The organism is Desulfoconvexum algidum (assembly GCF_055382125.1).
In genome coordinates this window covers 2,689,388-2,747,058 of the sequence record NZ_AP042394.1, presented here as the reverse complement: position 1 = coordinate 2,747,058, position 57,671 = coordinate 2,689,388, and the positions used below count along the sequence as shown (strand labels likewise).

General features: G+C 40.1%; 48 protein-coding genes, 2 pseudogenes and 3 riboswitches (2 of these 53 running past the window's edge). Of the genes and pseudogenes, 26 read left to right on the top strand and 24 right to left on the bottom strand.

The features are described 5' to 3' along the window. From ACZ45G_RS12625 to ACZ45G_RS12605, 5 genes are all read right to left on the bottom strand, one after another. Nucleotides 1-187, bottom strand: the beginning of a protein-coding gene (locus ACZ45G_RS12625) for an AbiJ-NTD4 domain-containing protein (protein ID WP_464178608.1). It extends 875 nt beyond the left edge of the window; only the first 187 of its 1,062 coding nucleotides appear in the window; it begins with the start codon at nucleotides 185-187; its stop codon lies beyond the left edge, outside the window. A 414-nt stretch (nucleotides 188-601) separates the two neighbouring features. Then, on the bottom strand, nucleotides 602-1,159 hold the full coding sequence (locus ACZ45G_RS12620; RefSeq protein WP_464178606.1) for a Rha family transcriptional regulator: 558 nt from the start codon (nucleotides 1,157-1,159) through the stop codon (nucleotides 602-604). Between the two features lie 530 nt (nucleotides 1,160-1,689). Then, the gene (locus ACZ45G_RS12615; protein WP_464178604.1) at nucleotides 1,690-2,436 is read right to left on the bottom strand and encodes a hypothetical protein; all 747 of its coding nucleotides are present in this window, start codon (nucleotides 2,434-2,436) and stop codon (nucleotides 1,690-1,692) included. Between the two features lie 958 nt (nucleotides 2,437-3,394). Further along, nucleotides 3,395-4,018, bottom strand: coding sequence for a PEP-CTERM sorting domain-containing protein (locus ACZ45G_RS12610; protein ID WP_464178602.1), 624 nt, complete (start codon nucleotides 4,016-4,018; stop codon nucleotides 3,395-3,397). A 23-nt stretch (nucleotides 4,019-4,041) separates the two neighbouring features. Further along, nucleotides 4,042-4,119: riboswitch (cyclic di-GMP riboswitch) on the bottom strand. Between the two features lie 866 nt (nucleotides 4,120-4,985). Next, on the bottom strand, nucleotides 4,986-5,294 hold the full coding sequence (locus ACZ45G_RS12605) for a hypothetical protein (RefSeq protein ID WP_464178600.1): 309 nt from the start codon (nucleotides 5,292-5,294) through the stop codon (nucleotides 4,986-4,988). A 471-nt stretch (nucleotides 5,295-5,765) separates the two neighbouring features. Between ACZ45G_RS12605 and ACZ45G_RS12600 the strand changes: the two genes are divergently transcribed. Both ACZ45G_RS12600 and ACZ45G_RS12595 read left to right on the top strand, forming a co-directional pair. Next, entirely contained in the window at nucleotides 5,766-6,329 is a 564-nt protein-coding gene (locus ACZ45G_RS12600) for a tyrosine-type recombinase/integrase (RefSeq protein WP_464178597.1), read from the top strand. A gap of 691 nt (nucleotides 6,330-7,020) precedes the next feature. Then, the gene (locus ACZ45G_RS12595) at nucleotides 7,021-8,601 is read left to right on the top strand and encodes a hypothetical protein (RefSeq protein ID WP_464178595.1); all 1,581 of its coding nucleotides are present in this window, start codon (nucleotides 7,021-7,023) and stop codon (nucleotides 8,599-8,601) included. 592 nt (nucleotides 8,602-9,193) lie between these two features. Here ACZ45G_RS12595 and ACZ45G_RS12590 read toward each other — a convergent pair. Beyond that, nucleotides 9,194-9,565 carry a hypothetical protein gene (locus ACZ45G_RS12590; RefSeq protein WP_464178593.1) on the bottom strand — a complete coding sequence of 124 codons (372 nt, stop codon included), beginning with the start codon at nucleotides 9,563-9,565 and terminating at the stop codon, nucleotides 9,194-9,196. 201 nt (nucleotides 9,566-9,766) lie between these two features. After that, on the bottom strand, nucleotides 9,767-10,072 hold the full coding sequence (locus ACZ45G_RS12585; protein ID WP_464179941.1) for a KilA-N domain-containing protein: 306 nt from the start codon (nucleotides 10,070-10,072) through the stop codon (nucleotides 9,767-9,769). 446 nt (nucleotides 10,073-10,518) lie between these two features. Further along, nucleotides 10,519-10,596: riboswitch (cyclic di-GMP riboswitch) on the top strand. Nucleotides 10,597-10,613: 17 nt separating this feature from the next. Here ACZ45G_RS12585 and ACZ45G_RS12580 point away from each other — a divergent pair. Next, nucleotides 10,614-11,354 (top strand): DUF4114 domain-containing protein, encoded by a 741-nt coding sequence (locus ACZ45G_RS12580; RefSeq protein WP_464178591.1) that lies wholly within the window; start codon nucleotides 10,614-10,616, stop codon nucleotides 11,352-11,354. 705 nt (nucleotides 11,355-12,059) lie between these two features. Here the strand turns inward: ACZ45G_RS12580 and ACZ45G_RS12575 are convergent. After that, nucleotides 12,060-12,353: an integration host factor subunit alpha gene (locus tag ACZ45G_RS12575; protein ID WP_464178589.1), complete on the bottom strand. Its 294-nt coding sequence runs from the start codon at nucleotides 12,351-12,353 to the stop codon at nucleotides 12,060-12,062. A 420-nt stretch (nucleotides 12,354-12,773) separates the two neighbouring features. Here ACZ45G_RS12575 and ACZ45G_RS12570 point away from each other — a divergent pair, with 420 nt between their 5' ends. Beyond that, the gene (locus tag ACZ45G_RS12570) at nucleotides 12,774-14,495 is read left to right on the top strand and encodes a DUF6538 domain-containing protein (RefSeq protein WP_464178587.1); all 1,722 of its coding nucleotides are present in this window, start codon (nucleotides 12,774-12,776) and stop codon (nucleotides 14,493-14,495) included. 37 nt (nucleotides 14,496-14,532) lie between these two features. Here ACZ45G_RS12570 and ACZ45G_RS12565 read toward each other — a convergent pair whose 3' ends face one another. The 5 genes from ACZ45G_RS12565 to ACZ45G_RS12545 form a co-directional block, all read right to left on the bottom strand. Further along, nucleotides 14,533-14,859, bottom strand: coding sequence for a hypothetical protein (locus ACZ45G_RS12565; RefSeq protein ID WP_464178585.1), 327 nt, complete (start codon nucleotides 14,857-14,859; stop codon nucleotides 14,533-14,535). Between the two features lie 337 nt (nucleotides 14,860-15,196). Next, nucleotides 15,197-15,427 carry a PEP-CTERM sorting domain-containing protein gene (locus ACZ45G_RS12560; RefSeq protein WP_464178583.1) on the bottom strand — a complete coding sequence of 77 codons (231 nt, stop codon included), beginning with the start codon at nucleotides 15,425-15,427 and terminating at the stop codon, nucleotides 15,197-15,199. Between the two features lie 1,297 nt (nucleotides 15,428-16,724). Continuing rightward, the gene (locus tag ACZ45G_RS12555) at nucleotides 16,725-17,264 is read right to left on the bottom strand and encodes a Rha family transcriptional regulator (RefSeq protein WP_464178581.1); all 540 of its coding nucleotides are present in this window, start codon (nucleotides 17,262-17,264) and stop codon (nucleotides 16,725-16,727) included. Nucleotides 17,265-17,532: 268 nt separating this feature from the next. Next, nucleotides 17,533-18,144, bottom strand: coding sequence for a PEP-CTERM sorting domain-containing protein (locus tag ACZ45G_RS12550; RefSeq protein WP_464178579.1), 612 nt, complete (start codon nucleotides 18,142-18,144; stop codon nucleotides 17,533-17,535). A 711-nt stretch (nucleotides 18,145-18,855) separates the two neighbouring features. Then, on the bottom strand, nucleotides 18,856-19,461 hold the full coding sequence (locus tag ACZ45G_RS12545; protein WP_464178577.1) for a PEP-CTERM sorting domain-containing protein: 606 nt from the start codon (nucleotides 19,459-19,461) through the stop codon (nucleotides 18,856-18,858). A 21-nt stretch (nucleotides 19,462-19,482) separates the two neighbouring features. Next, a riboswitch (cyclic di-GMP riboswitch) is annotated at nucleotides 19,483-19,560 on the bottom strand. Nucleotides 19,561-19,951: 391 nt separating this feature from the next. Here ACZ45G_RS12545 and ACZ45G_RS12540 point away from each other — a divergent pair. After that, nucleotides 19,952-20,293, top strand: coding sequence for a hypothetical protein (locus ACZ45G_RS12540; protein WP_464178575.1), 342 nt, complete (start codon nucleotides 19,952-19,954; stop codon nucleotides 20,291-20,293). 114 nt (nucleotides 20,294-20,407) lie between these two features. Here the strand turns inward: ACZ45G_RS12540 and ACZ45G_RS12535 are convergent, their stop codons facing one another. Both ACZ45G_RS12535 and ACZ45G_RS12530 read right to left on the bottom strand, forming a co-directional pair. Then, nucleotides 20,408-21,034, bottom strand: a complete 627-nt coding sequence (locus ACZ45G_RS12535; protein ID WP_464178573.1) for a hypothetical protein — start codon at nucleotides 21,032-21,034, stop codon at nucleotides 20,408-20,410. A 233-nt stretch (nucleotides 21,035-21,267) separates the two neighbouring features. Then, entirely contained in the window at nucleotides 21,268-21,663 is a 396-nt protein-coding gene (locus ACZ45G_RS12530; RefSeq protein WP_464178571.1) for a hypothetical protein, read from the bottom strand. Between the two features lie 292 nt (nucleotides 21,664-21,955). Between ACZ45G_RS12530 and ACZ45G_RS12525 the strand changes: the two genes are divergently transcribed. Further along, a complete protein-coding gene (locus ACZ45G_RS12525; protein ID WP_464178569.1) occupies nucleotides 21,956-22,630 on the top strand; it encodes a recombinase family protein in 675 nt (224 codons plus the stop codon). A gap of 293 nt (nucleotides 22,631-22,923) precedes the next feature. Beyond that, entirely contained in the window at nucleotides 22,924-24,462 is a 1,539-nt protein-coding gene (locus ACZ45G_RS12520; RefSeq protein WP_464178567.1) for a hypothetical protein, read from the top strand. Nucleotides 24,463-24,738: 276 nt separating this feature from the next. On the opposite strand, the gene ACZ45G_RS12515 is transcribed toward ACZ45G_RS12520, so the two are convergent. Beyond that, nucleotides 24,739-25,374 (bottom strand): hypothetical protein, encoded by a 636-nt coding sequence (locus tag ACZ45G_RS12515; protein WP_464178565.1) that lies wholly within the window; start codon nucleotides 25,372-25,374, stop codon nucleotides 24,739-24,741. 598 nt (nucleotides 25,375-25,972) lie between these two features. On the opposite strand from ACZ45G_RS12515, the gene ACZ45G_RS12510 reads away from it, so the two are divergent. Then, nucleotides 25,973-26,701 carry a hypothetical protein gene (locus ACZ45G_RS12510; protein WP_464178563.1) on the top strand — a complete coding sequence of 243 codons (729 nt, stop codon included), beginning with the start codon at nucleotides 25,973-25,975 and terminating at the stop codon, nucleotides 26,699-26,701. A gap of 185 nt (nucleotides 26,702-26,886) precedes the next feature. Here the strand turns inward: ACZ45G_RS12510 and ACZ45G_RS12505 are convergent, their stop codons facing one another. Both ACZ45G_RS12505 and ACZ45G_RS12500 read right to left on the bottom strand, forming a co-directional pair. Continuing rightward, nucleotides 26,887-28,326, bottom strand: coding sequence for a right-handed parallel beta-helix repeat-containing protein (locus ACZ45G_RS12505; protein ID WP_464178561.1), 1,440 nt, complete (start codon nucleotides 28,324-28,326; stop codon nucleotides 26,887-26,889). A gap of 859 nt (nucleotides 28,327-29,185) precedes the next feature. After that, nucleotides 29,186-29,479 carry an integration host factor subunit alpha gene (locus ACZ45G_RS12500; RefSeq protein ID WP_464178559.1) on the bottom strand — a complete coding sequence of 98 codons (294 nt, stop codon included), beginning with the start codon at nucleotides 29,477-29,479 and terminating at the stop codon, nucleotides 29,186-29,188. Between the two features lie 421 nt (nucleotides 29,480-29,900). On the opposite strand from ACZ45G_RS12500, the gene ACZ45G_RS12495 reads away from it, so the two are divergent. The 8 genes from ACZ45G_RS12495 to ACZ45G_RS12460 all read left to right on the top strand — a co-directional run bounded on the left by ACZ45G_RS12495 (nucleotide 29,901) and on the right by ACZ45G_RS12460 (nucleotide 40,289). Continuing rightward, nucleotides 29,901-30,191: a DUF6538 domain-containing protein gene (locus ACZ45G_RS12495; protein WP_464178557.1), complete on the top strand. Its 291-nt coding sequence runs from the start codon at nucleotides 29,901-29,903 to the stop codon at nucleotides 30,189-30,191. A gap of 927 nt (nucleotides 30,192-31,118) precedes the next feature. Then, nucleotides 31,119-32,993 carry a DUF1214 domain-containing protein gene (locus tag ACZ45G_RS12490; protein WP_464178555.1) on the top strand — a complete coding sequence of 625 codons (1,875 nt, stop codon included), beginning with the start codon at nucleotides 31,119-31,121 and terminating at the stop codon, nucleotides 32,991-32,993. A 1,110-nt stretch (nucleotides 32,994-34,103) separates the two neighbouring features. Then, nucleotides 34,104-35,930: a right-handed parallel beta-helix repeat-containing protein gene (locus ACZ45G_RS12485; RefSeq protein ID WP_464178553.1), complete on the top strand. Its 1,827-nt coding sequence runs from the start codon at nucleotides 34,104-34,106 to the stop codon at nucleotides 35,928-35,930. A 616-nt stretch (nucleotides 35,931-36,546) separates the two neighbouring features. Next, nucleotides 36,547-37,089, top strand: a complete 543-nt coding sequence (locus ACZ45G_RS12480; protein WP_464178551.1) for a hypothetical protein — start codon at nucleotides 36,547-36,549, stop codon at nucleotides 37,087-37,089. Beyond that, the gene (locus ACZ45G_RS12475; RefSeq protein WP_464178549.1) at nucleotides 37,055-37,345 is read left to right on the top strand and encodes a CHC2 zinc finger domain-containing protein; all 291 of its coding nucleotides are present in this window, start codon (nucleotides 37,055-37,057) and stop codon (nucleotides 37,343-37,345) included. Before ACZ45G_RS12480 ends, ACZ45G_RS12475 begins: the two co-directional genes overlap by 35 nt. 7 nt (nucleotides 37,346-37,352) lie before the next feature. Continuing rightward, nucleotides 37,353-38,309, top strand: coding sequence for a tyrosine-type recombinase/integrase (locus ACZ45G_RS12470; RefSeq protein ID WP_464178547.1), 957 nt, complete (start codon nucleotides 37,353-37,355; stop codon nucleotides 38,307-38,309). Next, nucleotides 38,296-39,273, top strand: coding sequence for a tyrosine-type recombinase/integrase (locus ACZ45G_RS12465; RefSeq protein ID WP_464178545.1), 978 nt, complete (start codon nucleotides 38,296-38,298; stop codon nucleotides 39,271-39,273). The genes ACZ45G_RS12470 and ACZ45G_RS12465 overlap by 14 nt, the downstream gene beginning before the upstream one ends. After that, a complete protein-coding gene (locus ACZ45G_RS12460) occupies nucleotides 39,270-40,289 on the top strand; it encodes a tyrosine-type recombinase/integrase (protein ID WP_464178543.1) in 1,020 nt (339 codons plus the stop codon). Before ACZ45G_RS12465 ends, ACZ45G_RS12460 begins: the two co-directional genes overlap by 4 nt. Before the next feature lie 473 nt (nucleotides 40,290-40,762). Here ACZ45G_RS12460 and ACZ45G_RS12455 read toward each other — a convergent pair whose 3' ends face one another. The 4 genes and pseudogenes from ACZ45G_RS12455 to tnpA (ACZ45G_RS12440) all read right to left on the bottom strand — a co-directional run. Next, entirely contained in the window at nucleotides 40,763-41,923 is a 1,161-nt protein-coding gene (locus tag ACZ45G_RS12455) for a hypothetical protein (protein ID WP_464178541.1), read from the bottom strand. A 550-nt stretch (nucleotides 41,924-42,473) separates the two neighbouring features. Then, nucleotides 42,474-42,722 (bottom strand): annotated as a pseudogene (tnpA, locus tag ACZ45G_RS12450) (IS200/IS605 family transposase); the annotation flags it as partial. A gap of 73 nt (nucleotides 42,723-42,795) precedes the next feature. Further along, nucleotides 42,796-44,040 carry a group II intron reverse transcriptase/maturase gene (gene ltrA, locus ACZ45G_RS12445; protein WP_464178539.1) on the bottom strand — a complete coding sequence of 415 codons (1,245 nt, stop codon included), beginning with the start codon at nucleotides 44,038-44,040 and terminating at the stop codon, nucleotides 42,796-42,798. Nucleotides 44,041-44,595: 555 nt separating this feature from the next. After that, a pseudogene (gene tnpA, locus ACZ45G_RS12440) lies at nucleotides 44,596-44,790 on the bottom strand (IS200/IS605 family transposase); the annotation flags it as partial. Nucleotides 44,791-46,069: 1,279 nt separating this feature from the next. On the opposite strand from tnpA (ACZ45G_RS12440), the gene ACZ45G_RS12435 reads away from it, so the two are divergent. From ACZ45G_RS12435 to ACZ45G_RS12390, 10 genes are all read left to right on the top strand, one after another. Next, complete coding sequence (locus tag ACZ45G_RS12435) at nucleotides 46,070-47,251, top strand: right-handed parallel beta-helix repeat-containing protein (protein WP_464178537.1); 1,182 nt, start codon at nucleotides 46,070-46,072, stop codon at nucleotides 47,249-47,251. 859 nt (nucleotides 47,252-48,110) lie between these two features. Next, nucleotides 48,111-50,138 (top strand): hypothetical protein, encoded by a 2,028-nt coding sequence (locus ACZ45G_RS12430; RefSeq protein ID WP_464178535.1) that lies wholly within the window; start codon nucleotides 48,111-48,113, stop codon nucleotides 50,136-50,138. A gap of 96 nt (nucleotides 50,139-50,234) precedes the next feature. Further along, nucleotides 50,235-51,617, top strand: coding sequence for a trypsin-like serine peptidase (locus ACZ45G_RS12425; protein WP_464178533.1), 1,383 nt, complete (start codon nucleotides 50,235-50,237; stop codon nucleotides 51,615-51,617). Nucleotides 51,618-51,690: 73 nt separating this feature from the next. Next, nucleotides 51,691-52,089, top strand: a complete 399-nt coding sequence (locus ACZ45G_RS12420) for a hypothetical protein (RefSeq protein ID WP_464178531.1) — start codon at nucleotides 51,691-51,693, stop codon at nucleotides 52,087-52,089. A gap of 136 nt (nucleotides 52,090-52,225) precedes the next feature. Beyond that, the gene (locus tag ACZ45G_RS12415) at nucleotides 52,226-52,723 is read left to right on the top strand and encodes a caspase family protein (protein WP_464178529.1); all 498 of its coding nucleotides are present in this window, start codon (nucleotides 52,226-52,228) and stop codon (nucleotides 52,721-52,723) included. An 81-nt stretch (nucleotides 52,724-52,804) separates the two neighbouring features. Further along, nucleotides 52,805-53,251 carry a hypothetical protein gene (locus tag ACZ45G_RS12410; protein WP_464177731.1) on the top strand — a complete coding sequence of 149 codons (447 nt, stop codon included), beginning with the start codon at nucleotides 52,805-52,807 and terminating at the stop codon, nucleotides 53,249-53,251. Between the two features lie 78 nt (nucleotides 53,252-53,329). Next, entirely contained in the window at nucleotides 53,330-53,650 is a 321-nt protein-coding gene (locus ACZ45G_RS12405) for a hypothetical protein (protein WP_464171865.1), read from the top strand. A 9-nt stretch (nucleotides 53,651-53,659) separates the two neighbouring features. After that, on the top strand, nucleotides 53,660-55,138 hold the full coding sequence (gene istA / locus ACZ45G_RS12400) for an IS21 family transposase (RefSeq protein WP_464178527.1): 1,479 nt from the start codon (nucleotides 53,660-53,662) through the stop codon (nucleotides 55,136-55,138). Beyond that, nucleotides 55,135-55,860, top strand: coding sequence for an IS21-like element helper ATPase IstB (gene istB, locus ACZ45G_RS12395; RefSeq protein ID WP_464171863.1), 726 nt, complete (start codon nucleotides 55,135-55,137; stop codon nucleotides 55,858-55,860). Before istA ends, istB begins: the two co-directional genes overlap by 4 nt. Nucleotides 55,861-55,990: 130 nt before the next feature. Continuing rightward, the gene (locus tag ACZ45G_RS12390; RefSeq protein WP_464178525.1) at nucleotides 55,991-56,509 is read left to right on the top strand and encodes a hypothetical protein; all 519 of its coding nucleotides are present in this window, start codon (nucleotides 55,991-55,993) and stop codon (nucleotides 56,507-56,509) included. Between the two features lie 700 nt (nucleotides 56,510-57,209). Here ACZ45G_RS12390 and ACZ45G_RS12385 read toward each other — a convergent pair. Together ACZ45G_RS12385 and ACZ45G_RS12380 are read right to left on the bottom strand one after the other, a co-directional pair. Beyond that, nucleotides 57,210-57,500 carry a hypothetical protein gene (locus ACZ45G_RS12385; RefSeq protein WP_464178523.1) on the bottom strand — a complete coding sequence of 97 codons (291 nt, stop codon included), beginning with the start codon at nucleotides 57,498-57,500 and terminating at the stop codon, nucleotides 57,210-57,212. Between the two features lie 168 nt (nucleotides 57,501-57,668). Then, nucleotides 57,669-57,671 carry the end of a C1 family peptidase gene (locus ACZ45G_RS12380; protein ID WP_464178521.1) on the bottom strand. It continues 2,739 nt past the right edge of the window, so the window shows 3 of its 2,742 coding nt (coding positions 2,740-2,742); the start codon falls outside the window, past its right edge; its stop codon occupies nucleotides 57,669-57,671.

Genomic DNA, 57,671 nt, shown 5'->3' with positions numbered 1-57,671 from the left:
TTAACTGATCATGAAGATATTTCCATCCTGTTTTGTTTTCTTCAATCTCTTTACCTTCGGAATTATAGTATGGCAAAGCTTCTTTTACGATTCCAAATGCTTGATTTAGCAGTCGCTGCTCAATCTCTGTATATTCTTGCCAAATAGGATGGTCGAGGTACCGGTAAGCAAATATATCGGTGAGCATTTTATGTCCTTATGACGCTTAACAATATGATTAACGGACCCGGTTATTAATTATTATCAGGCTGCTAACCGTATATCCTGAAAATTTGGATAATATCCAACAACTTGTAGGCAAGTTAGATAAAATCAACTTAATTGGAGATAATCATTCCAGGCCGGGAAATGCAAGTGTAAAGTTATTACATTGATAACCTGATTTTAAATTTATCCCAAAACATGAAATGGAGAGTCTACCCGGCAGCTTCGCTGCCAATCGAATGATCGCTGCCCCAACCAAACCCCACAATCAGTCCATCATAATTTTTATAAAAAATATATGGATAAACCTGTGTGTGACCCCCTATATATAACGGACACATACAGACATGGAGGCGCACCTGCACCCCCATGCTTCAACGCCCCCCCCCCCATGTCCCTAAAAAGTTGGAGCATTGTCTTTGTAATGGGCATTAGGATGCCGCTTGATCATTTTAAAGCCCTCTGTATAAAGAAAAGTACCTTCCAGGTTTAAAAAAGAATCATATGCCTCAACCTTTGGCGCATCCACTTCCACTTTAGATACAAGCACAAGTCTACCCTCAAGTTGATCTGCCCATGCCCTGGCTGCTTCGACTGGATTTGTAAAATCAGGCAGTACCGCCATAGGTTCTTTTGGTTTTAGCAGCTCTGCTTCCATGGCATTGAATGCACTGATAAATTTCTCGGTGAACTCTGCTGCTTTCTCACCACTCATTTTATTAATCAGAAAACTCATACCGTCACGGGTCAATTTGTACATCTTGTTCTTCTTACCTGTTGAGTCTTTATAATCACTCAACGCAATATTGCGTTCAGCAAAACTAATAGAACATTCAAGGCTTTCGATCTTTCTGATCACATCTGCATGTCTCTTCCCACATATTTCAGCAACCTTCCGGGAAGTGGTAGTGGGTACATTATCGTCATTCAGGATGACCAGATCTTTGATATCCATGGTTTGCCAAGTGCCTGTGTTATTTATCACAAGGTTGTGGAGCTTGTTAATGGTGTGTTTTGCTGAGTAGACCTGGGGAAGATGCGGAAAATGCTGCTGTGTTTTTAATATATTATAAAAAACACTCTGCAAGAATGGCCGGTGATGATGCCCATGGCTGATATAATTGAATTAAAATTCAAGACTGGGAAAGCCCTTTCTACAATATGTGGGGGGGGCTCATATTTTGTCTGGATCGAGCCCTATTAATAATAGTTGTCCGGGCCTTCAACTATATTAGATAAGCCCACGGCTTTGCCGGGAGACTCCCAGAGTTTGACATGTCCGAAATATATGAAAACCTCCAAAAATGTGAACCGTTTAAAGATCACAGAAAAGGGTTTCGATGAATACTTATCTATGCTGGGATAACAATAGTATTATCAATAAGCTACTTACAATCAAAAATTTTTAAAATTCATAGCATAAAAAAAAGGCAGAGACTGGAATGGCCCTGCCCTATTATGAAAATTGATATTGGGAGAAATTAATTAACTTTTCTTCCTATATCTTTTTATGCCAACCAGACCGAGAAGGCCTGAGCCAAGCAACCAGATGCCCCCGGGCACGGGGACAGATGATGGTGAAAAATTATCAAAGGCTAATCCTATTCCAGAAGTTTTTGATCCTATTTCATTGCTAACACTAATTTCTATTGAACTAATATCAAAGTTTGTTCCATAGTCAAAAGACCATTTCCAAGGCTTTCCATCCAAACTATTTGGGTCAGAAGGCTGTAGACCTACTGGGCTAATAATTGTTTCTATCAAACTATTACCGGAATCGTAAGCCTTTACTATCCACTGCTCAAAGCCACTCTGACTCGCATCAATATCCCATATCTGGGCCGATGCTGCTGAAACAGGAGTTGAATAAGATATTATCAAACTGGGCACGGGTTTTGATAAGAAATCTTGTGTTCCCAAACGTAAATAATAGTCACCTAATATTGATTCATAGTCAACAGCTGCTATGTCATAATTAGAACGAGTATCGTTGTAAAATCCATTCCCACTATCAGCTGAACCCTTCTTTTCAAGATATGGTGTTCCTCCAGTACTTGTACTAAAGGTAACTCCATAGAGAGCCTCATATTGGCTGCTAATTGCTAATTTATCGCTTGGCGACCCGCCTGGAACTGTCTCGAATGTTATAATTTTAGTTGCCGAATTTGCGTTTGGTAGTAAAAAGAAAACAAATAATAACAATAGAAATGTCGTGTGGAGAATGCTTTTCATAAATTAAACCCCTTTCTTAATTTTTCAACTCGAAATCCAGAACAGTCGTCTGGGAAAGATTTACAGCCACTAATAGAATTTTGGTCAGGATAAAACCACCGACAAATATTTTTTATATACTTTTCATAGATTTTGTTCTCCTTAGTTTGAGTTTTTATAATTATTCAGTTAAGGTAACTGGAAATAATAAAATTAGCGAGCTATAGTTTGTCGCAACCAAGTTATCTCCCTATGAAACCCTTTGGCTCTCCATCCCTACTTCACAACAGGTTTGGTTTTATCTATCTCCTCAAGGGAAAGAAGCAATAATCATGCCTTTTTTTTAGGCTATCAAAACACTTAAACCATAGTTTTTACGGTATTTTTGGTAATTTTTTTACTCAGAAAAAAATGTTATGAATTAAGAAATATTATTCCTAAGTATTTATACCTATTTCAATGTATAACAATATGATTTTATAGAGTATTTTGTGAGCGAGACAAAAAAAGGCTTATGAACAAAAATTCACACACATAAATGATTAAAATAAATAATCTAAACCATGCTGTGAAATTGAACTTCAATTATATGGAAAAATTCATAATAAAATTTATGAAGATCCCATGAAACTTTATTGGAGATAGAGCAGAAGCACGAAACCAGTCAACTCGGGTATTACAATATTTATTGATGCCCCATCACAGGAAAGACAGTTTACCCAGAAACATCCAGTATTTATCCTGGTCACAATCATAAAAAGATTGCCCAGATGGCTGCGTCCAATTTCTGATAAAACCGGGTGTACAGTATTGTCTATAAGACGGGTAGCTATAATAAATCTTTTGGTAAAGGACAAAGTAAAAGTATTGACCTGGCATGCTTATGCGGGGGGTCATAGGTGTTACATATGATTTCCCCCAAAAAAAAGACAGAGTCATTTCTGACCCTGCCTTTTTCATGATGTGCTATTGCTTGATGCTATTGTTTTTTTCTGGATACCCCTGCGAGGCCGAGAATGCCAAGACCAAAGAGGAGCATTGTTGCTGGCTCGGGAACTGGAGTAGCATGAAACGCAAAATCAAAGCCATCAAATACACCATTGTTATTTGTATGAGAAATAGTAAGAGAATTTACATTCGTAAATAATGCTAATCCGCCTTTTGCACCATTAGACAATGATATTTGTGATCCTGTAACCGACAAATTTGAAACCTCTGTTGGTGCTATTCCAAAATTTAACGAATCAGTCAAATTATCATTATCCAAAGCCACCAAAAGACTGCTTACAGTTTGTTCAAATACCAGTGTAAAATCACCACTAACGTGAAGATTATCAGTCAATTCAGGAACTAAGGCATCAAAAGCAAAGCTGCCATCAGTAGTGGTTCTTCCTGACCATAAATTAGTCGGACTTATACTCCACCCTATTCCATTACTGGTACCTGAAGCAGTTGCCTTTCCATCTAGTCCATCAGCCTGAACTGTGTTATAGTTCACAACATCAAAATCAAATAAGCTTAAATCAAAGCCACTTATCGTGGTAGCACTGGCAGTTCCTGTTACTAAAAACAGAGCACATAACAATAATAAAAATTTCCTCATGATAAGATCCTCCTGAATAATTTCAATACAACCTGGCTATCTTCCGATAAGACCCTTTGGCTTTCCGTCTCTGCTTCACAACAGATTTGGCTTTGTCAATTAATGTTTTATATTTTATGCAATAATTGATCCAGTTTTGCGACACTTGCTTGGTGGAAACGTTAAGACCACTTATAAGCATGGGCATTACAGATACTACTAAATGCGATTTATAAAATAAATATTACTCATGGCAGTATTGTGGTAAAAATGTGTTATAAAGGAGTAATTTTTGTGCTACTTTATCAATACTTTCTTTCCCAAAATCCCTTATAGATAAACCGATTCCAGTAATTGTCTATTCCCCAAGAATTGCTAAAAAAAATATACTGGCTATGACCAAAGTATACCCGGATAACTCCCATATAGGAATTTCATCAAAGTTTCTGCCTACGGTATTATCTATAACACGAATGGGGGGTCTACTCAGAAGCATGGACGGGGTGGGTCGCATGGCCCCCCCAGTCACCTATAAAATTGACATCCAGTCACAGTTTACCCAGGGATCATCCACAAAGCCCTTTCATTTGCCCATGTTCCGATAACCCTGGTTAGTCTGAAAGTAGAAGCTGAGCGAGTTCACCTGGGGATTGGTCTACCCGACAGGACAATGGTTTTTATCCATAAACACTGGGGATATTGTTTGGATATCAAAATTAACAGCTCTAAACAGGGCTTGTGCCTTATTGTAATTTCATTTGACCGGAAAGAGATACTACTACCCCATAAGGAAACACCTAAGCGGGATAAAATAGGCAGGAAGACTATTGTGATTGTGCTGAATCTGGCCTAAGGCACTTCCATTTATCCAGGTTCCTTGCATGCTTCTGGGAATAACGGGGGATAATTGAAGAACAAATGAAAATTATTAGACAATGCAACTGAACAATTAACAAATCTGATCCTATCCTAAAAACTGGTGGTCAAGTTAATCCAGAAGATCTTTTACATTCTCGTAAGAGATGGAGGCATGCCCCTCGGCAAAAGATTTCGAGTTTTTGAGTGCATCCAGTTTTAAGAGATTATCGGTTGTCGCATTGAAGTCAAATGTAACAGATGCCGCGCGTCCTTCTTCAGAGAGACTAACGGTGGATGCGCCAGTCGGGGTATCCGTGGAAATTTTGCTGTCCACCCCATGCGGTGCGGCTGTCTTCTTTTCTGGATGTTGTTTCGGCAAGTTCAAATGTGACGGATCAATGGCGCGTTTTTGATAATTTATATCCGGATTGATATCCATGGTTCCCCTTTTTTGTTTGAGGCAGTATTAATCACCTTGGTTTTTTGTCTAAGGATAACTAAAGCAAGTTCAATGCCAAATCTGAAATGGCGATTAATGGGAAAGGCGTTATGATTTGTTCGGTTTAAGAGGAAAAACTTGCCGGTAAAAAGGGGGCAAGTCTACCCAGAAATCATCCATCTGTCCATGCTCCTTGTCTACCCCTGGAAATGATGGGGGATAATACGGAGGTTTTTACACAGGATGAGCAGTCAGAATCTATAAAATTTGCACTGCTGCGCATTCAACCCCAATGCAAGCTTTTATAGAAAAGCTGACATTCATATACCCAGTATAAATCACTGCATCAGCCCTATTACCAGTGGTATCCACAGTTATCTCCAAAATAGCAGTTGACAATCCCAAAACTCAATGATAGTTTTATATCAAATATTGCCTAAAATATTACATTCACAAGGAGGTCTCACACCCATGAATGCTGGAAAGAAAACAACGGTTGAACCGATCCGAGAGTTAAAGGATATCAAAGCTATTAAAAAGACACTCAACGACAATCCCAGGGATCTTGCTATTTTTACCCTGGGTATCAACACCAATCTGAGAGCATCCGATATTATTAAGATTAAGGTAAAGCAGGTGGCCAATGCAGATGAACTGGTACTGATTGAAAAGAAGACAGGCAAGCCAAGACGGATCACATTAAACCAGCAGGTAAAGGATGTGGTCTCCAATCTCCTTGCATCTCAGCCCTATGACCCTGATGATTACCTATTCAAATCAAGGAAAAAAGGCGGTCCTCTTACATCTACTTCATTATCCAGGATGGTTAAAGGGTGGTGCAAGACCATTAATCTCAAGGGTAATTATGCCAGCCATACCCTCCGCAAGACCTGGGGATATCACCAGAGGGTTTCGTTTGGGACCGGGATACCTGTATTAATGGAATGTTTCAACCATAGCACCCAGAAGCAGACACTTGCTTACCTTTGCATCCAGGCTGAAGAGATCAGGAGTGTTTATCTGAATGAACTATGATCCCCACCCAATCCCCCATATTTAAAACAGGGCTGCGGGGAAATGGTGATCCTATTTAAAAAGTACAGACGATTTCCCACCGATAAGAACAGCAGCCGTTATGTTGATGCTAAAACATTAAATATTCTTATACGCTATTTCACTTCTGTAACAGTCTTACCAAAATCTCCCGGAAGTTAAAAGCTGTACCAATAACATTTTTACCAGTTACAACTGAACACTTTCAGTTCTGAGATAATTTTAGATGTGAAGCAAGGCCCTTACCTCTGAGCTATTACAGCTTTTTACCGCATTGATATTGGCATACTACCCAAGATAAAAAGACATGAAACAGAAGATTTTCGATCAGGTTGCCATTGAATTTAAGGGGGAAGGGTTACGCAGCAGCCAATGGTAAACCATTTACCGGGAATACTGTCAGAGGTATCCTGCATCGGCAGAAATAGCCTGGTAAATAATATAGCTACATTGTAGCTGTCAATACGGTTCTTTATATACCTATACTTGAAATCATTAGTGTTTCTACGCATAGAAACATAAAACACCAAGGTCTACCCGTGATAATATACAGTTGGTTGATGCCATTACAGCTGCCATTCCGTTTTTATCCCATTGGAAACCACAATATTAATGGGTAAACCGTGATTATACCCGTACATTTGTGATATAAGGGGTCCCGGATAGTTTCAAAATGGAACAGATGGTCCGGCGCAGCCGGGTATATATAGAAAGGTATGTGATGATGAAAGAAAGGGGATTGACTGATGAAGAGAAGGCAGATAAAGCCGAAAGGCTGAACCACTCCAGGGATATTTATGCCAGAAGGGCTGGTAATCATCCTGAAGTAATGGCTGCTCTGGAGTTTTTTTACGAACAGATTAAAGCTGAATACGATGTCAACCGCTCTGACAATGAAAAGAAATATAGACATCACATCAGGGTGTTTGTGCTGGATCTGTTTGTTGCCAACCAGCTTGATCCTGAAATGTACATCACATATTCCAGGAATAAAAATGATTATGCCAAGGGTAAACGGTACCGTAGGATGCACCTCCATCATGCTGTAACGATAAATGTCATCGAGTACCTGGAGACATCTGGATACATTGAACATCACAAGGGATTCCACGACAAGAAAACTGGTTATGGAAGACTGTCCCGAATCCAGGCAACAGAAAAGTTGATCCGATTGCTGGCAGATGAATACAAGATTGAAGTTGGCATGTATATTTGGGACTGGGATGACAGTCTACCCACTGTGACCCTTAGGGATGAAGAAAAAAAAGATATCCCATATGAAGATACAGAAGAAACCCTTGCAATGAAACAAAACCTCAGGATCATAAACCGTAACCAGGAGAAACACGCTGTACTACTATATCTTCCTAACAAGGGCTACAGGGAAATGTTTACCCGGATGCAGAAAGATTCTGGCAAAGGAGTGGCTGATTTCACCAGGAAAGGGATAAAAAGGGTTTTCAACAACAGCTCATTTAAACAAGGTGGCAGGTTTTATGAAGGATGGTGGCAGAACATCCCACGGGAGTATCGGCAGTTCATACGGCTAAATGACAAAGACGTGGTGGAGTGTGATTACTCTGGCTTGCACATCAATATGCTATATGCCATGAAGAAACTACCCATGCCAGAAGGGGATGTGTATCAAGATATTCCAGGGTATACCAACAGTGATGACCTAAGGGCTTTTGTAAAGCAGCTTCTGCTGACCATCGTGAATTCTGCAGATACCGAAGAAGCCAGGGGTGCAATGCACAGTGCAGTACACCTGGACAAAGCTGTAAAATTAACACAGGAAGTTCAAACGACTAAAGGTAAGGACATATTCCCACTGATTGCGGCATTTAAAGAAAGACATGAACCCATAAGCGATTACTTCTGTACTGGTGCTGGCATTGATCTCCAGTTCCTGGATTCCCAGATGGCAGAGCAAGTCCTGCTGCACTTTTCCAACATGGGATACCCAATACTCCCAGTCCATGACAGCTTTATCATCCATCATGGTTTAGAACAAGAGCTGAAGGATACCATGAATAAAGCCTTTAAAGATATGTTTGCTGTGAATATCAATATTGATCTGAAATATAATTCTATCAGAGAAAGACAGAAACAGGATGGTGATGAATCCTATATTTGTGAGTTAACATTACCTGAGCTTCTGGAAGATGTATCAGAAGATGGTGAATATGGGATTTATAATAAACTCCTTAATCAGTTTAGAAAGTACAAACAGAACCAAGGTAATAAGTCATGACAGTAACGGTTTACCCATGGATTGGATAATTCTTAAATATTATTATTAATCTGAAATATTATTATTAATGGGTATACCTGGGAAGTGTTCTGATTTGGGATCATCCCCCTTCCCAATACCAATACTATTTATTTGGATATTGTTATGGTAGATATATACACCATTACTAAGGCACCTAACTTATCACGCTGTTACTGGGTGTTTTCATGACCATTCCGTTGTAATGCTGGTGTTATTTGGTCATTTGCATCCGGAGTGTGATGCCATCCTTGGAAGTGTTGTACAAAGACCTGTGCCAGTATTTGCAATTCACATGGGTGGCAGTGTACACCTGCTTTTCCCCCAGTAGCCATGTTACCTTTCTGTTTCATACACCACAGCCAACCTGATCATGGGAAAGGGGGAAAGGTCTACTCACGATAATACACAGCTTTCAATGCCTTTTATTGATGCAGTTGCCGCAGATGATTCCGATTTATCCCATTAACAGGACATCCTACGATGATAATGGGTAGACGTGATAGTGCTGTTTTAAAGCTGTATAAGATTCAAGAAGACGGAGTAAGGTCAGCTCTTTTCAACTGAGATTGGTTTATTTAGTCTTTTCTACCTTAATTGCGGTTGCATTAATTCGCATGTATATTGAAAGATTATATATGACCTTGAACGGGTCGAGGTCATAATCTTCTACCTTTGTATTAACCCTTAAAATTCTTTCAACCTTGCCAGTTATCAATGCGTTTGCCCCAAGACTTGACGCTTTCCTTTGTAATTTCTGTCCAACCAGGAAGACAACGGTATATTCAATATCTGTCATCGGCTCTTCATCGAAAATTTCACCAATCACTTCATACTTTGCGTCTGGTGGTTCTGTGTACATTTCCAAGTATTCGGTGTTCGCACATACGCCTTGAGCTAACAGACAAGTAAAAGCCACCACAAAGCAAACTATCCATTTTTTCATTCAGTATCAATCCTGTATTAAATAGTATCTGCCAAATTGCCGTTGGCATCTTATAAAAGTGGATACCAATATGCAAGAGTGAACTTGTATTCAGCTGCCAGTAAAGGCCAAGCAATCGCCATTACTCAAATAGGAACAGCCAGATTTGTCATCCCCATTAAAAAATTGCATATCGGAATGACCATTATGATTGGGTATACCCTATTCAATATGCTGCTTGACAACTTCATTGCACCAAATATGAAATTCAGGGGAAAGGTATTTGGCATAAGCCAGGGCAACTTGATAATGCCCATAAGTTCCACCACCACCACCTGCACCACCACTGATTGCTTCCACGGTGTCCTTCTCAGGGATACCGAGTTTCTTTCCTAATGATTTCAGGAATTTTTTAGTGTCAACCTGTCTTAACCATTCGGCAGGTCTTTGGGAATTTTTACCATCTTCTGCTTTCCACATGTCTGTCAGATTGATTTTTTTGTCTTCTTTACTCTGGGTAGTCTGGATATGCCTTCGACTGGTGTTACCATTGGTAAAGATGTATGGGCAAAATCAGCATCGTATTAGAATGGGTATACCCTTCCTTTTATCTCCAATAAAATTTAATGGGTGTTTCGTTTATTTGATTGTGCTTTGTCAAATATAATTGAATGTCTCTTTAGGGGCGTTTATCAGGGTATGCTTTGGCAATGGTCCGTATATTTTTTAAAAATTTTATGCCCAAGCTGAAGGTCAACCCAGGATTTACTATGAATTTTATTTCACAGTTTGAGATTTCATTTAATGCCTTTAAAAACAAAGATTCCCATCAATGAATAGGTAAAAACACTTAGGAAAACAATTTCTTATTTTGGGAATATTTTTTCTATGGAAAAAAGTATGCAAAATTGTTGTAAATACCGTGTGTTAAGGTGTTTTACAGTTTTATGAAATGGCATAAATATTGCAAAAAAAACTGTAAAAGCCAAACCTGTTGTGAAGCAGGGTCGGAAAGCCAAAGGGTCTTATGGGGAGATAGCCTGGTTGCCTAAAATACAAAGGAGAAAAAATGAAAAAATTCAGAATTTTATTATTGACAATTATGTTTATATGTATTTCTGTAAGCCTTAATGCTGCGCCTCTGATCCCTAATAATGGCGGTACACCCAACTTATTTGAGGCTGTAAATTTATTAATTGATACAAGCTATACTAGTAATGCTGATATAGCAAGCAGACAAACCAATAACGATCAAGTTTGGTACAATATGGATGAATATGGAAACGAGCCTTGGGCGGTAATTGGTTTATCAGCAGGTTATACAAACACTCTTGGGATCTATACTGATCCAGGTGTTGGTGCTGTAAGGACAGACCTTTGGACTGGTACTGGTTTTGATTTTTTAGGTGATGGCACTGCAGCCAATCCTTTTCCAGGAGACAAGTTTGGTAATGTTGTTACAGAAGGCAGTAATTTCGGTTTTTATCTTTTTTCAGATGGAACTGATTATTTATATTCAGAAACCAGCTTGAATGCAAATGGCTTTGACTATATGACAACATATGCATTGCCTGAACTAATAGGTGAAACTATTTTTACTGATAACAACGGAACTAAGCTATCATGGACAGTCAAGGGTTCTGCTTATCTAATCGGCTTTGAAGATATTGTTGGTGGAGGTGACGGGGATTACAATGACACAATGTTTCTTGTTTCTAAGATTGCTCCCGTACCCGAACCTACCACAATGATTCTCTTTGGCATCGGCCTTTTAGGTCTTGCAGGAATTAACAGAAAGAAACATGCATAAAATTAGCACAAAGGGAAAACCATTTTTACAGGATAACGATGGTAGGCGTTTAGGAACCAATCGGCGGATATTTTCATACTCTGATTATTCCCCAGAACGAAGATCCGGTGAAGACAGAAGATCCGGTTTTGATAGACGCCTTAAATTAAGATAGTTAGTATTTCAAAAAATATGGGCAGGGTCATTCATTTGGCTCTGCTTTTTTTGTTTCTACTTTCCATTTTCTCTAATTATAAATTACATTATATGAACTAAATCCTGCGTCAGAAGCCATTTCTCCACTATAAATTATATAATATAAAAAATTGAACCGAGTCAGGAGTAGACTTCTGGCTTTGGTCCGAACCCGGATCATATTGCATGACAGCTGTTAATGCTTCCCCATATTTGGCAGCGGAATAATGCTGATATGGTTTTGGCAGGTGAAGTGGTATTATCTTTTTGTTTGCCGGATATTTGCCCTTGCTCAGCTCCTACTTCCAAGTTTACCCAGGATAACCTACGACTTTTACCACAGCAGGGGCATATAGATCTTCTATTCCATGAGTCTACTCTGGATTCAGGTGGTAAAAGGGAAACAAGCGTCTGAAATGGCCCTTGGATAGGGTTTGATTTTTCCGGGAAGGGCAGGGTGGACTGATGCCGTTGAGATTTGGGGGTGACATTGCCCAAGCAAGTCCACAAACTCTGGATCTTAATCTTGGTTCAATCTCTATCATCCCCATTAATCTCATCCCGTAATACCCCAGCACATTTAAAAGTCACAACCCGTCTTTTTTCCAGCATCATAGGTTCTCCCTTTGCAGGGTTCCTCCCCTTACGCGGTGCTTTCTCATTGACCTGGAACTTGCCAAAGCCTGATATCATAAGATCTTCTTCAGATGCCAGGGTTTCTTTGATGATTTCAAGAAGATGTTCGACTGTGTCTTTTGCTTCTGAGGTAGACAGCTCAAGTTCTTCGTATATTTTTTCAATGATGGTTGTTTTGGTACAGGTCAATTTGGGTGACATTCCTATTTTGGTTGAAATTGTACAATTTTAAAGGGGGTATCTATTATTTTAACGGGGTGTTGTCAAGGCATTGGTTGAAGCATATAAGATTGACCCTTGACTGGGGCTTGATTTTTCTGGGTAAAGCAGTATAAAAGGGTAGGGTGTATGGATTTAACCCATTGGGATTAGCATCCCCTTGACCCATACACTTTCGATTGCATGGCAATTGAACGAATACAAAATTTGCTTTAATAACAGCAACCTGGATGGAGCTTGGGTCATATACAGTCGATCCCCCTCAGCTCCACCAACATCCAATCAAGTCGCTGTTAACGCAGGGGCTTTTTTTGTTTCTAAGGCCTAAATTTTCATTCTTTCGTCTATTACACAACTTTGTTACACAACTTTGTGCAGATGGAGGATAAAATGAACATCACTTTTTCACCCACCTATCTTATCAGAAACCCATATTCTTATTGTTTCAGAATAACAGTTCCCAAAGACCTTTTAACCACCATATCCAGAAAAGAGTTGAGATATTCTTTAAAAACAGGCAATCTTTCCAAGGCCAAAGCCATGGCCAGACTGCTTGCTGGACAAATCCAGCTATTATTTAGAAAAATAAGGAGGGGTATGAATCTAACCAATGACCAGATTCTTCAGATAATCAAAACTTACAGGGACAAGCTTTTTCAGGAGTATGATCAGCCTGTAATATCCAATCAGTTTATTGATGAACGGGATTACCATCAGTATGAAACGGACGAGGATGCCGTCAGGGGAACCTTGACTGTACTTGACTGGAAGAAGGCAGAGTATAATGCAAAGGTACACTCAGGGGATTATTCTGATATTGAACCCATAGCAGCCCAACTGTTAGCGGACGAGGGTATTGCTGACGCAGATATAGATAAAGGATCACCTGTGTATGGGGAACTCTGTTCCGGCCTTTTAAGGGCAGAAATAAAGGGCTTTGAATACCAACAGGAGAAATTGTCTGGTAAATATTCGGATGATCTGGAAAAAGTACTGGAAAACAACTTACCTTCCCCTGACTTGCCCCAAAATCCCAAACAGGAACCTGTAAAAACCCCTAAAACCATCAGCCAGATCATGTCTGGCTTCTTTGAAAAAGGGGAACAAGAAAAAAAGTGGACTGAGAAGACCAGAGGGGAAGTCGAATCCAGTATGAATCTACTGGTGGAATTTTTTGGAGATGTTCGCATAAATTCCATGAACAGGACCATGATGGTGGAATATCAAAAAGCTCTATGGGGATTGCCCCCCAATATGACCCAAATCATACAATATAAAAACAAAACCATCCATGAAGTTCTGGCAATGAAGCCAGAGGAAACAATAAAAGCCCACACCTACAATAAATATATGGGCAGGGCTATTACACTCTTTGATTTTGCGGTTAATAACGAAGAGATGGACAAGAACCCTGCCATTGGCCTGAAAATGAAGATTAACAAAAGGAATGCTGATGCCAGGGAGATCTTTGATAAGGCAGATCTGGTAAATATTTTTAACTCTGACCAGTACAAGCAGGATACTTTTAAACAGCCATATCAATTCTGGACTCCCATAATGGCCCTGTTCACAGGTGCCAGGCTGAATGAGATAGCACAGCTTTATTTATCAGATTTCCAACAATATGAAGGTGTCTGGTGTATTAATATCAACGAAGATTCTGAAGATAAACGGCTTAAAAACCTTGCCAGTCACAGACTGATTCCCTTGCACCCATTCCTGTTAGAAGATTTGGGGATTATTAAAAGGGTAGGGCAGTTAATACAGAAAGGGGATGAAAGATTCTTCATGGAATTGCCTCCTGGCAGGGATGGTTACGGGAAAAATGTCAGCAGGTGGTTCAATGAACGATACAAACAATCTGTTGGGATTGCCAAAGAATCTGGCAAAGTCTTCCATAGTTTTCGCCATAGTTTTGCCACAAACCTGGCACATAATGATATCAATGATCACAGTCTAAAAGCCCTAATGGGACATTCTGAGGGATCTGTTACCTTTGATACTTATGCAAAAAGGGGTTTCCCCACCAAGCTATACAAGGATCTTGTGGGTCATCTGGATTATGGGATCAACCTGGAACACCTGAAACGCAGCAAATATGTTATCAAATAGTTAACTTGGCAAAATAAAAAAGAAAGCGGTGGAAACATCACCCTTTCTGCGTCATAATACTTTCACAGGTGCAGGCTTTCTCTTCTGATACAGGAATCCCAACAAGTCTGACCGTATTGGGCGCATCCTCTTCAACTTTTTCCTCCAGGGCAATATTCTTTTCGGTTGCTATTAAACGCCCGGATTCAACTTCATACTGTTTTTTAAAACTAGCATAGATAATCTCTACCAGTTTATCCGTTGGAAGTTCATGGAGTTTTGATGTTTCTGGTTTCTTCAGTAGTTCTGCTTCCATGGCATCAAATGCATCAGCATATTTTTTTCTGAACAGGGTTGCCTTCTCTCCAGTGAAAGAACCAACCAACTGGGTATGACCAGAATCCCACAATACAGTAAGGAGCTTTGTTCAAGAGGTATCCAGATGCCATCATCATGACCGAGAAGAAATCAGGGACTACTCGAAAAGGACGTGAACAGCGGGAACATGGATTCTATAACGTATAATATGAGGATTCACATTTTTATATCAATTTTACACATCTATAGAACTTATATTGTTAGATCGGGTTCAAGATTTTAATCACCCTTGACGAGATAGGCGAATATTTTCTGTCAAAGCAAAGAGTTTATACCCACTAAACCTTCTATCATGCCCAGACCTTCTTTCAGGGGAATACGTTTGATATGATAACATCCGTCTGTCATATGTTGAGTGTCTCTTGTCTTTGTTTAATAATAATATGTTCTTCTTCATGTGCATTAAACTCCTGGAGTTGTTTTCTACCGATTCCTGCAAGGGCCAAAAGGCCAACGCCAAGAATAAGCATAGTAGTTGGTTCTGATAGGTTGTGTATATGGACATGAACCCAGCTCAGGACAGGGGGTAAAAGTAGACCAAAGGATAATACAGCGACAACAACAACTTTTTTCATTTTTCTTTCTCCGAATCAGTATGGTTCAGTCCATAAGCACACAACAGTAACTGATATAGCAAAAAGAGTGCCACAAGTAACATTCCATTAACGAAGGGCTTCTTGGTCCTTTTCAGTCTATTCTTGATAATTATTTTGGTAAAAAAAGTGCGTATTTATGTAAAAAAGGTTATAATTATTGTGTTTTTAATACATACTCTGTCTGGTCTTGAGCAGAAATATAGATTTTCTTTATTGACTTAAAGCCCTGCTTGGATTTGGTATCATAGGCCTTTCAAGCTTTATGTTGCAGATACAACCACTAATCTGAATACATGGCAGCAGCTGGATCATCGGAAAAATATCGAGTATACCCATCCAGTCACATGTGCCAGCAGGAAAACGGTCCTCCTTTGTAAAAAGCCCAACCGTCTACCCATGATCATTAAAACTTTTCGCTCAGGGAGGGCATTTTGGACTGGGATTCCAATATAGACAGGGCAGGGATCATTACCATTTTCAACTGGTGTCATATGATCCCCAAGAGGATAAGAACTATTAGAATTATGTTCAGTCCTAAAGATAGACACAACATTATCTTATATATTTTTATTTTTCCCTCTTTTTCCCTTTCGGTCTTCTCAAAGGCTTGAGTGATCGTATTAATTCCCATTGCTTACACCTCCTGTCGCAGTTTGCACCCACCAGAGATTACACTTCGGGTTGTAAGACCTTCTACTCTTTCATGATTGACCAGAGATATCGGTTTTTACTCTGTAGATCATACGAACTCCAATCCGAGGATCTCACCCAGCTTTCCCGACGCTCCCCTGAAATCCGTCTTTCAAATTTTCGCCTTTCTGAAGTAACCTGATCAATGTTCAGTTTTCTACGATTAATATTGCTTCTGGAGTCAATACCAGACCTTGGTATGCTCATATGGACCTCCGCCTTAATTGCATTTAAAAATAAAAAATATGTGCAATTTTTATTAGGACCGAAAAATAAGTTACAAAACAATAAGCAGTAAGAATGAGGCTGATCTACGATTTTTTTTATAAAGATATCTGCACATCTAAGCATTGTCAATCAGGGAAACCCTTAGTTTTGATTAAACTTGCCTGTTATTTTCAGAGTCTACCCAGGGCAGCTTCGCTGCCAATCGAATGATCATTGCCCCAACCAAACCCCACAATCAGTCCATCATAATTATTATAAAAAATATATGGGGAAACCTGTGTGTTACCCCCTATATGAACTCGGATGTACCACTGCCTGGCGGCACCTGCACCCCCATGCTTCAACGCCCCCCCATACCCTAAAAAGTTGGAACATTGTCTTTGTAATGGGCATTAGGATGCAGCTTGATCATTTTAAAGCCCTCTGTATAAAGAAAAGTATCTTCCAAGTTCAGGAAAGAATCATATGCTTCAACTTTGGGTGCATCCACTTCAATCTTTTCAGCCTGTCTTCCAGCTAACAGCAATGCCTGTGATAGAGTTTGGGGGATTTCCCAGGTATTTTCTTTAGGTTTATTCAGTTCCTCTTCCATGGCAAAGAATGCGTTATTGAATTTGGCCTTGAAGACTGTTGCTTTCTCCCCGGTAAAACTCATGACCAATTGGGAATATGCTTTGCGATCCATCTGGTACATGGGGCGATCCACATTGTTTCCACCAAGATAAGAGACCAGCGCAAAATTGCACCCGTCTATTTCGTTCGCTTTCAAGACAGGAATAATGGTACGAATGGACCTCATCACATCTTTATGTTCTTTCCCAAAACTTTCTGCAACTTTTAAGCTGGTGGTGGTTGGTACATTATCGCCATTTAAGATGACCAGATCTTTGATATCCATAGTTTGCCAAGTGCCTGTGTTATTTATCACAAGGTTGTGGAGCTTGCTGATGGTGTGTTTTGCTGAGTAGACCGACTAAATAAGCGGGAAATGCTGCTGTGTTTTTTATATATTAAAGAGTTGAATCCCGGGAAGTGGGTTTTGATTCGGTGCCTGGCTCATATGGATTAATCTGAATTTAGAGAGGAATAGGCCGATAAAAGCGAAAAAGGCAGGGCCAAATGAATGACCCTGCCTCTAAAGCTGATTCTATAAAAACTTTTTATTATTATTTTCTTCTGCTGACTCCTGCAAGACCTAAAAGGCCAATGCCAAAGAGGAACATTGTTGCTGGCTCGGGTACTGGATTTCCTGTGACAAGAATGTCATAACCAGTGCCGCCACCATGGTCTTCTCTTAAAACTTGTAGATAATGAGTTCCAGCAGATAAAGAACCAATATCAAGACTGTATTCCCATTGATAAGAAGAACCGCTATTCATCCAACCATTTTGGTAAACTCCATCGAGCCAGACGAAAATACCATTATCTACTCCAAATAATGCAGACACATTATCGTATCCACCGCTAAATTCATAAACAATAGCTGTTTCATCATTCACTTGCCAATCTCCAGGAATGATCTGATTACTCCAGTTAGTGTCAGTACTTAAACTTCCAGGATCTGTTAACCAGGCTCCTAAAGATGAGCTTGCCGCAGATAAGTCTGGAAGGGGTATGTTAATAGAAGTTGGGTCGCCTGCAGTAGCAAATGAACCGTCGAGAGTCCTTCCTAAAGAAAAATTATAGTATCCCAAATCACCATTTTGAATAATAGTTGATGCATTGACACTTGCGCACAATAATAAAAAAGAACAAATAATCATGAATAGTTGTTTCACAGGTAGTATCTCCTTAAATTTATTTTAACTTTGTAACCAGGCTTTCTCCCCTTGAGACCCTTTGGCTCTGTCTTACTATGTTTATGCAATATATATTCCTACAATATAATCAAAATCATAATATTTTTAAGGCATTGATTTAATTTATATAAATTTCGGATAAATAAGTTCCAGATTAATAGAAAAATACAAATTCATTAAAAATGGGGTATAAATGTGATAAGATATGTAAAAAATGTAATAAGATTGTGGTATTTTACACTGTTGTTTTCATAAACCTTTTCAAACTTCTGAAAGTTTTAGCCTTTGATGTGAAATTCATCTGGTACAAGGCATTTTTAAATAAATCGGTTCCCCGATAAATAATTGGAGATAGAGCAGAAGCACAAAACCAGTCAACTCGGGTATTACAATATTTATTGATGCTCCATCACAGGAAAAACAGTTTACCCAGAAACATCCAGTATTTATTCTGGTCACAATCATAAAAAAATTGCCCAGATGGTTGCGTCCAATTTCTCATAATACCGGGTGTACTGTATTCTCTATAAGACTGGTAGCTATAATAAATATTTTGGTAAAGGACAAAGTAAAAGTATTGATCTGGCAGGCTTATGCGGGGGATCATGGGTGTTACATATGATTTCCCTCAATAAAAAAGGCAGAATCATTTCTGACCCTGCCTTTTCAATAATGTGCTATTGCTTGATGCTATTGTTTTTTTCTGGATACTCCGGCGAGGCCCAAGAGGCCGATACCAAAAAGAATCATTGTGGCTGGTTCGGGTACTGGCGCCATTCCATTTTCATAATCTAAAGTAAAGACAGAATTTTTTAAATTTAAAGCACCCTCAAAATCCCCAGTGGCTGTAATCGTTACTGAAAGATCCTCCCCTGTAGCCCATGTACTAAAAGCAGTTTCAATTCCAAAAGTACTTATTGAGGGTGTATCCCAGCTTATGGTTTCCCAGTTCCACACCCAAAAAGATCCATGGGTTTCTATATAGGAACCGTGACTTCCACCTGGGGTTAAGGTGCCGATAACAGTGCCTTCTATGGCAACAGAATCATTATTTCCCTTTATCCAATAACCGCTTACCGTCAACTCTGCAGAGTTGACGATGTCCCACGGGACCTCAAAATCACTCGGTGTGCTATGGTTATAGGTTAGTGAAGAAGGATGCGCAATACCTGCAATTATACCTTCTGCCAATGTTACATTTAAAATTTTTGTCTCTGTAAATGTTAACGCACTTGCAGTACCTGCAACCGTAAATACTAATAATACCCCTGCTAAAAAACTAAACAGCTTTTTCATATAAGTCCTTTTGTATTAGTCAATGGCAACCAGGCTGTCTCACCGTGAGACCCTTTGGCTTTCCGTCACTGGTTCACACCAATTTTGGCTTTTCATCAATTCGAGCTGGTAATTAGCAAGAATCAAGCCAGTATTGATCATAGACTGATACAAAATGTTAACCCCATGTTATTTAAATTAAATTATCTACATTACTTAATATCACTTGTTAAATGAATTGAATTCACGCAAAGATTGGGGAATTAATGTACTAAAATTTATGTATTTTATGTAATACAATTTCGATACTTTTTTCCCCACATTTCCCTTATATTGAAGCCGATCCCAGCAATTGTCTATTCCCCAAGAATTGCTAAAAAAAATATACTGACTATGGCCACAGTATACCCGGATAAACTCCCCTATAGGAATTCCATCAAAGTTTCTGCCTACGGTATTATCTATAACACAGATGGGCGGTCTACCCAGAAGCATGGTTGGGGTGGGTCGCATGGCCCCCCCAGTCACCTATAAAATTGACATCCAGTCACCAGTCTACCCAAGAATAATCCACAAAGCCCTTGCATTTGCCCATGCTCCGATAACCCTGGTTGTCATGAAAGTAGAAGCTGAACGAGTTCACCAGGGGATTAGTATACCCAACAGGACAATGATCCTTATCCATAAACACTGGGAATATTGTTTGGATATCAAAATTAACAGCTCTAAACAGTGCTTGTGCCTTATTGTAATTTCATTTGACAGGAAAGGGATACTACTACCCCATAGGGAAACATCTAAGCGGGATAAAATAGGCAGGAAGACTATTGTGATTGTGTTGAATCTGGCCTAAGGCACTTTCATTTATCCAGGTTCCTTGTCTGCTTCTGGAAATGATGGGGGATAATGCAGAGGTATTCATACAGAGGGGCAGTCAGGATTTATAAAGTTTGCCCTGCTGCCTATCCTAATTATCTTCAAAATATTGATTAATAAGCTCATGATGTGAAACTTCTTGGCCTTGATTGATAGCTTTTTTCTTTTTTGTCCTGGAGTTGGACTGATCATAACCGATAGCAGAAAGGATCTGTGCCATCTGCAAGCTATCAAGTTTAACCTCTCTTTGAACATTTGCAGGTGCATTGGAATTAATCAATGCTTGTAAATCAGATTTGTTTATTGTGGTAGGGGTATTCAATTGAGCGAAGGTTAGAACTGCACTGACGATTATTGCCGCAACAGATATCCCGATTGCCCACATTGAATTTTTATTAGCTGACCTTGCTGCTGTTCTGCTTTCCTGGAGTTCTCGGTATTCTATAAGCCTAAAATAGTATTCATTTTTGAGCACATAGGTCGTTTTCGATTTTGCTCCATGAGCATAATTGCTTTGTTGAAAGCACTCTAAAAATAAGTTTTTAAATGCAAACCTTTTTATCTGCTGGTCTACGTCTTCCACATCAGGGTCTAAATAGCCATCAAGCTCAAGATAACCATGTTCAGAACCCCAAACATAGAGTTCTTCTACCGTTAAGCCTTCTATTCCTTTTTGTGCCCCATACTTTAGTACTTCAATAAAGATAGAATCTTCCATGCAGCACCTGTCCTTAAAAAATTAAGTTTTTTTCCATATCTTTTTTTATTTTAATTCGGCACATCGTCAAGTACCTTACAGGGTTTACTCAGTAAAGCAAACTCAGAATAGAACTTTAAACAATCCCAGTCCAACAGTATAAAACACCCTGGTTCACTCAGTTTATCTGATGGCATTGTAGTGTTCATTACAAATGAAATATGAATGGATATTTCCCAATCATCTCAGGAGAATTAAATCTGATGAAACTCTTTTAGGAATTCTTTCTTACTCTGGAGAAATTTTCTGTGTCCCTCAAAATTCAATGGTCGTTTTGCCTCCTTAAAAGCCGTGGTGATCACTCCCCAGTTTGAATTCCTGGCAAAAAAGACAACCACATCAACATTGCTTTGTTCCCATTTGTTGTGAACGATATGGTCATCCCCAGAAGCTTCCACGGTTTTGACTTGAATCCTGAAGTAATTCGGACCGTCCGATATTAGAATGTCTGTCTGATGTCCATTATCCAATACTGGGGTAAAAACTTGCCAGCCATCTTGCATTAGCCAGCTAATAACCCTACTTTCAAAGGAAGTGTTTTTCATCGCTTGGTGAGTACCAGATTTCGTTTGAGTAAGTCTTCTTGGCATTTTTTTCCTTTTAGTTACAAAGTTTGTCTTCCTGCTATTAGCAATATTAAATCACCCTGTAAAACATTTTCTCCACTGATGTATGTACAAATTTTAGGATAATGTACACTACAAAAGCGCTGTAATGTGCATAACAATCCAAACATAAAAACAATGTAAAGCCAACACACAAGATTATCACAGTGATTATTCGTTATTTATTCTTTAGAATTCATAACATTTATCTTGACTGATTCCCATTTCCCCTGTATCCATATTTTACCAAATGAAACAAAAATGGAGGTGGATCACCATGGAAGTATTTGCATATCTGAGGGTGTCGGGAAAAGGTCAACTCGATGGATCTGGATTTGAGCGGCAGCTTGAGTCAGTTACTGCCTTCTGCTCACAACAGGGATATAAAGTGCAGCAGGTATTCCAAGAACAGGTTTCAGGCACCACAGGGGAAGAAGACCGCCAGGAGTTTGCCCTGATGGTAGCTGCTATCCTGAAGAATGGTGTAAATACGATCATTGTTGAGTCTTTAGACAGGCTTGCCAGGGAATACAGGATACAGGAACAGTTGCTGATCTACCTGGCATCCAAAGGTATCCACCTCATTGCTGCCAATACAGGAGAGAATATCACTGATGCCATGAATTCAGACCCAATGAAAAAGGCCATGGTTCAGATACAGGGTGTTTTTGCAGAGCTGGATAAATCCCTCCTGGTCAAAAAGTTAAGGACTGCCAGAGAGCAGAAAAGGGAACAGAATGGCAAGTGTGAAGGCAGGAAGGGGTACAAGGACACTGCGGAAGGGGTGATCATACTCAAAGAGATCAGACGGCTCAGAAGAAAACGGAAAGGTGGGAAAGGAAAGACCTATGATCAGGTTGCAGCAGAACTCAATGAACAGGGTTATGCAGCAGCCAATGGTAAACCATTTACCGGGAATACTGTCAGAGGTATCCTACATCGGCAGAAATAGTCTGGTAAATAATTTAGCTACATTGTAGCTGTCAATATGGTTCTTTATATGCCGACACTTGAAATCATTAGTGTTTCTACGCATAGAAACATAAAACACCAAGGTCTACCCGTGATAATATACAGTTGGTTGATGCCATTACAGCTGCCATTCCGTTTTTATCCCATTGGAAACCACAATATTAATGGGTAAACCGTGACAATACCTGTGCGACAATGATATAAAATCCTGGACAATTATAAAAATGGAGCATGACGCCCCGGCGCAGCCGGGTATATATAGAAAGGTATAGGATGGAGAAAGAAGGGGGACTGACCAAGGAGGAAGTAAAGAAAAAAGCTGAGGAGCTGAATTATTCCAGGGATATTTATGCCAGAAGAGCAGGCAGGTATCCACAGGTAAAAGACGGCTTGGACTTTTTTTACAAAGAAATCAGTGCAGAATATAACGTCAAACGATATGCAAAGAAGTACAGGGACCATATCAGAATATTCATTCTGGATCTGCTTGTTGCAGACGTTGTGAATCCAGAAATGTATCTCACTTATTCCAAGAACGGAAATGATTATAGTCCCAAGGGACGGTATGGAAAGATTCATCTTAGCTATGATGTCACCCTTAATGTCGTCAGATACCTGGAAAAATACGGATACATTGAACACCACCCAGGTAAAAAGAATATCAGGCTACCAAGGATCAGGGCTACCAAAAAGCTTATTGATCGTTTAATAAAGGATTTCAAGATTGAAGTGGGTATGTACATCTGGGATTGGGATGAAGCCAACAACCCTACCGTTATATTACGGAAAAAAAAGATAAAGAAAGACGATCCATATGAAGAGATTGATTACAAGGAAACAGAAGATACCCTTGGAATGAAAAAGAATCTCAGACTGATTAACCGGAATAATGAAAAACATGCAATTTTCCCTTACATCCCTGATGACAGTTACAAAAAGCTGTTCATCCGTATGGGAAAGAAAGGTTCAAGCAAAGGGGTGGCGGATCTTACCAGGAAATGGAATAGGAGAGTCTTTAACAATGGTACATTTGCTGATGGTGGCAGATTCTATAGTGGATTCTGGCAGAGTCTTCCCAAGGAATACAGGCAGTACATCCGCCTCAATGGCAAAGATGTGGTTGAATGTGACTACTCTGGACAGCATATCCATCTGCTTTATGCACTTGAAGAAAAGAAAGCACCTGAAGGAGATGTGTACCACTTACCAGGGTATTCAAATGATAAAACCTTCAGGGATTTTGTTAAAAGGCTACAACTGGTACTGCTAAATTCAAAGAGCCGTGATGAAGCCAGAAGGGCAATATACAGTGCTGTCCGTATGGCTAAGACTCTTGAGCTTCCAAAAGAAGTACCATCTACAAGGGCTGAAGATCTGTACCCACTTATGGATGCATTTGAAAAGAAGCATCATCAGATCAAACAGTATTTTTTTACAGGGATTGGTATAAAACTCCAAAACATTGATTCCCAGATGGCAGAGCAAGTCCTGGTACACTTTTCCAACATGGGATACCCTATACTCCCAGTCCATGACAGCTTTATCATCCATCATGGTTTGGAACAAGAGCTGAAGGATACCATGAATAAAGCCTTTAAAGAAATATTAGAGGTAAATATTGATATTGAAATTGAACTGAAATACAACTCCATTGAAGTAAGACAGAAACAAGAAAAGACAGATGATCCAGACTATTTACCAGGACCATGTAATTTATCTTTACCTGAACTCCTGGAAATAGAGTCTGAAGATGGTGAATATGGAATTTACCATAAGCTCTTTAACCAGTTTATGAAATATAAACAAAGGTAAAGGTAAAGGTAAACCAGAGTATACCTAATCTGAATTATCCATACGTAATATACCTGGGAAGCAGTTTATGATTTGGGATCATCCCCCTCCCATATAGATAGATTAGAATATCTATTATGAAATTTAAGATAAGAATATGTACCATAACAAATTATATATACCACTACTAATAGACCTAATTTATTATGCTGTGAAAGGGGGATTCAGCCGTTCAAGATTGTTATGTACATCACAATACTGGTATCTGGATTGAGAGTAAGCAGGTCTTTTAAGCGGTTAAAGAAAACCGTCCTTTTTCAGATCCTCCACAATGAGTCCTGACACATTCTTGACCAATTCTCCACTGGATTTCTGATTCACACTCTTAGTGGCCCCAGCCCATATCATTTTTTTGGTTTTAGCAGAGAATACCGTGATTTCAAGTTTCACAGTGGACTTATTCACGGTATATCCGTGGTCATACACCCTGCTATAGGACACGGCATAATAGTCAGACATCCCATGCCCCCAGCCCATAGTTGGAATATAAGCTGCCTGGGGTGCCCGATAGTTGTCCTTTTGCTCAAACCCCACTAAGGTAGCAATCATCACGGCATCAGCATTGGATTTTTCCAAGGCAGCAATGATATCTTCTTTTTCGTCATAATCCTCCACATTAGGCATGAGAGTATACCCGGCAACGGCTGTCTTTCCGTTATCCTCAAGGGCATTTACAACACCATTCTCATAAAGCTGACGGGACTCGTCTTCGTTAAAGACCCCGAGAACAAGAATCTTCCCCAGGGGTTTGTCATCAAATCCAGGTTCCTGCCAGGATTCAACCAGATGGGTTGATGAGCCACCGCACCCAATCATCACCAGAAAAATGCCCAAAGTTAAAACACGCCCCAGCCAATTTTTTATCAAGTCCATTAGATTTTCTCCTGTTCCAGGTTAATATTTCCCTTCACTATTATCTCTTTGACCCTAAAGGACAACTCTTTTCCTAAGTGAAGCACTATAAATTCAATGGCTTTTGTGTTAATTGTAATCTGCTTGCCACCATTTCCTGATTCAGGACATTGAGTTTTAATAAACTGCTCATTTTTTTCCCACTGGGTTTACGGATGCAATCTTTGGAAGTGTACAAAGCCCTGTGCCAGCAATCTTCATTCCACATGAGTGGCAGTGTAAATCTGCTTTTTTCCCAAGTGGTAATGTGGACTTTTTATTTTTGTACACCACAGGCAATCTGATCATGGGAAAGGGGAAAGGTCTACTCATGATAATACACAGCTTTTAATGCCTTTGATTGATGCAGTTGCCGCAGATGACTCCGATTTATCCCATTAACAGGACATCTTACGATAATAATGGGTAGACTGTTAGAATCGGCTCACCTTGAGATCATTGTGTTATTCTGGTTGACATTGAATGTCTTCTTGGATATGAAAATGCGTAGTCATACTTTCATTTTTTAAGAAGCACCATCATTACAAAAAATCATATGTCCTCACAGAAAGGATATGCTATGCAGACATTACGCAGGTTCACCGCAGTATTTATATTCAGTTTTTTGATTTTCATCTGGAACCCACAAGGTGCTACCGCTGGCATGGTACAAGACTTAGACGGCAATATTCTTATGGTTGTGGACTGGTCTTGGGACTACGTTGTTCATGATCTTAATATTTTATCAGCTGATTCTTGGGATGTCGCAATAACCATCACTAATGAAAGCTCATCGGATCGAGACATATATCTGTCACCCTATTCTATTGATGGTGGGTATTATTATGAGAGTTTCTTTGAGTTCCAGAGCAATTCAAATAGCAATGCAAACACAGCTGTCTCACCAGGCGAAACTATCGAGTTTAACCTGGGTGTGTGGTCACCTGTTAATCCCACAGCATTGGCACCATATGTGAACAATCAAGCTCGGCCCAAATTTGTTGAAGTGTCTTATTATGATCACAACGGATATTTGGGAGGTGAAGGCACCGCTAATTTATTCAACCCCATGGTTGTCACCATCCATGATGGAGTAAACCTTGAGCCATACGACTCAACTAATCCAGGGCAAGGTTTCATTGTGACGAATGTAAATGCGGAACCGCTTATCCCCATAATCATTGTCCCCCCTGTATTATTGATCACCACACCAATACCAAGCTCAATATGGTTTCTCGCTTGCGGACTCCTCGGCCTTTCTGTATGCATTAGGAGATGTTCCCAGACTGAAATATGGCACCATCAATGAACCACTACCATTGTCGCTGATTACATTGTTATTATTCAAAAGGTGTTGAACGAAGCTACCACTGCCATAACGAAGTGAATACGGCTGTGGGCGCAATTGAATTCCGATTTAATCTGATGGAAAAAACGCCATAACACCCACAAGCCGTTCTGTCCCTGTGACCTGATAAATACCATTATAAGTTGTTAAAGGGACCTACCATAACTCCCTGAAAAAATACTCAGATCAACAGCATCCACATCGTTGTCTCCATCAAGGTCTGCAATGGGTGGTGGGGATTCAGGGCACCCAGTATCTGCACACCAGCCACAGGCCCCAGGACCGCCATGGGCACCGATATCGTTTGCGTTAGTCCCGAAAGAAGGACCATAATCACCAATACACAAATCCTGCATGGCATAGGATTCCCCGGCATCCACACAACAGGAGTCCGGCCTGATTTTCAGGTTCAACACACTTTCAAACCGGGGGTTGCAGTCCAAAATCCCTTCTCCTGATGGGAACCCGCCTTTGACAAGGGAATAATCGATCCATGCCGTTCCCATAACCTCCCCCACGGAATTGTTGTAGACAATGGAATTGACTGCCGTGACAATACCACCGTTATTTCTCACCCCTTCGGCAGTGTTGTATGCAACCGTGCTGTTTACAAGAGAAATCGTCCCAGAATGTGTATAAATTCCACTGCCGTGCTGCCGGTAGGTACCTGTGCATGAGTTACTGGAAATAATGGTGTTGACTATTTCGGCAGTCCCCTGACGAAGATAGATTCCTCCTCCATAGGCGCTTCTTTTATCAGATGCATATGCATAGGCTTCGTTTGAATTGATCCTGCTGGTTTTTATAAGACATGTGCCTTTGCTAATATAAATACCCCCACCGCAACTATAAGCATCATCACCAGAGCCACTAGTATCTCGGGAATATGCAAAATTATCTGCTATAATACAACGCTCCAGAACAAGCTGTTGCCCCGTCGAAGCTACATAAATACCGCCGCCGTAATATTCTGCATCAACGCTGGTGGTAGTATTGTTTCCGCTGATATAGCAGTCTTCCAGGCCAATGCTGGCTGACGAGTCAATAAAAATACCACCGCCGTGAGCTTGTGCTGTATTGCTGCTAATAGTGCAGTGTTTGATGGTCATCCCATTGCTGGCCGAGGCCATTGAAATACGAATACCTGCGCCGCCTGTTGAAGACTGGTTGTCGGAAAAGGTACAGCTTTCAATAGTCTGCACACTGTCCAGTAGCCGCAACCCGTGGTTCAACGAATACTCGACCTGGCAGTGCTTTAGTTGGGACCCAGCAGGCGTGTGGTCAAATAAAATTCCCTGCCATCCGCTGGTATCGGTCACTTTTGTGAAAACAATCGGCAGGCTGTCAGTACCCACAGCGGCCAAGACACCGGTGACTGACATGACATAATTACCTGAAAATTCAACCCTGACCCCCGGCTCTATGGTCAGATCCACCACAGCAAGATCCCCATCCACACAATAGGGCGATCCTTCAAGGGTCCAGGTTTCCCCATCAATGGTTCCGGAAACCGTTGTCAAGCATTCGGCAAAAACCTGAGACGAAATGACAAGACAAATAAACATCAACAATAGTAAGCGTTTCATCCTATAAATTCCTCCTTTGTTAAAATTGAAACAAAATTTCAAGGCAAACCCGAATCATGCAAAATCGCACAAACCGATTTGCGGACTTTTTATTTTTCTAGATTCGCCTTAACCATCCAAGCCAGTAAAATACGGCTTGAAAAACAAAGTCTTTTATCTCAGTTCTTTCTAAAAAAGATGCCTGTATAGCAAGAACAGCCAGCTGAAAAATCAGGTCCACATTATTTAAGGAAGCAGATTGAGTTGGAAACCATTGATTGCAAAAGGAATGTTTACTTTGAAAGTAAAATAGAAAAGCATTTAAAATTTGTCAATAGGGGAAACCCTTAGAAACGGTTTGTTTTTGGTGAATAAAATTTGAATGTTTTTCGGTTATAGAGACTACAGGCAGATTATACATTATTAACATTCCGATTCGGATTTTTTCTGAACACCACTCTTTATAGAAAATTGACTGTGTGTTACGGGTAATAACTCAACCCAGATCTTATTATATCAGAATGAATCCATGACAGCTGTTAATGCTTCCCCGTAATTGTCAGCGGAATAATATAATACTGATATGGTTTTGGCAGGTGAAGTGGTATTATCTTTTTGTTTGCCGGATATTTGCCCTTGTTCAGCTCCTACTTTTCAAGTCAACCAAGGATAACCTATGACTTTTCCCACAGAAGGGGCATAAATATCTTCTACTCCATGAGTCTACTCTGGATTCTGCTGCTAAAAGGGAAACAAGCATTTGAAATGGCCCTTGGATAGGGTTTGATTTTTCCGGGAAGGGCAGGGTGGACTGATGCCGTTGAGATTTGGGGGTGACATTGCCCAAGCAAGTCCACAAACTCTGGATCTTAATCCTGGTTCAATCTCCATCCTCCCCATTAATCTTATCCCGCAATATCCCAGCACATTTAAAAGTCACAACCCGTCTTTTCTTCAGCATCATGGGTTCTCCCTTTGCCGGGTTCCTCCCCTTACGAGGTGCTTTCTCATTGACCTGGAATTTACCAAAGCCTGATATCATAATATCTTCTTCAGATGCCAGGGTTTCTTTGATGATTTCAAGAAGATGTTCGACTGTGTCTTTTGCTTCTGAGGTAGACAGCTCAAGTTCTTCGTATATTTTTTCAATGATGGTTGTTTTGGTACAGGTCAATTTGGGTGCCATTCCTATTTCGGTTGAAATTGTACAATTTTAAAGGGGGTATCTATTATTTTAAAGGGGTGTTGTCAAGGCATTGGTTTGAGCATGTGGGATTGACCCTTGACTGGGGGTTGATTTTTCTGGGTAAAGCAGTGTATAGAAATCATTGTACGGGTACTGTCCAGCAGATACTTGTCCGTTGGGCTTGTCCACTTTCAAGTGGGACAAAGGTATCAAATATAAATTTCGTAGTTATTCTGGCTGGTTATGCGGAGTTCGAGTCGATCAGTTCGATCCCCCTCAGCTCCACCAAATCTCTAATAGTATCAGTATTTTAGAGATGGTTAAGAAGGTCAGATACTCTTTTTTCTGTTGGGGTACTAAACCGGGGTACTAAACGACTCGGTCTACCATCAGAAGATGGAGTTTTTTTATGTCCAATCAAAGTTATATTCTCCAGAAACCATCCGGTTATTATTTTCGATTCCAATTCCCCAAAGATGTCAGAAAACTTGTCAATAAATCTGAATTACGGTATTCACTGCGCACAGGTTCCATTAGTTTAGCCAAATCAAAAGCCAGAATGATGGCTGGAACATTACAAAGCATAATCCGAAGCATAAGGAATGGATATATGGCAGAGCTCAATCGGATTGATGTCTCCTATTTTGAGATCACCAATGGTTACTTTTGCTATTTGTTCTCCTTAAATATTAATGTTTGAGGGTTTAATAAAGGTGTGGTATTATTCGATTAACCTACAGTTCCTACGTGAGGAAGGACGTCTTGTCTCCGAAAGGATACCACAAGACTATCTTGACAGTGCGCGGGCTACTTGTAGGCCAGACGATCTCATCGGGTTGTCGCAGGGTCGGTGGATGACATCGGCTTACAGGGCAAGTGTAAAAAATGACGCTAAATATTGCAGGTCTCGTCTCCTGGCAGTCTTGTCTGAATCCTCTAAGCTTCTGATCAAAGCAAAGGGGTTGTACCTCGCAAGGGTATGTAAAAAAGCTTTCACCTTTAATTGGGTCTAAGCGCTTGGACCTTAACTAAGGGAGTATTCTTATGTTAAGGTACACAACCGTGATACAGTTGGTTATCGCTATCATAGAGCTTATTAAGGCTATCATAGAGAAGCTGTAATCACACAACGTGGTCCCTCGGTTTCGACCTTGATTCATTTGACCATGCCCGTTCCCATATATTTGAATTCAAAAAATGGAATTATACGGTTTCTGTTTATCCCGTCGATTTGAGTGTTATGCTGTTAGAAAGTAAGATTTTTTTAAAAAGTTTGTTGTAATTCCCATATCTGTCTGATAGCAATCTGTATGTTATCCGACAAGCGGAGTTATACAGAAAAAAACTGGTAAGTTTATTGTTAGGGGAAGCGACGTCTCGGCTAATTTGAAGTTAAGGCTTACAAATCAGAATATAGAGCGAGACAATAAGTATAATGTCAGCTAATGCTGATGAATTCATGTCGAATCACTATAAAATAACATGTTTTTTTAAGGAGAATACATTGAGAGCAAGAAACTTACTTATCCAAGGGCTGGTGGCATTGATTTTAATTCCCTCTATAGCTTTTTCAAAAGAAAATTTAAAGGTTACAGCCGACACCTTTATTTGAGCTGAAACGGATCGAATGTTTTCAGAAAACCTACATCACATAGGGGAAGTGAATAAGGTTTATCATAATCGTGATGTAACAGCGCTTGATATGCAGACAGTCATCCGCATGAATAGGGATACTCTCTACTCTGTAGCCATTGTCGATACCGAAGGTGGGGCTACGATTAACTTCCCTGAAGTGCCTGATAATCGTTATGTCTCTATCTATGTTGTTGATAATGACCACTATACACCCGCAATATTCTACAAGCCCGGCGTGCATAAAATTCCAGTAGACACAAAATATGTAATGTTGATTTTTCGTGTGCAGGTATTTGATGCAAAAGACCCTGAAGAGTTAGCGGCAATTCATAAGCTGCAAGACCAATTCGTTGTTAATGCAACATCAGCGGACCCATTTCCTAAATTTCAATGGGAAATAACGTCTCTGAATGCCTTGCGAACTCAATATGAAAAAGAAAGCGCGAAGAATAAAAGCTATAAAAATATGATGGGCGCGCGAGGAAAAGTTAATGAGAAAACCCGCCATCTTGCCGCAGTCGCTGCCTGGGGACTTTTTCAGGAGAAAGACGCAACCTACTTAAATTACAATGGTAATCACCGTGTTGAGTCTTGCTGGGGAGCTACCTATCAAGTTCCCGAGAATAAGGCCTTCTGGTCCATTACCGTTTATAACAAAAACGGTTATATGAACAGTGAAAATGTGAATGTCAATTCATCGACTGCAAAGATTAACGATGATGGTTCATTCACCGTGTACTACGGGTATAGGGCACTGTGTGGCAAGGTTGATAACCGCTTAGATACAACTGCGGGCTGGAATATTCTCATGCGTATCTATCGGCCGGGAGAGTCGGTGCTAAATGGCAGCTACGAAATTCCCGAAGCAAGGAGATATGTGCGGGATATGGTAGAGAATTATATTCAGGAGTACCCCAACCAAGAACAAGTAAAAATGATGAATGCTTGGTTGAAAAAGAATAAAAAAGGGACGTTCACGTTTTCTGGCTTGGTTGACCCTACAGATTCTACCGTGGTCACCCCTCAAGCAACAGTGGATTATGGGTACAATTGGTTTAGCCTTACAGAGGGCCCGGCCATACTAACGACGCCTCAATATGAAAAATTCTTTTCAGTGTCTATCTTTGATATGAAGCATAATATTCCTGCTGTTATTGTAAATCCTGCTAAACCGATACTACTGATGAGACCAGGGCAAGAAAAACCCAAGGGTGACTTCAACGTGGTCGAGTTGGAGACTGATCAGGGGCTAGTTTTTACTCGTATGGTGGTCGTTGACAACCTCAAAGAAGTGAAACGCTTGCGTAAGCACCTCAAAATGAAAGGCGGTAAAGGTGACATGAGCCGCGAAGTGTATAAGTTTTCAGCTGAAATCGAAAACGCAGCCTTAAAAATTATCACAGCAGTTCCGTCTTATTACAATAATCCTGATATAGTCTTCGGTGAAAAATCTGGTGATATAGGAGAGCTGGTTGGCGCGGCAGGTGTTATGTATGGTCAGTTAGGCACTCCCACTGATACTGTGCGATACAGCATGCTGTTAGAGGATGAGAATGGAAAACCTTATAGCGGTAAAGGGACTTATGAATTAACCGTACCGGCAGGCATTGTTCATGATAATGGCTATTTTTCCATTACGATTTATGGCGTTGATAATAAGCTACTTATTCCTAACGACAAGGGTGTTTACGATAGTACCACCTATACCGCCAAGAAAAACCCTGATGGGACATACACTGTTACCCTGAGTCCTTCTGGCGAAGGGAAAAATGGGATACCCACTAATGGTAAAGACTTTTACGGATTACTTAGGGCTTACGTTCCTGTTAAGGGCGCCGATTTGACCGTCAAAGTGAAGAATAAATAGTACCGGCCCTAACAGCGTCTGCAATCTGACCTCCGGCCACTGTCACCTTTTGTGCAAAACCCAGCACAAAAGGCGCCAGTAGCCTCCGGCAGTTGAGGCGGGCGTTAAATTATATGGACCGGAGATAGCGTCAAACGGCATTCATTCAAACTCCACTCTATAATATATACATCACATTTTAGCAGATTCTTGGAAAATAATTTTCCGGGCTTTGAGCGAAATCTACTGTATCTCCAATTATGTTGAATGAGATTTTGGCTCTATTGATTTTGATTTTTCCCATATAGTATAATTTCAAATCTGAAAATTAAAAGATTTTTGACACCATGTTTCCATCGAGAAAGTAGATTATATCTAACCATTTCTCGCATCACTTATGAAAAAACTTCCTAATATTTCAGTCTATTAAAAAAATTTCATTTTTTATGCAAACTAAGGGTTTCCCTGATTGAAATATTTTTTTTAACAATGTATTCTCCCCTAACGTATTATACAAAATCGGGTTTATTCTAATCTTGTACAATATTTCCTTCTTCGCTGAGAGCTTACCTGCCTTTCAAAATAAAGCACTTTTGGTTTTTTATTTCAAACTAAACTTGATGAACCTGTAAAAAGTCCGATTTTGTCATTTTTTCAGTCGTAACATACTGAAATTATTAATGGCGATTTTGTCATTTTCGACTTTTTACGAGTCCATCAAACTTTGGCCTTGATCTGATTAAAAATAATATAGAGGAGAAAAAATGAAAACATTTTTTAAAGTAATTTTCCAGTACTTAACTATGAAATTATTTGCCTAAAAATAAATACTTTTTTTCTTATTGTTGCATTTATTCCATAGAAAAAAAACTCCCCTAAATATCTGTAAATATGGCTAAATACAGCTCTTGACTTTCTATGGAATTAGTATGATTTTTGCAAAATAATCGAATGAATATTTTAAACTGACTTTGGTAAACGGGGTAAAAAGTTGCTTTATATGCTGCTGTTTGTCTGGTTCCTGCACCTGTTTTGTGTGTTCTGTTCCCATAATTTTAAAAAGCAAGTTTTTATCATTAAGACATATCAATTGCTTAACAACAATAATGATAGAAATTTTAAAGGAGATAAATGAAAAAGAGATGCGCAATTAAAATACTTGATCTTGGAATCGCCTGGTGCATGGCCGTATTGTTAATTTTTTGCAATGCCCAAACAGCTTTGACTGCTGATTTTGATGTGGGGCTTGGTTCCTATGCCACAGTGCAGGGCGCTATAGACGGCGCTCTATCGGCGCCGACACCTGCAGGCGAAACCCATAGGGTCAGGGTGTCACAGGGGATCTATTGTGAAAATATTTTTATTAGTCCTTCAGGCTTTGGCGAGTCCTTCAGGCTGACTATCCAGGGAGGCTGGATATCCGATTTTTCCACCTGGGTTGAAGACCCGGCTCTCACCGTACTTGATGGCAGCAACAACGGGTCGGTCATCAGTGTTGACAATGGGGTTATTGGACCTAATATCATCCTTACCATTCGTGGATTTACAATCCAAAATGGCAATGTGGAAGAAAACGGCGGTGGAATTCATATTAACTCAAGTTCATATTACGGCGATATAAATATTACCGTGGAAAACAATATCATTCGTAACAATACTGCTGGAAATTATGGTGGAGGGCTCTATATCTCATTATTACATAAGAATCATACAGCCGCTGTGATTGCTAACAATAATAAAGTTTATGGCAATAAAGCAGAGGTCTGGGGAGGGGGAATCTACGCAAGTCTGAATAAGATGGATCCTAATTCATTAGCTTTTGCAAGCCTTACCGGCAACGAAATTTTTTCAAATAATGTTACACAGGTTAAAGCTTTTAATAACGCCGGAGCCCACGGCGGTGGCATGCATATTAATACCAGAAATAATACTTACGCAATAGTCAACTCCAATAAAATCAACAACAATAAATCAGTCTATTGCGCGGGCGGTGTTCATTTTTTAACAAATGAGGATAGTTCCATTTCTTTTTCAAGCAATACAGTAATGGGAAATCAGGCAGAAGAAAATTCCGGTGGATTATCAGCGTCAGCAGTGGGTAATTCCATTTTAACAGTGGAAAACAATCTCCTTGCGGAGAACAAGGGCAAGAATTCAGGCGGGGTTTCAATCTCTAACTCTGACATAGGGCGCGTATATTTTAAGCATAATTATGTTCTTTCAAATGAAGCGAAAGAATCCACCGGCGGTTTAAGTGGGTCGGCCAAAGACGACGGTTTGATTGAAGTTGTTAACAATCTTGTCGCCTTCAACCAGGCCCTTGACGGTACCAGCGGAGGAGTAAGTATTCATGCATGGGCAAACGGCCATGTCGATTATTACAACAACACTGTTGCCGATAACTATGCCTCTTCAAATTGGGGGGGCGGCTTTTTTAATGTTATGGACACTACCGCGGCCATTATAGCTGCAAATAACATTTTCTGGTGGAATACAACCGATGACCCCACAGATTACAGTCTCTATCTGGCAGGAGAAATTTCCGAAATCCAATTTTTCCATAACGATTATTATCGCATATCCCCCACAACCGGTTGGGACGGTGCCACAGACCCAAGCAATATAAGTATTGACCCCTTATTTGCCGACGGCCCTCTGGGATATCACTATTTGAGCCAGACCGCTGCCGGTCAGATTCTCGACAGTCCCTGTATGGATACCGGCCATGGTTTGCCAGCTGACTACGGCCTGGAAAATAGATTCACCCGTTCGGATCAGGTGATTGACAGTTCCACGGTGGACATGGGATTTCATTATCCCCTTAAAACAGAAGAAGAGAAACCAGGAGATGCTGACAAAGACGGGGACGTGGACGGTTCTGACCTGGCTGTGTTGGTAAACAATACATCATTGGAAGATCTGGAAGCTTTTGCAGGTAACTTTGGTCGAACTGATTGAATGGATTATTGAAGTAATAATTGATCCTAATATATTGTGCCTGCCAAGAATAATGAATTCGTAAAAAGTCAGATTTCAGTATTTTTTAGACCGTAACATACTGAAATTATAAATAGTAATTTTACCAATTTCGACTTTTTACGAGACCATCAAGAATGAAATTTTGTTGTCTGGCATTAAACTATATATGGACTAAGGCCAGCATCAGAGATCATTCTTTAGCATTCCTGTATATATAGATCACATTTTAGCAGATTTTGAAAAAATATTTCCAGGGGTATAGGCAAAATCAAGTTGGTCTCCAATAAAATTTAACGGCATCTATAAAAATTTGGTTTTGTTTTCGGCTATATAATGGAATTTTTTATCTGAGAATAAAAAGATATGGATGTTATATCTTGTGTCTGGATAAATTTTTAAATGGTCTATACTTCACAGGGATAATCTGGGGGAAATCTTGAATCCTGAAGGGCCAAGATTATAGCCAGTTATGTAGCGAGTTTAGTTTTGTTGCGAGTTACCCCGCCAGACTCCGCAGACCCCGCCCCTTTTTTAAAACAATACCCCGCCCGCCTTTCGTATAGGCCGATTATAGATCTGAGGAGGTACCAGGTCTATGAAAAAGAAAATACGAAGGTGCAGGTGCAAACATTGTGATGATTTATTCAAGCCAGATCCCCGAAATCTAAAAAGGCAAAAGTTCTGTGATAAACCAGAATGCAAGGTTGCCAGCAAAAAACACAGTCAACAAAAATGGTTAATACAACCAAAAAATAGAGACCACTTCTCCGGTCCGGAAAATGTCATCCGTGTTCAGCAGTGGCGTGATCAAAATCCAGGTTACTGGAAGCGAGAAAAGCCTAAAAAAACCATTTCCTTAGTTGAAGGTGCGTTACAAGAGACCTTATCAGCGAAAACCGTTACTGGCAAAGGTTTTTCGAGTGATTTAATTCAAATTGCGTTACAAGATTCCTTGTCGGCCGAAACCCTTGTCATTATTGGCTTTGATACCAAATTAAGTGAAGTTGCGTTACAAGATATCATTGATATCAAGGATCAAGGGGTAGTAGAATTGGTGTCAGATGTTCTTAAAACACTGAAGGATCAAGAAAAGGGGGATCAACATGGGAAAATGCTTTTCTTCTCAAGAACTGTATGAATTAAGAAATTCTATATTAATGGATGTTTTAATCGAACAAGAACTGGCTATGCCATCCAAAATCAGTGAAGGCATTTTTCGCTTTCTCTGCCCTTTGTGCAATGAGTTTCAAACAGCCGTCAATCCTAAAACTAACCTGAGCCGATGCTTCAGGTGTGAGAAAAACTTTAACACCATTGATATGGTAATGGCCTGGCACAAAACAGGATTTGTTGACAGCGTAAAATACCTGCAAACAATTTTAAAACTAGGATGATCAGGATATGGAAAAAGATTCGCACAACCAACCAGTTCGATATCATAATCATCGTTGTAAAATTCCAGAATTTTTTCAAATAAGACAAGATGTACTGCCAAAAGATTTTGAGAAATACCTCGATTATTATAAAAATTGCTGCCAGAAAAAAAGGATTGTCCAAGATGCAAGAAGAATACTTACGGGGTTTAATCTCTATCTTCAGAAATCAAATATTGATCTCCATAAGATATCAATTGAAAAGATCGACAGCTTCCTTTCATATTACAATAAAAATCTTGCTCAAGGTACATGCAAACTATACCGGGCATATCTTCGGGGATTTTTAAGATATTTATATCAGCAAGGCCTTATTAGAAGAGATCTTGCTTCTTTGGTAGTTGGCCCACCAGAATTTGCACGATCAACACCCCCTAAATTCTTACGTCCAGAAGAAGTTCAAAAACTGTTTAACAGCCTCGATCTTTCTGTTATTAGAGATCTTCGAACCTATGCAATCATTCATTTGGCTTATTATCTGGGGCTTCGTCCAAAAGAAATTAGTTTAATTACATTTGATGATATTTCATTTAGACAAAAAGAAATCCATATTAAAAGTAGAAAAACAAATACTCCAACCATACTACCTTTGCCTGAAGATACGATAAAAGCAATCACTGCTTATATCGTGGGAGGCAGACCTGCTAGTAATCATAGGTGTCTTTTTTTGCAACTCATTCAACCCTATAAGCCCATTGTTCGTGGTGATATTACTCGTCATGTAGGTATATGTATGAAGAAAAATAATCTTAATGGAAGTGCATACTGGCTACGCCACTCATATGCACAAAATCTTCTGGAGTCAGGTGTACCCATATATGGGATTAAGGAAATGATGGGTCATAAAAATATTGAATCAACTCGCAAATATCTCAGTATTCATATTAAGCTTATGCGAGAGGTAATAATTGATGAAACCCTTTGAAAGTTTTCTGGCGGAACAATTAAAAGATTATCTTGAGTATCGTATAAACACCGGTTTTGCGGTCAAGACGACAATCTTTTATCTTAAAAATTTTGATCGATATGTAAAAGAAAAAAATGCAACCTGGCAATCTTTTACACCATTTTTTTTTATTGAGTATAGAGCAACACGTAATCTTGAAGCACGGTCATTAAATAATATGATACCAACCATCAGGGTTTTTTTTAAGTTTCTTATCCGCAAGGGCAAAATTGATGAAAATCCTTTACAGGATATTCCTGCATTGCCAAACAATGCTATTGTTCCCTTTATTTTTTCTCCAGAAGAAGTCGATCATTTACTTTGTGCAGCCTACAGAAAATTGCGAAAAACTGAACGATACTTTTTACGGGATTATTGTGCTTATATCTCTATTGTTTTGATGGCCCGGTGTGGATTAAGGATTTCAGAACCTGCAAGGATATTGGCAAACCATTACCGCCCCGATGAAAAAACAATCTATATTGAAAAAACAAAATTCAAAAAAGATCGTTTGATTCCGATATCGGAATCAGTAGCTTCTGAAATTAATAATTTGGTAAACGTCAAAAAAACATTCCATCCTGAAAAAAATATCCCTTATTTGTTGACCAAAGATGAGTACACAAAATTAACAAGAGATTGTGTGGATCGAAGATTTAAAAAAGCTGTCATGGATATTAAGCTTGATCAACCAAGAAGAGTAATTGGAACAACTAATTTTCTTCCCCCAACACCACATAGCTTAAGGCATTCCTTTGCAGTGAACACATTAAAGCGAATTAAAGAAAAAGGGAAATCTCCCCAGAATGCTTTGCCTGTACTTGCTGTTTACATGGGGCACAGTGAATACAAGCACACCACTAAATATTTAAAAGTTTTGGATGCCGTGCATCGAAGACAAATGCTTGATTTTTCAATTGCTAAAAAATATGAGGCCATATGAGATTATCCACATGTCTGCATCAATTTTTTGATCAATACCTGCCACAGATAAAAGGTTCCAGCGAGCAAAGTGTAAAGGCTTACCGGGAAACATTTTCAATGTTTTTGCCCTTTATGGCACAATATCATAACGTCAAAATCAAATCTTTAAAGATAGATCATCTATCAGCCAACCTTGTTCTTTCTTTTCTGAACCATCTTGAAATTCACCGGCAGAATACTGCCAGAACCCGGAACCATAGGTTAGCAGTAATTAAATCTTTGGGGAAAATGATCCGGTTCATGTATCCAGACAAACGGCAGATTGCTGAAAATATTTTAAATATCCCTCAAAAAAGAACTTTAAAAAAATTGATTGGGTTTTTATACCCAGAAGAAATCAAAAAAGTTTTTAATGCAGTTGATCTCACTAAAAAAGAAGCGATGAGAGATTATACAATCCTTCATCTCTTATTTGACTCTGGAGCACGAGCAAGTGAAATTGCAACTTTAAACCTTGATTACTTTGATTATCAGAATAAAACTCTTGCAATCCTGGGGAAAGGAAATCGTTATCGGTTGATAAATCTATGGCCTAAGACAGCTTCTCTCATCAAAGAATACATATTAAATTATCGTATTGATCCAAAACCGATTTACTTTAACAGACTATTTGTCAATCAGAGAAAAATGGAACTCACCAGGCATGGTATAAACCGGCTTTGTAGAAAATATTTATCAAAAGCTTTGTCTCAAAAACGCATCAAAAATCTGAGCCCAGTTCATAGTTTTAGACATTCATGTGCTGTAAACATGTTGGCATCAGGTTATCCTGTGTCGGATATTAAAAACCGTCTTGGGCATCGGAGTATAGAATCCACCATGGACTATTTGCAAATTGATCTGTCCGGAAAACGTGATATCCAAAAGAAATTCATTGAATATACACAGTCAAAAATAAAAAATGATAAGAAAATTGAGGATCTAATCAATTGGGAAAATAATGAGGAAACTCTGGCATGGCTTGATAGTCTTTAAACGATCTGAACTACCTGCGCCGGACACGGTAAGTTCCGTAAAAGGATAAAATATTATGTTACCAGTTTTTTTGATAATTTTTATATTTTCGTTTAACCATCTGAATTTATTAGTAATATGAATTTACAAGAAGAAAATTAAAATTCACTTTAATTTTAGTAGGTTATGGCAACTCGCAACATAAAGCCAGTAGTCCGCTCCTGGCTCCCGTTATTTTATATATATTGGTAAAAAACACTGTTGAGAAATGCCTTTGATTAATTTTGGCGGAAAATAAAGTTGAATGCCACACTTAAAGGTGCGACCGAAGAAAACCGCCGCATTTCTATGGGGCCGTTATGTTTTGTATGCATGCGCTCAATTGTTATTGACAAATTTCTATGCACAGTCAAGCCGATCTTAAAACCATTGGCACATTCTGACCTATCAAATATCCTTTCAATTTCATAAAAATTATAACTTCGATATTATAGTCACTGTAAAATAAAGTCTTCAACATTTTTTCTTAGAGTACCAATGGAAACAGGATCTGAAATTCCAAACCTGAAGAGCACGACGGTCCCATTTGTATTAAAATCTACATCAGCAAAAATTTCATGAAAATCTTTCCATACTAAAGCTAATAGTGTTTGTTGTCCTTTTGAAAATTCATCTTTCCCCTTGATCAGCCATCTGAGCCAGAAAAGGGTAATCGCCGTCATGGGCTGAACAGAAAGGTTTTGCCGAGTTAATGCAAGCCAGGATAGTTCAAGTGTTCTTCCCCCTTTTAAAAATGATTCCTTATCAAGTCCGTCCACAAAAATTAGCGCTACTCCCGAAGAATTAAGAATCCCCTGATAGGAATGAATAGCTGCGATTTTTGATATGCCTGTTTTATTTAAAACATCCATTACCTGCCATGATTTCGTTGCTTTTAAAAACAATTCCCCAGCCATCCCTGCTTCAAGGTTTTTCAAAGGAAAGCCGTCCCGTTTTATTTGAGCTTCCTGGTCAGTAAATCTGATCATGCTGTTAAGATGTTCATGTAGGGACCTATTTTGAGTACGGATCTGATCAACTTTATAGACTATTTTCGCAAGTCTTTTTATTGCATCCTTCTCTGTTACAAAATGAATACTTGTTCCAGGCAAAGATGATATTAATAATTTGATATCATTAAGAATGGAGGAGTGAACAGAAGATTTGTTGTAAAATTTTCTATTCGTGTTTCTCTTCCAGATTGAATCAAAAAGACTATCTTTTGTGATTTCTTTTTTGTCTTTCACAAAAGAGAAACTTAAATTCGCCATCAGATTTTCACAATTTTTATCCGGCAGATAATTTACATCAGTTTTAATACCAAAAAATGATGCTGCTATTGTAATATTTTCGATAACAGCACCACAGGATATGATTGAGGCAATTTGATTAATATTAAAAAATGATTGGTCTGCTTCTCTATCAAGAAAAACTTTGATTTTATTTTTTGAACTCGCAAATTTCCAAGGCTGCGCATTATCCCCAGAGGGGGCCTGTATACCGGCCTTCAGCAAAAACTCAATTATATCATCAGAAACAATCCCGGAAGAGGAAAGACATTCAAGCAGTTCCGGGTTGTTTTTCATCATTTTTGAGAAAGCAGCTTCGGGTTTCATAAAGTATTCTCCTATCATAAAATTATTTATGTTTTTTCATCATAAAACCATGATCACTCCATTTTTGTTGAAAAAACAGGAAGATAATTATTGTTATGACCTCCTCAGTTAAATTTCATTTTGTTACATCCATATTATTCTATCATCGAGTCAAATTGGAGATAAATGATTTCCTTATTGGTTAAAAAAGTTAGCGTAAAGTTTTGAAGGTTGTTTTTTTCAGAAAGATATCAGTACGACAACATCAATGGGGTATGAATTGTAAATCTGTCTCAAGATATATTAAATATCTGGGGAACGTCAAACTCAATTCAATCAAAATTTCATTACGTAATATTGTCGATGCAGTAGATTTTTCTCAGAATCCGGAAATATTTTCTCAAAATCTCTTGAAATAAAGTTGATTATTATACACGTTAGACTGGTGGAAATATTAGAAACTTCAAAAGTAAATATCCTGGCCCAGAGGGCCAGGCCTTGGGTTACCCCTAAAAGGGGTTTAGTATGCCTTGCCCCCTGAGGGGGCAAGGGAAGTTATCCCGAATTAATTTCAGCTGAACAAGTCTCGTTGCTCTGCCCGTTTTTCTTTTTGTTCTTGATACTTCACATACTTTCGTATCATCTCAGAGTCCAAGCCAACCGTATCAACACAGTATCCGCGGGCCCAAAATTTGTTACCCCAATAGGGTTTGCGTTTTAAATGTTTGAACTTGTTGAACACTCTGATTGCGGTGCGCCCCTTTATAATCCCCATAAAATCTGAGATTGAAATCTTTGGTGGCACCTTAACAAGCAGGTGAGTAGGCCGTGGGAACTTCCCCCACAGCCTCTCTCAGAACCGGACTTGAACCTCTCGACTCATCCGGCTCCCATTATCCAGCCGACGGTTTTAAGCCATAAATCTTCCAATGAGGAAACAACCATGGTTCTTTGTGAGCTATTCGCCCTAACCAGTAGTGTGCCCGCCTTGGACGCCGCCTAAACCTTTTGTATTTCTTTGTAACCCACCTCACCAATTTCCGATTAAAATTATACAGTGTTGGATACATCGCTGATTTATAAAAATGCCCGTAATAATTCATCCAGCCCATGAGGCTTGCCCCAAACATATGTGATAAGTCTTCTATGGATTTATCGCTTCTATTTGGTATACGCCAACTCCTCATTTCTTTTCTAATTGCCTTTGCTGCTGTTGGGCTTATTGCCGGTAAAAAGCAGGCAAACAAGTTACCAGTTCGTGTTCTTGCTGTTCTCAGTCGAAACTCGAAACCCAAGAACTCAAACTTCATTGTTGGATACTTAATCCACGATTTATTACCTTTACAGCAAACAATTTTGGTTTTATCCGGATGGATCTCTAATTTGCATTCCTTAAATCGATTCTCCAATACTTTCTTTAATCGTTCAGTTTCCTGCAATGTTTTGCAGTGCACCACTCCATCATCTGCATATCTTGCAAATGGTAGATTGGGATAGTGTGTTTGCATCCATTTATCAAAAACATAGTGTAAGAAAAGATTCATCAGTAAGGGACTGATAACGCCTCCTTGAGGTGTTCCCATTCTTCTTGCTGTTAATGTTCCATCCGTTAGCTGCAATGGTGCCTCTAACCATCTTTTGATGTATAGAAGAATCCAATCGCTGTCCGTATGTATTTTCAATGCTTTTATCAATAATAAATGGTCAATATTGTCAAAGGCTCCCTTTATGTCAAATTCAAGCAACCATCCATATTTCCAGCACCTTCGTCTGGTAACGGAGACGGCTTGAATAGCCGACTTTCCTGGCCTGTAGCCATAAGAGTCCGGATGAAAGCAGTTGTCCATTTCTGGCTCTAAATATGTCTTCACCACTGTCTGGGCTATACGGTCAGAAATACTGGGTATTCCTAAAATCCGTGTACCACCAGACTTCTTCGGTATTGCTACAGCTTTTACAGCTGGGGGGAGGTAACTCCCAGATGACATTCGATTCCAAATTTTGTACAAATTCCCTTTCAGATTTTGTTCAAAATCACTCATCGTTTGTTCATCTACCCCTGCCACACCTTTGTTTGCTTTGACTCGCTTATATGCTTGCCATACAATATTTTTCGAAATATCAAACGACTTTGTCATTTCAAATGATTCCTTCCGTTATCGGTTGATCATTTTCTATAACTGAATAACTCAGTTCCTTCGCTCCATTTCCATTACAGAAATTTCATCACTACTACGAACTAATCCGCCCCTGTGCTTTGTATCAATAATCTTACTCTTATGGGGGCTTCCCACTTGATTGAGTATCTTAACAACAAAACGACAGGTTCCCAAGTTCCGTATAAAGGCCTGTTTAGAGATCATGCCACCTTCACGCCGGTCACCGTCTGATCAGTAATCAGGTTACTTCCAGACTTATCCCGGGCCATACACCTAAACCCTGTTTTGATGACAGTTTAGACCATTTCGACACGTCAGCAGTGGTTCACTTTCGTTCATCTTCTCTAAACACATCTGACATTTAACAATGCCTTTTCCTTGAACGCTCACCACCCCAGCTCTTTACTGAAGCAACTTCAAGGTGATTTGAATCCCATTCCTGAAAACAGAACTCGAAGGGCCTCCCTTCATCCTCTATACAGCATGCGTTAAGTGTAACTTTATTATTCACTCATTACACCCTCCACTTCTTGGCACACAATGGACATGATCAATTTGAACGTTCAGTTCGACAATCTTGCACCTTTTTTGCTCTGAAAATGCCCTGATACCATTGGCAACCTCTCTTGCCACCTCACCGCTCAAAATCCTGAAGCGGTATTTGGGAACCCAGACAATATGGTATTGGCAACACCATAATGTCTGTGATAACTTTTGGAATCGGCTCATTTGTTACTCCTTACTCGTTTGTTGTGGGGACAACTTCGAATATTGAGTAACATTGAGTCGTACAGATGGCAAAGCCACTGCACTCTGACCTGGCCCAGAGGGCCAGGGTTTCTACATCAGACTAAATACGACTATGGTTCAAGGGCATAGTAATCAGTGAATTCAGGTCATTTAAATCTTGATGATTTTATTATTTCCAGTTGCCTTAATTGGGAAGGATGGCTTATGACAATCGTTATGGCTACGCTATTGGTACCTTACAAAATAATTGATGGTATGAATTTGTGAGAGACATTCAATAAATAAAAGGAAAGGAAAGGAAAGGATCTGAAATGGAGTGGTGGAGTGGTTTGTCTGATTTCTGGCAAGGGTTTATATGCGGAGGCGTGGCGGTTCCCCTTGTAATTGTTTTCATCGAAGTCATTGTAAAGGTCTGGCGCAGGCGGGGGTGATGTTTTCATGTCCGCAAAAATGGAGCGGTTGATTCTTCTATATCTGGGCCATGTTGTTCTTTCCAATTCTGGAAAAACGCTTGTATGAGATCGGTAGGAAATGGAACCGATCTTTAGGTTCAACAAACGAACCCATGAGACATAGACTTTTGTATAGTTTCTTTAAAAAATTCTATTTGCTTTCCCCTGCTATAAAATATTTCTCCCCACAAAAAAAGGTGAGGATGGCAAGGTTTTTTATCTCCAATTAACATAACGTGAAATTGGTCCATTTGAAGATGCCTTGTACCAGATGAATTTCACACTAAAGATTGAAAGTTTTGTTTATACCAGATGTTGTAGTTTTAAGGTTTTTTTCAAAAGCGACACATACACGTTATCGTCCTCTCCTATGTTACAATCAAAAGATTACCCATCTAAAGTGAAATAATTCAATGAAATAAGGTGTTGAAATTTCTTAAAAACTTAATGATACCATTTGTATGATTGAATATTGTAAAAATTTTAAATTTGAGCCCATAGTGTCTGGATTGAATATGCTTGAGAACTTTTTTCACAATTGTATGAACTTTTTTTCACAATGTTACATTTATTTCATAGGAAAAAATTACTGTAATTCACTGTAAATATAGCCAAATAAGGTTTTAGGCGTACAATAAAATTGGTGTATTTCTTGCATGTATAACAACTGAATACAGAACGATCATAAAATCAAATTTGTTGTGAAGCTGGGATGAAAAACAATAGTCCTATAGTGAAATCCTACCTAAATTCATCATGATCTTGTCTCTGAAAATTTAAAAAAATAAGTCAGGAGAACTCAGGTTATGAGCAACAAAAACCAAATCAATGTTTGTTTTTTCTCCATTATTACGATTTTACAGCTACTTGCAATTTTATTTTTACTCTTAATATTAGGTGGGCCAAATTCAGTATCGGCCAACACCTGGTATGTCTCAGCAACTGGATCTGACATTAATGGAGGCACAGATTGGGGTGACGCTTTTGGATCCATTCAAAAAGGAGTTGAAACCGCAGAGAACTTTCACACGGTTTTAGTGGCAGATGGCACTTATACTGGAACAGGAAACGTTGATATAAATTTTTGGGGCAAGCAAATTAGTGTACGATCAGTTAACGGTCCCAGCGCATGTATCATTGACTGCAATGAGCAAGGTCGGGCATTTATCTTGGAGTCGGGGGAAACGCCTGATTCGGTGATTGACGGATTTACGATTATAAATGGTAACACGAATGCAACCTATGCCTATGGTGGTGGTGTGTTGTGCCAGCACGCCTCCTCAACAATAAAAAACTGTGTTTTTAAAAACAATACTGGTGGCCAATGGGGAGGTGCTTTACATGTTCGAAACCACTCATCCGCTGGTGAAACAAAAGTTATCAATTGTGTGTTTATAGATAATTCGGCCAGTCATTTTGGAGGTGCCATATCTATATACGGCTATGGACCAGAAATTATCAACTGCACATTTTATGGGAACTCAGCGGGCGATTTTGGAGGAGCCCTTGCACTCGGAACTGGTATAGGAACAAGTGTAGTCAACAGTATCTTCTGGAGCAACTCACCGGATACTTTTCATGGCACTCCAACCGTTACTTATTCTCTTGTACAAAACGGATATGATGGGGAGGGTAATATCGACCAAAGCCCAGAATTTGTTGATCCTGCCGGTGACAACCTGCGATTGTTATTTGATTCTTCTTGTGTTGATGCGGGGAAAAATTCGGTTCCCGGGTTGTCTGGGAATGATATCGATGGGAAACCACGGTACATTGACGGTGATGAGGACATGACAGTCCAGATCGATATGGGTGCATATGAATATGGCAATATAGGAGAATGCGATTTCAATGAAGACTTAGATGTTGATGGCGCGGATCTCGTAGAATTGATTAATGATTCTGGCGAATATTCTCTTGCTGATCTCGTTGATGACTTTGGAAGAACTGATTGCCTATTGTATTCTTACGATTTAAGCATTAACTAAAAAAAATTCCACTTGTAGATAAAATATACTGACTTTGGAGATCTGATCCTCCCACGATATTTTGGACACTCAATTAAGCTACTTTTTTGACATATAGAAGTATTTCTGCGGTCAAGGATTATTATATCCTGTACGTAACTTTCGCTGGGCCTTCAATTGTTAATTGAACACCGTCTCTATAGGTAATTTATCAAGCTGGCGGAAGTTTCTCTTTTCTCAGTAATTATTTGTTGAATTCAAATGTGAGGACTTGTATTCAGGGCTCAGTCTATATAGAATTTGGGCACCCCCACATATGGTATAGAGGGCTTTTCCAGTCTTGAGTTTTTGATTCCACTATATGAGCCTCAACTGCTGTTACAAGCCAATATTGCACTGTAAATTTTAAATATATCAACTTGATTTAAAGTAATTTTGAAAACATATTTCCCGGGTTCTGTGCACATTCTACTGTATCTCCAATAAAATTTACAGTCAGCTTTTTTAATTTGATTTCAGGCTATCCCATATAATTTAATTTTAAATTTGATGATGAAAGATTTGCCATACCAAATATGGTATTCTGGAAATATTTAAAAAGCCCGGACTGGTGAATGAAGCGCTCGGTAATCTGTTTGATTTGACTCGTCTCTAATGATATCATAAACGCTCGCCTCAAGAAAATTCGAATTGGTAGGAATTGTAAATCCCGGGATACACATTAAATTGAACACTCACACAGGACATTCATTATGAGGGGGCTATCCAAGGAGACCTGATCTTTTTTATTTTCAGTTCAGGTTTTTGCTAAAAAAAGAATGAAGTACAAATACTGACACGGAAACAAGAGATTTAATAAAAAATAAAAAAGGAGAATGTTATGGAAAAGATTTTTTCAAGGAAAACCGTTTTAAGCCTTATCCTGGGGCTTACCATTGTTCTGGCTGGATGGTCTCAGGGCCTTGCAACTGTCCCGGGTAAGATCAGTTATCAGGGTCAACTGACCGATACAGTAGGAAACCCTCTTGACGGGGATTATTTTATGACGTTTTTACTGTATCCTACAGATTCATCCGTTTCATCTTCATGGAACAGCCCGGTTGGAATTCCAGTAACTGTGGAAAATGGAATATTCAATGTCATGCTGGGTGCGAACAATCCATTAAATCCTGCATTATTCAATTCTGGTCAGGCCTGGCTTGAAATTGTTGTAGACGGGGAAATCCTTTCCCCCAGACAACAGGTAACAACCACAGCATATGCCCTAAAAGCAGGGGATGCCGATACCCTTGAAGGGTCATCGGCTGACTCTTTTGCCCTGGCAGACCATGATCATGATACAGCATACATTAATGTAAATGAAGGCAATGCAGTATCATCGGGGATGATTCAAATCGGAGCAGTAAACAGCAGTGTTGTGGCGGATAATTCCTTGACTGCTACAGACCTGGCCCCTGATTCCGTTGGCAGCAGTGAGCTTGCTCCTAATTCAGTGGGCAGCCTTGAAGTGATTGACAATTCACTGACATCAGCAGATCTGGCCGCTAATTCCGTGACCGCCTCCGAGATTGACTGGACCATCAACCATACCGGCACTGATTTGAATGGCGGCCTTCTCCATCTGACCAATTCATCCGATGCCACAGTAGGCAATTTTCCAATGGGTGTTAGCGGCCAGGCCACTGGAAATCCAACTGACAACCCGGTTATCGGTGTGTTCGGCGGGTCTCCGGGTTTGGGCCTGGGTGCACCAACGGGCAGTCTTCCGGACAGAAAAATCGGTGTGGCAGGTGCTTCGGACACAGGCCATGGGGTCGTGGGGGTCAGCACTTCAGGCTTTGGCGTTTATGCTTATACCGGTGGTTCTTCGGGTCGCGCCGTTTTTGGTCATGCCGACAACACCGGTAATTATTATAACTATGGGGGGTATTTTCAAGCCGATGGAACATACGGCAAGGGCGTTTATGGTAAAGCAACCGGAGAAAGTGCATACGGTATTTACGGATATAGCATCAATGGTGATGGTATTTTCGGCTCTACAGGATCATCCAACGAACATGCCGGGTATTTCACCAACAGTTACAGTGTTGGATTGTCCGGGGCTGCGCTGTACGCCAGAGCATCCAATTCAACAGCGGATGGGATTGCTTTGTGGGCCCACAACAGCCATACAGCCAGCACGGATGCAACCGCCGTTCTCAGCAATGACGGTTCCGGCCCTCTACTGAAAGGCTTTGGCGGGGACGGAGGTAATGAGGAAATCAGGATCGACAACAATGGCAGTATCCACGTTTATGATTCCTCAATTGCTGATGACGTTTTTTATTTTAATGCTGCAAACGGCTATTTGTATATAGGTTCCGGAAATAGCTTAACTCCCGGGGATGACGGGGATCTCGTTATCCTGGACAGCGACGGAAGCCAGACAATTATCCTCGACGGCAATACCGGACGCACCACAACCCGGTCACTCAGGATCACCGGTGGCAGCGACCTGTCCGAGCAGTTTGACGTTAAGCCTGTGGACATTGAAGTCGTTCCGGGCATGGTCGTTTCCATTGACCCGGAAAATCCGGGCGACCTCCAGGTCAGCACCACTGCTTATGACAACAAGGTAGCTGGTATCATCTCAGGTGCCAACGGCATCAAAACCGGCATGATGATGGGCCAGGATGGTACAGAAGCTGACGGAAAACATCCTGTCGCACTGACCGGAAGGGTCTATTGCAAGGCAGACGCTTCCCAGGGTTCCATTCAGCCGGGAGATCTTTTGACCACTTCATCCGTTCCCGGCCATGCCATGAAAGTAACGGATCATTCCAAAGCGAATGGCGCCATTTTAGGAAAAGCCATGACCTCTCTGGGTGACGGACAAGGCATGGTATTGGTTTTGGTCAGCCTGCAATAAGCCATGGTTGGCATTTTAAACTTCTGGTTGCCAGACAATATGGATGGAAACGTAAACTCCAAAAGTGTGGCTACAGTCAATGACAGGAGGTCAAACATGAAAAAACTAATTTCAACAATTATGACGGCAGGGATTTTAATGGTGTGCCTGCTAACTGCGGCCAAAGCTGAAGCTCGGCCTCAGATCGAGCTGCCGCCCTTTGAAACTGTTGATTACGCCCTGGATTCAGGGATTATCTCTGGACAGGGAGATAATTTTGTCCTAGGATTCAGCACAGATATCTTTGTGACCGGAGCCATCTGGATGCGGCTTCATTTCAGTGACTATGATCTGGGAGATCGAAGTTATCTGATCATATCAGGGGCGAAGGATGGCGGAACACAGCGCCTCAATGCGACGACTATTGAACAATGGCAGGGATCCAGTGCATTTTTCAACGGGGATACGGTTACAGTGGCACTTTATGTTGCTCCGGAAGATCAAGATATCTTTTTCAAATTGAGCAGGGTTACGGCCGGCCAGCCTGTTGGGCCACTACTGGTACCCAAGGCCCTGTGCGATGGAGATGATGATCGGGCACCCTATAGTGACAGCAGGGTGGGACGGATTCTATTTGGTGGATGTACGGCATTTCTGGTATCTAACGGAGCCGTGCTGACTGCTGGACATTGCGTGGACTGGGACCCGGATGATGATGGCCCTGATCTCCCTGACGGAATTCTGGACTTAAACGGTGTAGTGGAATTTGACGTCCCGGCGTCTGACGTATGGGGCAACCCGGTTATGGCAGACCCCGAAGACCAGTACCCTATTGATACCGACAGCGTGGAGTGGCATTACGATGGGGAGGATCAGGGCCTTGGCAAGGACTGGGCCATTTTTTCTGTCTTTCCCAATCCCAACAACGGAGATGTAGCCCATGTAACCCGAGGGTTTTTCCGTGTGACCCGGGAAAAACCGGCAACCGACGCAACCATACGAATAACCGGATACGGTGCCGACAGCGAAGCCACTAGGAACAAGGTGGAACAGACCGACACAGGACCTTATAAAGGAGAAAGCACTTCAGGATCCAATATCTGGCATAAGCACCGAGCAGACACCCGAGGCGCCAATTCCGGCAGTCCCATCATATGGAATGCATATGGTAATGTGGTCATCGGCATCCATACCAATGCCGGCTGTACGTCCTCCGGCGGAACCAATTCAGGCACCTCTTTTGAGCACAACGCCCTGGAGACGGCACTGGATGATTTCCCCGTTACCAGCACTGTATATGTAGACCGGGGGATGCCTGCCCTGGCTACAGAAACCGGCACTGTATTCAAGCCCTATAACACCGTGGCGGAAGGAGTCAGTAATGTTCCAACCTACGGGCGAGTAAGCCTGGTGGAAGGGAATTATACAGGAGAGACTCTGCTGATTGACAAGGCCATGACTCTTGTTGCCCCTGTGGGAACAGTGACCATCGGAGAGTAGGATAAATTATACCCGGCGATAACAGGCAATAACGACACCCACGATTGCCGGAAAGGATAAAAGGAGAATAAACATGACACTTAGAGCAGGTTTCTGGGTATTCATTTACCTGTTTCTCATTTTCACCGGATCTGTCTTTTCCATGGAAAGTGAGAGCTTCAAAATCACAACTTCAGTCATGTCCGGGGGCGGGGGAGGTATGAGTTCGGCAAGTTTTAAGTCCAATTCCGTCCTGGGACAGCCCACTTCCATAATGGAGCAAGGTCTGGTTTCTGGGAGCAGCAGTTTTAATCTGTACTCAGGGTTTTTCTATACCCTGGTTTCGGATTCTTTCTGCCCCTGGGACCTGAGCACCCCATTGGACGGAGATACTGATGGATTGGACCTATATCGGTTTGTTTTTGATGGATATGACGCTATTTTCCAGGAAGGATTTTCCAATGAATTTGGCAGGAACAATTGCCTGGATTAACTCTTTACCTGCAGCTTTTCAATCAGGCGGGCCAAAAAGGTTCATTGTGAAGACTGGCGGTGATGTGTGGAAATGAATAACGAATATGGGTTAAACGAACATTTTAGCGTTTACTCAACATTTGGATGGAGTTAGGATGGTTATCAGACTTTTTACCATTATGCTGATTCTGACAGGCTTGTCATTACCAAGTTATTCGGCAACATGGTTTGTCGGCACTGGCAATGACGGTTATATAAATGATGTTGAAGGAATATATGCAGCTTTGAGCCAAAGCTATGGAATTCAGGAAATCATTGACAACTTTATTTATGAAGATCAGTCCGGTACTGCCATTCAAAATCAAATATATGGCTTGAATAATTTTATCCAGAAAGGGGATCTGATATTCTGGTATTATTCAGGCCATGGAGCATATGCCGACGACGATAACTATGATGAGGCGTCTCAAAAGTCTAATGCATTGAATGAATATGATGAGGTTATTGGTTTATCAAATCAATCAGACCTGATCACTGATGACGATCTTGCCACTGCATTTAAGACACTTAGCTCTATCTGTGATCAAGATTTTAATTCCGCCCCAAAATCCGGGAATGTACTTCCCCGGCCCGATTTAATTCAATCCATCTAATTCCCTTAAAAATAAATTTTTCAAAATTTAATTTCTTCCATATAATTCCATTTCGTACCCAACGATGTTTACATGGAGGGAATGATGGATCCGATACCTTGTCCCGGTTGCGATTCGTTTTTTGTGCCAAGAAATAAACTACAGATTTTTTGTACCGATCCGGATTGCCAAAGAACCAGAAAAGCCCTATGGCAAAAACAAAAATTGGTATGTGACCCGGAATACAAAAAAGATCAAAAATTGGCTAATCAGAAATGGCTTCAGAATAACCCCGATTACTGGACAAAATATCGTCAAAGAAATCCGAAAAAAGCCGACAGGAACCGCTCTTTACAGAAAATCAGAAACTGTAAAATTCAAAAAAACAAGGTCCATTCCAAGGCATCAAGAACTATCGGTATTGCAAAGATGGACTCGAGCAAGTCCAGGAACCAAGGGCTTTTAGGCCAATATTGGCTTGTTCCCGTCGTTGCAAAGATGGACCCGGTAAAAATTTTTATCGCTACAGCCCCAGTCTGTTCGCCATAATTGCAAAGATGGACTCGAGGACTGGAGAAAAATTTTGTGTTACAGAGATCATGAACCCCATCAGGCCAGGAGGGCATCATGATAAGAAAAAAAGTGCTTATTCAAGACCGGATACGCCGTACCGGCAAGAGTTTTTGTTTTATCCCTCACCGTTTCCTTACAGACGGATTTTTACAATCATTGACCCGGCATGAGTTGGCATTATACCTGTTCCTTGTGTTGGCCTCAGACAAACATGGCCTTTCATATTACGGAGACAAAAGCATCTGCTCTAAACTGGGCCTTAAAGAACAAGACTATCTTTTTGCCCGCAGTTGCTTGATCCACAAAGACCTTATCGTTTATGACGGCACCCTGTTCCAGGTGCTTTCCCTGCCGAAAAGTGCCCATAAAATATAAGGAGGAGCAATGATTGACATGAGAATGATTTTTGAAATCCACCGGTTAAAAGATATGGGAATGTCCAATCGAGAAATCTCAAAAGCAATTGGCTGCAGCAGGAAAACGGTATCAAAGTATATCTCCAACCCAGAGTCGAAACCATCTAAAAGGAAAGCCCGGACGCTGAAACTGTCACCATACCACGACTATATCCGGGAAATAATAAACAGATATCCAAAGCTCAAAGCACCCGTTGTTTTACGTCAGATACAAAAAAAGGGTTTTGATGGCGAAATAAGCATTTTGAGGGATTTTCTGCGTAAAATCCGGGGACAGTCCTTAAAAAAGCAGGCGTATAGCCGATTTGAATCAGAACCCGGGCAACAAATGCAGGTTGACTGGGGGCATTTTGGGACCATCTCCTATGGAAAAACCAAAAGAAAGCTGTATGGGCTTGCCGTCATCGAATCCCACAGCAGGATGCTTTATGTTTCTTTTACCCATAGCCAGAAACAAGAAGCCCTTCATCAGGCTTTGTTTGATGCCTTTAAGTATTTTGGCGGCCCTCCGGAAGAACTTGTGGTGGATAACATGATCACAGCGGTGACTGAACGGACGGGCGCTCTGATACGTTTTAATGGCAATTTTCTTCATTTTTTACTCCCCCTTGGTATCAAGCCTGTGGCCTGCAATATCAGATCTCCCCATGAAAAAGGAAAAATTGAAAGAAGCATTCATTATATCCGGCACAATTTTTTGCCATTAAGAGAATTTAACAACCTACCAGAACTCCAGTCCCAGGCTATGGAATGGTTAAACAATATTGCCAACACCAGGACACATAGTACGACAGGAGAAATCCCGGTAAAAAGACTTCAGAGATACCGACTTAAAAAGTTTCCGTATCCTGCCCCGGATTACAGGGAAATACACTCCTTATATGTCCATAAAGATTTTTCCGTGAGATTTGACTCCAATACGTATAGTGTTCCGGTTTGGACGATTGGTAAAACTGTTGTTTTGAAAGCAAATCAGGAAAAAGTATGGATGTATTACAAAACCCGATGTATTGCCGTCCATGCTCGGTCCTGGGAAAAAAAACAAAGGATCGAACTCGAATCCCATAAATCACAACTTCATAAGCTTAGAAAAAGAAGGCTTGCTGACAAAAACGTTCTTGCCTTTTTGTCTTTGGGTCAAACGGCGCTGGATTATTTGAATGAACTTGAAAAAACAAGGTCTCCATTAAAAAAGGACATCATCCAGATAATGACCCTGAAAGACAAATATGGAGACAGTTCAATAATTATCGCCCTGAACAAAGCATTGGATCTAAAATTATATGGTGCGGGTTATATCCAGAATATTCTTTACCAGGAGATGACACCCAAAACCTGTCATCCACCTGTGAAACTGAAAAGTGATACTCTCAACGAGATAAGACTTTGCTCCCCAAACCTTGCAGAATATGATGCTCTATTCCTCAAAAAAAGGAAAAAGACATGAATACCGTTATAGAAAAGTTCAAAACATTAAGGCTAAGAAATTGTGCCCAAAACATAGAAAGCATCATTGAACAGGCGAACCAAAAAAACCTGTCTCCCCTTCAAGCCATTGAACGGTTAATCGACATTGAAATCGAAGAACGGGATAAAGCCAGGATGGTATTAAGGTTCAAGCAGTCCGGGCTTGATACAAAGGTCACCATTGATCAATTTGATTTTAATTATCACAAGTCCCGACAGGCTCAAAAAAGTATAATCTTAAACCTTATGGATCTTGAGTTTATTGAGAAGAAAAAAGATATCATCATGATTGGCAATCCTGGCACAGGAAAAAGTTATTTGGCTAAATGTATCGCCTTTGCTGCGACCCAGGCTGGAATAAAAACGCTTTTCACTACTGCCATGGATATGATCAATCATTTGATAGCAGCGGAAGCGGATCATAATCTGCTCAAAAAACTTAAATATTATCAATCACCGGATACTTTAGTCGTAGATGAAATTGGGTACCTTCCGCTTGGCCAACAGGGATCAAATCTGATTTTCCAGGTAATCAGTGCAAGGCATGAGAAAAAATCTACCATGATTACAACCAACTTGCCATTTGCCCAATGGGGAAACATTTTTGACAGCACTACTGTTGCCACAGCGATTGCTGACCGTCTTGTGTACAACTCTGATATCCTTGTATTGGAGGGCCCAAGCTATAGAAAGAGGAATTAATCGAAAAAAATAAAAACTGAAAAACTGGTAATTTTTTAACCGGCATATAAGACCTCTTGATCGTTTTTTTTAGTATCAAAATGGATAGGTACGTCCTAACTCAGGTGTGGGGCATTTTGGAATCCTGGTTTTGGGGCAAAAACAAATCCCTGATCACAGCTCTATCGGTGCAACAGTCATCACTCTTTTTGATACCTGTTATGCCGGTGGATTCATCGGTGGAAGCAATGATCTTAACAGTGTTCCAGATCTGACTTTTTTGGGATCAAGTACAGAACGTCAAGAATCTTATGCATACACAAATCAACCATATAGTATATTCACACAGGGCTTGATTTCTGGGCTTGAAAATTTTAATGCAGACCGGGATAATGACGGATTTATACTCGCCAGCGAATGGTTTGATTTTTCGTATGGTTATACAACCAATAACGTATCAATGCAGCATCCGGTGTTTTTTGGTGACAATGACCTTGTTATAGTTTCTGCTCATCCTTTACCATTACCCAGTTCAGGCTTATTACTTGCTATTTCATTAATTATTTTGCTTAATGTAAATAAAATTTTTTTTAAACGAACATTTATATTGGCAACAGTGAGTGAAAATCAAATTTATCCGGAGAGCGTTATTCAACTTGGGCAACAATGAATTTTTATTATGTCTACTTGTATCTAAAATCAACAACCCAATATTTCTTAATTTTGCATATTTTTGAATTAGGAATTGAGCGACAGATGTGTCTATCATTATGGGGTTTCTGCTGAAAAATAATGGCGTGAACTGGTATTTTAAAGACTCAGTCCAGATCAATTATTGCCACCCCCACATATTGTATATAGCGCTTTTTCAGCTTTGAGATTTTTATTCAAATATATGGATCGCCGACACCATCACCGGCCATTCTTGCAGAGTGTTTTTTATAATATAACAAATTTATAGTTGCTGATTTTGGAAATAACTATTTCAGATTTTGAACTGCTGTAAAATGAATCTCCAATAAAATTTAACGGGGATTTGAATCTTTTGACTTTGCTTCCGGCTATATATTGTAATCTCAAATCTGAAACTGAAAAATCTATGAATACCATATCCTGTGTCATGGAAAATTATAAAAAGCCCGGATTGGTGAATGAATCGCTCGGCAGTTTGTCGGATTTGACTCCTGACACTTGATACCATAGTTAAACGCCACAAAAAAAATCAATTTGTTAGGGATTGTAAACAGTGCTATTTGCGTTGAAAGGTTCACCTTTATATTGGAAATGAACACCTCACATCACCATTTGAGGGTATGACTTCCAGTGCTAATATCAAATACTTTAGGAATCCAGTCAGAGCGACCACTAACTTAATCCTGCTGGATATCATCGATAAAAAATTGCAAGTAATCATAGATAGTTGAAGAAACTTTCCAGTAGAATTGAAGTGTTTTGGGGCCAGTTCTGATTGCCTCCATGAATGATTCTTGAAGATCTTTGATGTCACCACTTTGTGCAGAATCTTTGTCATCATAATTCACACCAGCTTGCCAGAACCAATCGACAGCTCCGCCGGTTGTCAAAGAAATAGTATTATTGTCTACAGAATCTTTCAGTGTGCCTTCGACAAATAACTCTTCTCCCAACTCAATTTTATTCACAAATCCTGCATCGACACCCTGAATTTCAGAACTATTTTTCTCACAAGACCATTTTATAGTATTATCTCCAGAACCAATAGTATATTCTTTCTAAAACCATTATGAATTGCCAATAATTTGAAATAGTTGAACCCCCTCTATAAAAAATTTCAGGTAATGGAGAAGTATCTA

Excerpts from the sequence above, each read along its gene's own strand:
- istA (WP_464178527.1), top strand. The coding sequence starts at position 53,660 with ATGATTGACATGAGAATGATTTTTGAAATCCACCGGTTAAAAGATATG.
- ACZ45G_RS12430 (WP_464178535.1), top strand. The coding sequence starts at position 48,111 with ATGGAAAAGATTTTTTCAAGGAAAACCGTTTTAAGCCTTATCCTGGGG.
- ACZ45G_RS12475 (WP_464178549.1), top strand. The coding sequence starts at position 37,055 with ATGGGAAAATGCTTTTCTTCTCAAGAACTGTATGAATTAAGAAATTCT.
- ACZ45G_RS12590 (WP_464178593.1), bottom strand. The coding sequence starts at position 9,565 with ATGAAAAAATGGATAGTTTGCTTTGTGGTGGCTTTTACTTGTCTGTTA.
- ACZ45G_RS12435 (WP_464178537.1), top strand. The coding sequence starts at position 46,070 with ATGAGCAACAAAAACCAAATCAATGTTTGTTTTTTCTCCATTATTACG.
- ACZ45G_RS12515 (WP_464178565.1), bottom strand. The coding sequence starts at position 25,374 with ATGGACTTGATAAAAAATTGGCTGGGGCGTGTTTTAACTTTGGGCATT.
- ACZ45G_RS12595 (WP_464178595.1), top strand. The coding sequence starts at position 7,021 with ATGGAACAGATGGTCCGGCGCAGCCGGGTATATATAGAAAGGTATGTG.
- ACZ45G_RS12580 (WP_464178591.1), top strand. The coding sequence starts at position 10,614 with ATGAAAAAATTCAGAATTTTATTATTGACAATTATGTTTATATGTATT.
- ACZ45G_RS12495 (WP_464178557.1), top strand. The coding sequence starts at position 29,901 with ATGTCCAATCAAAGTTATATTCTCCAGAAACCATCCGGTTATTATTTT.
- ACZ45G_RS12425 (WP_464178533.1), top strand. The coding sequence starts at position 50,235 with ATGAAAAAACTAATTTCAACAATTATGACGGCAGGGATTTTAATGGTG.
- ACZ45G_RS12490 (WP_464178555.1), top strand. The coding sequence starts at position 31,119 with ATGTTTTCAGAAAACCTACATCACATAGGGGAAGTGAATAAGGTTTAT.
- ACZ45G_RS12405 (WP_464171865.1), top strand. The coding sequence starts at position 53,330 with ATGATAAGAAAAAAAGTGCTTATTCAAGACCGGATACGCCGTACCGGC.
- ACZ45G_RS12415 (WP_464178529.1), top strand. The coding sequence starts at position 52,226 with ATGGTTATCAGACTTTTTACCATTATGCTGATTCTGACAGGCTTGTCA.
- istB (WP_464171863.1), top strand. The coding sequence starts at position 55,135 with ATGAATACCGTTATAGAAAAGTTCAAAACATTAAGGCTAAGAAATTGT.
- ACZ45G_RS12525 (WP_464178569.1), top strand. The coding sequence starts at position 21,956 with ATGGAAGTATTTGCATATCTGAGGGTGTCGGGAAAAGGTCAACTCGAT.
- ACZ45G_RS12460 (WP_464178543.1), top strand. The coding sequence starts at position 39,270 with ATGAGATTATCCACATGTCTGCATCAATTTTTTGATCAATACCTGCCA.
- ACZ45G_RS12540 (WP_464178575.1), top strand. The coding sequence starts at position 19,952 with ATGGCCCCCCCAGTCACCTATAAAATTGACATCCAGTCACCAGTCTAC.
- ACZ45G_RS12520 (WP_464178567.1), top strand. The coding sequence starts at position 22,924 with ATGGAGAAAGAAGGGGGACTGACCAAGGAGGAAGTAAAGAAAAAAGCT.
- ACZ45G_RS12455 (WP_464178541.1), bottom strand. The coding sequence starts at position 41,923 with ATGAAACCCGAAGCTGCTTTCTCAAAAATGATGAAAAACAACCCGGAA.
- ACZ45G_RS12480 (WP_464178551.1), top strand. The coding sequence starts at position 36,547 with ATGAAAAAGAAAATACGAAGGTGCAGGTGCAAACATTGTGATGATTTA.
- ACZ45G_RS12510 (WP_464178563.1), top strand. The coding sequence starts at position 25,973 with ATGCAGACATTACGCAGGTTCACCGCAGTATTTATATTCAGTTTTTTG.
- ACZ45G_RS12410 (WP_464177731.1), top strand. The coding sequence starts at position 52,805 with ATGATGGATCCGATACCTTGTCCCGGTTGCGATTCGTTTTTTGTGCCA.
- ACZ45G_RS12560 (WP_464178583.1), bottom strand. The coding sequence starts at position 15,427 with ATGAAAAAAGTTGTTGTTGTCGCTGTATTATCCTTTGGTCTACTTTTA.
- ACZ45G_RS12470 (WP_464178547.1), top strand. The coding sequence starts at position 37,353 with ATGGAAAAAGATTCGCACAACCAACCAGTTCGATATCATAATCATCGT.
- ACZ45G_RS12555 (WP_464178581.1), bottom strand. The coding sequence starts at position 17,264 with ATGGATATCAAAGATCTGGTCATCTTAAATGGCGATAATGTACCAACC.
- ACZ45G_RS12610 (WP_464178602.1), bottom strand. The coding sequence starts at position 4,018 with ATGAGGAAATTTTTATTATTGTTATGTGCTCTGTTTTTAGTAACAGGA.
- ACZ45G_RS12465 (WP_464178545.1), top strand. The coding sequence starts at position 38,296 with ATGAAACCCTTTGAAAGTTTTCTGGCGGAACAATTAAAAGATTATCTT.
- ACZ45G_RS12530 (WP_464178571.1), bottom strand. The coding sequence starts at position 21,663 with ATGCCAAGAAGACTTACTCAAACGAAATCTGGTACTCACCAAGCGATG.
- ACZ45G_RS12615 (WP_464178604.1), bottom strand. The coding sequence starts at position 2,436 with ATGAAAAGCATTCTCCACACGACATTTCTATTGTTATTATTTGTTTTC.
- ACZ45G_RS12545 (WP_464178577.1), bottom strand. The coding sequence starts at position 19,461 with ATGAAAAAGCTGTTTAGTTTTTTAGCAGGGGTATTATTAGTATTTACG.
- ACZ45G_RS12535 (WP_464178573.1), bottom strand. The coding sequence starts at position 21,034 with ATGGAAGATTCTATCTTTATTGAAGTACTAAAGTATGGGGCACAAAAA.
- ACZ45G_RS12605 (WP_464178600.1), bottom strand. The coding sequence starts at position 5,294 with ATGGATATCAATCCGGATATAAATTATCAAAAACGCGCCATTGATCCG.
- ACZ45G_RS12620 (WP_464178606.1), bottom strand. The coding sequence starts at position 1,159 with ATGGATATCAAAGATCTGGTCATCCTGAATGACGATAATGTACCCACT.
- ltrA (WP_464178539.1), bottom strand. The coding sequence starts at position 44,040 with ATGACAAAGTCGTTTGATATTTCGAAAAATATTGTATGGCAAGCATAT.
- ACZ45G_RS12420 (WP_464178531.1), top strand. The coding sequence starts at position 51,691 with ATGACACTTAGAGCAGGTTTCTGGGTATTCATTTACCTGTTTCTCATT.
- ACZ45G_RS12600 (WP_464178597.1), top strand. The coding sequence starts at position 5,766 with ATGAATGCTGGAAAGAAAACAACGGTTGAACCGATCCGAGAGTTAAAG.
- ACZ45G_RS12570 (WP_464178587.1), top strand. The coding sequence starts at position 12,774 with ATGAACATCACTTTTTCACCCACCTATCTTATCAGAAACCCATATTCT.
- ACZ45G_RS12505 (WP_464178561.1), bottom strand. The coding sequence starts at position 28,326 with ATGAAACGCTTACTATTGTTGATGTTTATTTGTCTTGTCATTTCGTCT.
- ACZ45G_RS12485 (WP_464178553.1), top strand. The coding sequence starts at position 34,104 with ATGAAAAAGAGATGCGCAATTAAAATACTTGATCTTGGAATCGCCTGG.